The organism is Rhodococcus sp. LMD (genome assembly GCF_056108245.1).
The window spans coordinates 1479285-1534875 of the sequence record NZ_CM148557.1 but is presented as its reverse complement, the minus strand read 5'-3'; the positions used below and the strand labels follow the sequence as shown (position 1 = coordinate 1534875).

At 71.8% G+C, this 55591-nt stretch carries 58 protein-coding genes (1 of these 58 running past the window's edge); 20 read left to right on the top strand and 38 right to left on the bottom strand.

The features are described 5' to 3' along the window. From ACWPQI_RS07250 to ACWPQI_RS07230, 5 genes are all read left to right on the top strand, one after another. A protein-coding gene (locus ACWPQI_RS07250) for a magnesium transporter MgtE N-terminal domain-containing protein (protein WP_026138051.1) crosses the window boundary here: on the top strand, positions 1–1224 show its 3' portion. 51 nt of this gene lie to the left of the window's left edge; 1224 of the gene's 1275 nt are visible here — the last part of the coding sequence; its start codon lies off the left edge, out of view; its stop codon occupies positions 1222–1224. Continuing rightward, on the top strand, positions 1217–1744 hold the full coding sequence (locus ACWPQI_RS07245; RefSeq protein ID WP_010592442.1) for a DUF1003 domain-containing protein: 528 nt from the start codon (positions 1217–1219) through the stop codon (positions 1742–1744). The genes ACWPQI_RS07250 and ACWPQI_RS07245 overlap by 8 nt, the downstream gene beginning before the upstream one ends. A gap of 88 nt (positions 1745–1832) precedes the next feature. Continuing rightward, positions 1833–2867, top strand: a complete 1035-nt coding sequence (locus ACWPQI_RS07240) for a lysozyme family protein (RefSeq protein ID WP_040275501.1) — start codon at positions 1833–1835, stop codon at positions 2865–2867. A gap of 158 nt (positions 2868–3025) precedes the next feature. Further along, on the top strand, positions 3026–3904 hold the full coding sequence (locus tag ACWPQI_RS07235; protein ID WP_010592444.1) for a lytic transglycosylase domain-containing protein: 879 nt from the start codon (positions 3026–3028) through the stop codon (positions 3902–3904). A 25-nt stretch (positions 3905–3929) separates the two neighbouring features. Beyond that, on the top strand, positions 3930–5063 hold the full coding sequence (locus ACWPQI_RS07230; protein ID WP_003936093.1) for an Mrp/NBP35 family ATP-binding protein: 1134 nt from the start codon (positions 3930–3932) through the stop codon (positions 5061–5063). A gap of 70 nt (positions 5064–5133) precedes the next feature. Here the strand turns inward: ACWPQI_RS07230 and tatB are convergent, their stop codons facing one another. From tatB to sigE, 4 genes are all read right to left on the bottom strand, one after another. Continuing rightward, a complete protein-coding gene (gene tatB / locus ACWPQI_RS07225; protein WP_010592445.1) occupies positions 5134–5514 on the bottom strand; it encodes a Sec-independent protein translocase protein TatB in 381 nt (126 codons plus the stop codon). An 84-nt stretch (positions 5515–5598) separates the two neighbouring features. After that, a complete protein-coding gene (locus ACWPQI_RS07220; RefSeq protein ID WP_040275500.1) occupies positions 5599–7050 on the bottom strand; it encodes a S1C family serine protease in 1452 nt (483 codons plus the stop codon). A 339-nt stretch (positions 7051–7389) separates the two neighbouring features. Further along, entirely contained in the window at positions 7390–7743 is a 354-nt protein-coding gene (locus tag ACWPQI_RS07215; protein WP_010592447.1) for a zf-HC2 domain-containing protein, read from the bottom strand. Between the two features lie 16 nt (positions 7744–7759). Further along, positions 7760–8386, bottom strand: a complete 627-nt coding sequence (sigE, locus tag ACWPQI_RS07210) for an RNA polymerase sigma factor SigE (RefSeq protein ID WP_010592448.1) — start codon at positions 8384–8386, stop codon at positions 7760–7762. 252 nt (positions 8387–8638) lie between these two features. On the opposite strand from sigE, the gene ACWPQI_RS07205 reads away from it, so the two are divergent. Then, positions 8639–9268, top strand: coding sequence for an O-methyltransferase (locus ACWPQI_RS07205; RefSeq protein ID WP_010592449.1), 630 nt, complete (start codon positions 8639–8641; stop codon positions 9266–9268). A gap of 47 nt (positions 9269–9315) precedes the next feature. On the opposite strand, the gene glgC is transcribed toward ACWPQI_RS07205, so the two are convergent. Continuing rightward, complete coding sequence (gene glgC, locus ACWPQI_RS07200) at positions 9316–10530, bottom strand: glucose-1-phosphate adenylyltransferase (protein ID WP_003936087.1); 1215 nt, start codon at positions 10528–10530, stop codon at positions 9316–9318. 86 nt (positions 10531–10616) lie between these two features. Here glgC and glgA point away from each other — a divergent pair, with 86 nt between their 5' ends. After that, positions 10617–11792 (top strand): glycogen synthase, encoded by a 1176-nt coding sequence (gene glgA, locus ACWPQI_RS07195; protein WP_072786282.1) that lies wholly within the window; start codon positions 10617–10619, stop codon positions 11790–11792. A 48-nt stretch (positions 11793–11840) separates the two neighbouring features. Here glgA and ACWPQI_RS07190 read toward each other — a convergent pair whose 3' ends face one another. From ACWPQI_RS07190 to dapE, 10 genes are all read right to left on the bottom strand, one after another. Next, positions 11841–12689, bottom strand: a complete 849-nt coding sequence (locus ACWPQI_RS07190) for a putative RNA methyltransferase (protein WP_102030844.1) — start codon at positions 12687–12689, stop codon at positions 11841–11843. A gap of 111 nt (positions 12690–12800) precedes the next feature. Then, positions 12801–12968 (bottom strand): DUF3117 domain-containing protein, encoded by a 168-nt coding sequence (locus tag ACWPQI_RS07185; protein WP_003936084.1) that lies wholly within the window; start codon positions 12966–12968, stop codon positions 12801–12803. A gap of 96 nt (positions 12969–13064) precedes the next feature. Then, positions 13065–13688 carry a DNA-3-methyladenine glycosylase I gene (locus ACWPQI_RS07180; protein ID WP_010592453.1) on the bottom strand — a complete coding sequence of 208 codons (624 nt, stop codon included), beginning with the start codon at positions 13686–13688 and terminating at the stop codon, positions 13065–13067. Next, complete coding sequence (locus tag ACWPQI_RS07175; protein WP_010592454.1) at positions 13681–14133, bottom strand: DivIVA domain-containing protein; 453 nt, start codon at positions 14131–14133, stop codon at positions 13681–13683. The genes ACWPQI_RS07180 and ACWPQI_RS07175 overlap by 8 nt, the downstream gene beginning before the upstream one ends. A gap of 38 nt (positions 14134–14171) precedes the next feature. Beyond that, complete coding sequence (locus tag ACWPQI_RS07170) at positions 14172–15113, bottom strand: glucosyl-3-phosphoglycerate synthase (protein WP_474738708.1); 942 nt, start codon at positions 15111–15113, stop codon at positions 14172–14174. Continuing rightward, on the bottom strand, positions 15110–15991 hold the full coding sequence (gene folP, locus ACWPQI_RS07165) for a dihydropteroate synthase (protein ID WP_010592456.1): 882 nt from the start codon (positions 15989–15991) through the stop codon (positions 15110–15112). The genes ACWPQI_RS07170 and folP overlap by 4 nt, the downstream gene beginning before the upstream one ends. Before the next feature lie 119 nt (positions 15992–16110). Continuing rightward, complete coding sequence (locus tag ACWPQI_RS07160) at positions 16111–17883, bottom strand: long-chain-acyl-CoA synthetase (protein ID WP_010592457.1); 1773 nt, start codon at positions 17881–17883, stop codon at positions 16111–16113. A gap of 69 nt (positions 17884–17952) precedes the next feature. Continuing rightward, positions 17953–18540: an LOG family protein gene (locus ACWPQI_RS07155; RefSeq protein WP_010592458.1), complete on the bottom strand. Its 588-nt coding sequence runs from the start codon at positions 18538–18540 to the stop codon at positions 17953–17955. Then, a complete protein-coding gene (locus ACWPQI_RS07150) occupies positions 18534–19340 on the bottom strand; it encodes an LOG family protein (protein ID WP_010592459.1) in 807 nt (268 codons plus the stop codon). The genes ACWPQI_RS07155 and ACWPQI_RS07150 overlap by 7 nt, the downstream gene beginning before the upstream one ends. Positions 19341–19396: 56 nt before the next feature. Next, positions 19397–20473: a succinyl-diaminopimelate desuccinylase gene (dapE, locus tag ACWPQI_RS07145; protein ID WP_017680204.1), complete on the bottom strand. Its 1077-nt coding sequence runs from the start codon at positions 20471–20473 to the stop codon at positions 19397–19399. A 73-nt stretch (positions 20474–20546) separates the two neighbouring features. On the opposite strand from dapE, the gene dapD reads away from it, so the two are divergent. Continuing rightward, positions 20547–21500: a 2,3,4,5-tetrahydropyridine-2,6-dicarboxylate N-succinyltransferase gene (gene dapD / locus ACWPQI_RS07140; RefSeq protein WP_010592461.1), complete on the top strand. Its 954-nt coding sequence runs from the start codon at positions 20547–20549 to the stop codon at positions 21498–21500. Positions 21501–21516: 16 nt separating this feature from the next. Next, a complete protein-coding gene (locus ACWPQI_RS07135; RefSeq protein WP_010592462.1) occupies positions 21517–22899 on the top strand; it encodes an amino acid permease in 1383 nt (460 codons plus the stop codon). 22 nt (positions 22900–22921) lie between these two features. Here the strand turns inward: ACWPQI_RS07135 and ACWPQI_RS07130 are convergent, their stop codons facing one another. The 11 genes from ACWPQI_RS07130 to ACWPQI_RS07080 all read right to left on the bottom strand — a co-directional run bounded on the left by ACWPQI_RS07130 (position 22922) and on the right by ACWPQI_RS07080 (position 36111). Beyond that, positions 22922–24475, bottom strand: coding sequence for a substrate-binding domain-containing protein (locus tag ACWPQI_RS07130; RefSeq protein ID WP_010592463.1), 1554 nt, complete (start codon positions 24473–24475; stop codon positions 22922–22924). Positions 24476–24625: 150 nt separating this feature from the next. Continuing rightward, complete coding sequence (locus ACWPQI_RS07125) at positions 24626–25891, bottom strand: PucR family transcriptional regulator (protein WP_010592464.1); 1266 nt, start codon at positions 25889–25891, stop codon at positions 24626–24628. A gap of 130 nt (positions 25892–26021) precedes the next feature. Continuing rightward, positions 26022–27440 (bottom strand): acyl-CoA synthetase, encoded by a 1419-nt coding sequence (locus ACWPQI_RS07120; protein WP_010592465.1) that lies wholly within the window; start codon positions 27438–27440, stop codon positions 26022–26024. A 5-nt stretch (positions 27441–27445) separates the two neighbouring features. Continuing rightward, a complete protein-coding gene (locus ACWPQI_RS07115; RefSeq protein WP_017680207.1) occupies positions 27446–28117 on the bottom strand; it encodes a rhomboid family intramembrane serine protease in 672 nt (223 codons plus the stop codon). Positions 28118–28193: 76 nt separating this feature from the next. Beyond that, complete coding sequence (locus ACWPQI_RS07110; protein ID WP_048771766.1) at positions 28194–29213, bottom strand: proline dehydrogenase family protein; 1020 nt, start codon at positions 29211–29213, stop codon at positions 28194–28196. After that, positions 29210–30850, bottom strand: a complete 1641-nt coding sequence (pruA, locus tag ACWPQI_RS07105; protein WP_010592468.1) for an L-glutamate gamma-semialdehyde dehydrogenase — start codon at positions 30848–30850, stop codon at positions 29210–29212. Before pruA ends, ACWPQI_RS07110 begins: the two co-directional genes overlap by 4 nt. 112 nt (positions 30851–30962) lie before the next feature. After that, positions 30963–32084: a succinyldiaminopimelate transaminase gene (gene dapC, locus ACWPQI_RS07100; protein ID WP_017680209.1), complete on the bottom strand. Its 1122-nt coding sequence runs from the start codon at positions 32082–32084 to the stop codon at positions 30963–30965. After that, the gene (fdxA, locus tag ACWPQI_RS07095) at positions 32084–32407 is read right to left on the bottom strand and encodes a ferredoxin (protein WP_003936066.1); all 324 of its coding nucleotides are present in this window, start codon (positions 32405–32407) and stop codon (positions 32084–32086) included. The genes dapC and fdxA overlap by 1 nt, the downstream gene beginning before the upstream one ends. Before the next feature lie 129 nt (positions 32408–32536). Continuing rightward, positions 32537–33238, bottom strand: a complete 702-nt coding sequence (locus ACWPQI_RS07090; RefSeq protein WP_010592470.1) for a hypothetical protein — start codon at positions 33236–33238, stop codon at positions 32537–32539. Continuing rightward, entirely contained in the window at positions 33235–35862 is a 2628-nt protein-coding gene (locus tag ACWPQI_RS07085) for a bifunctional FO biosynthesis protein CofGH (protein ID WP_010592471.1), read from the bottom strand. The genes ACWPQI_RS07090 and ACWPQI_RS07085 overlap by 4 nt, the downstream gene beginning before the upstream one ends. A gap of 60 nt (positions 35863–35922) precedes the next feature. Further along, the gene (locus ACWPQI_RS07080; RefSeq protein ID WP_010592472.1) at positions 35923–36111 is read right to left on the bottom strand and encodes a hypothetical protein; all 189 of its coding nucleotides are present in this window, start codon (positions 36109–36111) and stop codon (positions 35923–35925) included. 110 nt (positions 36112–36221) lie between these two features. Between ACWPQI_RS07080 and ACWPQI_RS07075 the strand changes: the two genes are divergently transcribed. The 3 genes from ACWPQI_RS07075 to ACWPQI_RS07065 are packed head-to-tail and all read left to right on the top strand — an operon-like array spanning position 36222 to position 39048. After that, entirely contained in the window at positions 36222–36764 is a 543-nt protein-coding gene (locus tag ACWPQI_RS07075) for a PH domain-containing protein (protein WP_010592473.1), read from the top strand. Continuing rightward, positions 36761–38314: a PH domain-containing protein gene (locus ACWPQI_RS07070; protein WP_017680212.1), complete on the top strand. Its 1554-nt coding sequence runs from the start codon at positions 36761–36763 to the stop codon at positions 38312–38314. Before ACWPQI_RS07075 ends, ACWPQI_RS07070 begins: the two co-directional genes overlap by 4 nt. Continuing rightward, a complete protein-coding gene (locus ACWPQI_RS07065) occupies positions 38311–39048 on the top strand; it encodes a uracil-DNA glycosylase (RefSeq protein WP_010592476.1) in 738 nt (245 codons plus the stop codon). Before ACWPQI_RS07070 ends, ACWPQI_RS07065 begins: the two co-directional genes overlap by 4 nt. On the opposite strand, the gene ACWPQI_RS07060 is transcribed toward ACWPQI_RS07065, so the two are convergent. The 5 genes from ACWPQI_RS07060 to typA all read right to left on the bottom strand — a co-directional run bounded on the left by ACWPQI_RS07060 (position 39011) and on the right by typA (position 44412). Beyond that, entirely contained in the window at positions 39011–39448 is a 438-nt protein-coding gene (locus ACWPQI_RS07060; protein ID WP_017680213.1) for a hypothetical protein, read from the bottom strand. The genes ACWPQI_RS07065 and ACWPQI_RS07060 overlap by 38 nt on opposite strands. 52 nt (positions 39449–39500) lie before the next feature. After that, the gene (locus tag ACWPQI_RS07055) at positions 39501–39659 is read right to left on the bottom strand and encodes a hypothetical protein (RefSeq protein ID WP_006933951.1); all 159 of its coding nucleotides are present in this window, start codon (positions 39657–39659) and stop codon (positions 39501–39503) included. 50 nt (positions 39660–39709) lie between these two features. Beyond that, entirely contained in the window at positions 39710–40597 is an 888-nt protein-coding gene (gene mshB, locus ACWPQI_RS07050) for an N-acetyl-1-D-myo-inositol-2-amino-2-deoxy-alpha-D-glucopyranoside deacetylase (RefSeq protein WP_010592478.1), read from the bottom strand. Next, positions 40594–42441: an ABC transporter family substrate-binding protein gene (locus tag ACWPQI_RS07045; RefSeq protein WP_064065828.1), complete on the bottom strand. Its 1848-nt coding sequence runs from the start codon at positions 42439–42441 to the stop codon at positions 40594–40596. Before ACWPQI_RS07045 ends, mshB begins: the two co-directional genes overlap by 4 nt. A gap of 84 nt (positions 42442–42525) precedes the next feature. Beyond that, on the bottom strand, positions 42526–44412 hold the full coding sequence (gene typA, locus ACWPQI_RS07040; protein WP_010592480.1) for a translational GTPase TypA: 1887 nt from the start codon (positions 44410–44412) through the stop codon (positions 42526–42528). Between the two features lie 357 nt (positions 44413–44769). On the opposite strand from typA, the gene ACWPQI_RS07035 reads away from it, so the two are divergent. Continuing rightward, entirely contained in the window at positions 44770–44946 is a 177-nt protein-coding gene (locus ACWPQI_RS07035; protein WP_003936054.1) for a hypothetical protein, read from the top strand. Between the two features lie 15 nt (positions 44947–44961). On the opposite strand, the gene ACWPQI_RS07030 is transcribed toward ACWPQI_RS07035, so the two are convergent. Continuing rightward, a complete protein-coding gene (locus tag ACWPQI_RS07030) occupies positions 44962–45366 on the bottom strand; it encodes a (deoxy)nucleoside triphosphate pyrophosphohydrolase (protein ID WP_048771775.1) in 405 nt (134 codons plus the stop codon). A 25-nt stretch (positions 45367–45391) separates the two neighbouring features. On the opposite strand from ACWPQI_RS07030, the gene ACWPQI_RS07025 reads away from it, so the two are divergent. Then, a complete protein-coding gene (locus ACWPQI_RS07025) occupies positions 45392–45679 on the top strand; it encodes a 4a-hydroxytetrahydrobiopterin dehydratase (protein WP_010592482.1) in 288 nt (95 codons plus the stop codon). Here the strand turns inward: ACWPQI_RS07025 and ACWPQI_RS07020 are convergent. Continuing rightward, positions 45624–46886, bottom strand: a complete 1263-nt coding sequence (locus tag ACWPQI_RS07020) for a mannosyltransferase (RefSeq protein WP_102030847.1) — start codon at positions 46884–46886, stop codon at positions 45624–45626. The two genes, ACWPQI_RS07025 and ACWPQI_RS07020, sit on opposite strands and share 56 nt — an antisense overlap. Before the next feature lie 330 nt (positions 46887–47216). Between ACWPQI_RS07020 and ACWPQI_RS07015 the strand changes: the two genes are divergently transcribed. The 3 genes from ACWPQI_RS07015 to ACWPQI_RS07005 all read left to right on the top strand — a co-directional run bounded on the left by ACWPQI_RS07015 (position 47217) and on the right by ACWPQI_RS07005 (position 50067). Further along, positions 47217–48071: an Rv1157c family protein gene (locus ACWPQI_RS07015; RefSeq protein WP_026137630.1), complete on the top strand. Its 855-nt coding sequence runs from the start codon at positions 47217–47219 to the stop codon at positions 48069–48071. 113 nt (positions 48072–48184) lie between these two features. After that, positions 48185–48532 carry a hypothetical protein gene (locus ACWPQI_RS07010; protein WP_010592485.1) on the top strand — a complete coding sequence of 116 codons (348 nt, stop codon included), beginning with the start codon at positions 48185–48187 and terminating at the stop codon, positions 48530–48532. 107 nt (positions 48533–48639) lie between these two features. Then, entirely contained in the window at positions 48640–50067 is a 1428-nt protein-coding gene (locus ACWPQI_RS07005) for an MFS transporter (protein WP_017680219.1), read from the top strand. Here the strand turns inward: ACWPQI_RS07005 and ACWPQI_RS07000 are convergent. Both ACWPQI_RS07000 and ACWPQI_RS06995 read right to left on the bottom strand, forming a co-directional pair. Next, a complete protein-coding gene (locus ACWPQI_RS07000) occupies positions 50054–50776 on the bottom strand; it encodes a DUF1906 domain-containing protein (RefSeq protein WP_017680220.1) in 723 nt (240 codons plus the stop codon). The genes ACWPQI_RS07005 and ACWPQI_RS07000 overlap by 14 nt on opposite strands. Before the next feature lie 116 nt (positions 50777–50892). Continuing rightward, positions 50893–51837, bottom strand: a complete 945-nt coding sequence (locus tag ACWPQI_RS06995; RefSeq protein WP_048771788.1) for a restriction endonuclease — start codon at positions 51835–51837, stop codon at positions 50893–50895. Between the two features lie 158 nt (positions 51838–51995). Between ACWPQI_RS06995 and ACWPQI_RS06990 the strand changes: the two genes are divergently transcribed. Continuing rightward, positions 51996–52562 carry a mismatch-specific DNA-glycosylase gene (locus ACWPQI_RS06990; RefSeq protein ID WP_102030849.1) on the top strand — a complete coding sequence of 189 codons (567 nt, stop codon included), beginning with the start codon at positions 51996–51998 and terminating at the stop codon, positions 52560–52562. A 19-nt stretch (positions 52563–52581) separates the two neighbouring features. Here ACWPQI_RS06990 and ACWPQI_RS06985 read toward each other — a convergent pair whose 3' ends face one another. Further along, a complete protein-coding gene (locus ACWPQI_RS06985; RefSeq protein WP_119699557.1) occupies positions 52582–52917 on the bottom strand; it encodes a DUF1330 domain-containing protein in 336 nt (111 codons plus the stop codon). A 127-nt stretch (positions 52918–53044) separates the two neighbouring features. Between ACWPQI_RS06985 and ACWPQI_RS06980 the strand changes: the two genes are divergently transcribed. After that, the gene (locus ACWPQI_RS06980) at positions 53045–53836 is read left to right on the top strand and encodes a helix-turn-helix domain-containing protein (protein ID WP_010592493.1); all 792 of its coding nucleotides are present in this window, start codon (positions 53045–53047) and stop codon (positions 53834–53836) included. Between the two features lie 89 nt (positions 53837–53925). Then, positions 53926–54141 carry a hypothetical protein gene (locus ACWPQI_RS06975; RefSeq protein ID WP_010592494.1) on the top strand — a complete coding sequence of 72 codons (216 nt, stop codon included), beginning with the start codon at positions 53926–53928 and terminating at the stop codon, positions 54139–54141. Between the two features lie 10 nt (positions 54142–54151). Here ACWPQI_RS06975 and ACWPQI_RS06970 read toward each other — a convergent pair whose 3' ends face one another. After that, positions 54152–54676 (bottom strand): 2'-5' RNA ligase family protein, encoded by a 525-nt coding sequence (locus ACWPQI_RS06970; protein ID WP_010592495.1) that lies wholly within the window; start codon positions 54674–54676, stop codon positions 54152–54154. A gap of 49 nt (positions 54677–54725) precedes the next feature. Then, on the bottom strand, positions 54726–55481 hold the full coding sequence (locus ACWPQI_RS06965) for a lysostaphin resistance A-like protein (protein WP_474738707.1): 756 nt from the start codon (positions 55479–55481) through the stop codon (positions 54726–54728). Between the last annotated feature and the right edge of the window lie 110 nt (positions 55482–55591).

The window sequence follows — 55591 nt, the reverse complement described above, 5'->3', positions numbered from 1 at the left end:
CTGGGACCCGACGGCGAGTCGATCGGCCGGGTGCGCGACGTCGTGCTCACCATCCGGATCGGGCGGCAGCAGCCCCGGGTGCTCGGTCTGGTCGTCGAACTGCCGACGCGCAAGCGAATATTCGTGCCGATGCTGCGGGTGACGGCGATCGAGCCGGGGGCCGTCACCCTGAACACCGGCAACGTCAGCCTGCGCCGGTTCACGCAGCGACCGACCGAGGTGCTGGCGCTCGCGCAGGTGCTCGATTCGAAGGTCCGGGTCGACGACCCCGAGCTGGGTGAGCTCGCGGGCGTGGACGTGGTCGTCGTCGATCTCGGCATCGAACTGACCCGCACCCGGGACTGGGTGGTCTCGCGCGTGGCCGTGCGGGCCCAGCGCGGCCGGTTGGGCCGGCGGTCCGCGATCCATGTCGTGGACTGGCAGCACGTGCACGGGCTGACCTACAGCAACCTCGGAATGCCCGGCCAGGGTGTCTCGCAGCTGCTGCTGCAGTTCGAGGACATGCGCGCCGCCGACGTCGCGAACGCGCTGCGCGAGCTGCCGGAGAAGCGCCGGCACGAGGTGGCGGTCGCCCTGGACGACGAGCGGCTCGCCGACGTCGTGCAGGAGCTGCCGACCGACGACCAGACCGATCTGCTGATGCACCTCGAGGTGGAACGCGCCGCGGACCTGCTCGAGGCGATGGACCCCGACGACGCCGCCGATCTGCTCGGCGAGCTGCCCGACTCGGACGCCGAGTCGCTGCTGCGCCTGATGGATCCGGAGGATTCCGAGCCGGTGCGGCGGTTGCTCGAGCACTCCCCCGACACCGCCGGCGGCCTCATGACCCCCGAGCCGGTGGTGCTCACCCCGGCGACGACGGTGGCCGAGGCACTGGCCCGGGTGCGCAACCCGGACCTCACCCCGGCGCTGGCGTCCATGGTGTTCGTCGTCCGGCCGCCCACCGCGACCCCGACGGGCAAGTATCTCGGCTGCGTGCACCTGCAGCAGCTGCTCCGGGAGCCGCCGGCCGGCCTGGTGGGCGGGATCGTGGACAACGACCTGCCACGACTGGACCCCGACGATTCGCTCACCGCGGTCACCCGGTACTTCGCGACGTACAACCTGGTGTGCGGGCCCGTGCTGGACGACGAGGGGCACCTGCTCGGTGCCGTGACGGTGGACGACGTGCTCGATCACCTGCTGCCCGAGGACTGGCGCGAAGAGGAGGCCGACGATGAGTGACCGTTCCGCCGTGGCCCGGCAGCGCCTCGACACTCCCCGAACCGGCCGGTTCCGGGTCAACTTCGACGTCGAGGCGGTCGGCCGCGTCAGCGAATCGATCGCCCGGTTCCTCGGCACCGGGCGCTACCTGGCCATCCAGACGGTCGTGGTGATCGTGTGGATCCTGCTCAACGTCTTCGCCGTGACGTTGCAGTGGGATCCGTACCCCTTCATCCTGCTGAACCTCGCGTTCTCCACGCAGGCCGCCTACGCCGCGCCGCTGATCCTGCTCGCCCAGAACCGGCAGGAGAACCGGGACCGGGTGTCACTCGAGGTGGACCGGGCACGCGCCGCCCAGACCAAGGCCGACACCGAGTTCCTCGCGCGGGAGCTGGCGGCGCTGCGGCTGGCGGTCGGCGAGGTGGCCACCCGCGACTACCTCCGGCGCGAGCTCGACGATCTGCGCGCGCTGCTGATCGAACCGGAGGAGGAGGACACGACGTCGACGGCATCCGGCAAAACGCGCCCGGCCCGCCGCTGAGACGTGACGCGCTGTAACGTCCATCACAGCCCGTCGATGGTGTCGGTGGGGTGACTGTCCGCGACGAGTAGGTCTGTGGGGTGATGGCGTGCGCTGGCAGGGTCTGATCGCGGTGCCGGTGGTGCTCGGTGCCGGGTTCGCGGCGGTCGCGTCGTCCCCGGCACCGGTGGCTGCGACGGAGCACAGGGAGCCGGTCGCCGTGACGGCGGCGGACGGCAGCACCGGGGTCGGGGTCCTGCCGGCGGACCCGGCGGCGCCGCGACCCGTACGCGGGGCCGAGGCTCCGGCCGGCGCTCCCGCGGCGGATCTTCCGCCCGAGGTCACGGTCGCACCCGGACAGCCGTCGCCCGTGCTGGCCGGTGAGGGCCCCCTGGCGATCCCGGAGCTGGTGCTCTACGCGTATCGGGCGGCCGAGATGCAGCTTGCGATCGATGAGCCCGAGTGCGCACTGCCGTGGCATCTGCTCGCCGCGATCGGACGGATCACGTCGCAGCACGCGGACTCGGGACGCACCGACGTGCTGGGCACGCTCACGACCGCGCGCGTGGCTCCCGGCACGGGCAGACTCGGGCCGATGCAGCTGCCCCCGGCGGTCTGGTCGCAGTTCTCCGCCGACGGCAACGCGGACGGCACCGCGGATCCCCAGAACGTCTTCGACGCCGGTCTGGCGGCCGGCGCCTGGCTGTGCTCGGACGACGCGCGCCTGGCCGAGGCCGACGCCCGCGCCCGCGCGGCTGCCCGGTTCGATCCGTCGCCGGAGTTCGTCGCCAACGTGCAGGCCTGGTCGGCCGCGTACGAGAAGGGCGCCGCGGTCTCGCCGGGGATCGTCGTCCCGCCCTTGGCGCCGCCGGCCGTTCCGGCCCGGCCGAACACCGTCGACGTCGCGGAGACCGTTCCCGCACCCGTGTCCGGGACCACGACGGCACCCACGCCGGCGCCGGTCCCGGCTCCCGCGGTCGAGCCGGTCCCCGTCCCCGCGCCGGCAGTCGAGGCACCGCCGGCCGCGCCGGCTGTCGAGGCACCGCCGGCTGCGCCGGCTGTCGAGGCACCGCCGGCTGCGCCGGTGCTGCCGCCGCTGCCGTGTCTCGTCCCGGCGCTGTGCCCGGCGCCGCCCGCACCCTGATCGGTCACGCCTCGATCTCGTCGTAACCCCCAGCTCCAGCCGTTTGCCCAGCTCAGCGCGTTACATCACGGTAGGGTAACGGAAACGCATCGCTTCCTGTATGGTCGGTACCGCCATGTAACGAAAGCGTCTCGGGGAAGGCGCCCAGGAGGTATCGAGTGGGTCGGCACAGGAAGCCTTCGGAGTCCAAGCTCCGCCGCAATTCGGTCATCGCCCTCACCGGACTGGTTCCGGTCGGCGTGGTCGCCGCGGCCACCAGCGCCGGGGCGAGCCCCAAGACCCTGTTCGGCGTGCAGGACACCGAAGCGGTGGCCGAGCCCGTGACTGCGGCGACCGAGACCACCTACATCGCCGACGGGATCTCCCGCGACGTCGCCGCCGCGGCCGCCCTCATGACCGCACCGGAGCCTACCGCGGAGCCCGCGGCGGCCCCCGCGCCCGCCCCGGAGCCTGCCCCCGCCGCCCCGGCACCGCTCCAGCCCGGCCCCCTCGGGATTCCCGGCATCAACTTCGCCGCCTACCAGAACGCCGAGCGGATCCTCGCCGCCGAGACCCCCGGCTGCAACATGTACTGGACACTGCTCGCCGGCATCGGCCAGGTCGAGTCCGGCCATGCCAAGGGCGGTAAGGCCGACGACAAGGGCAACCTCCTCGAACCCGTGATCGGTCTGCCCCTCGACGGCAGCCTGCGCGGCCAGGCCGTCATCCGGGACACCGACGGCGGCACCCTGGACGGCGACACCGTCTACGACCGAGCGGTCGGCCCCATGCAGTTCATCCCCTCCACGTGGAAGCTCTACGCCGGCGACGGCAACGGCGACGGCGTCGCCGACCCGCAGAACCTGTACGACTCCACCCTCACCACCGCCAAGTACCTGTGCGACGGCGGCAACAACATGCACGACCTCGCGCAGGCCACCAAGGCCATCCATCGCTACAACAACTCCATGGCGTACGTCGCGAACGTGCTCGCCTGGTCGGCCGCCTATTCGACCGGCGTCACCCCCAGCGCGGCGGACCTGCCGCGCATCCACTGAGCGGGTGCCACCTACGATTGATGCCATGGCAGTCAGCGAGTCCGACGTCCGCAGCGCCCTGGCGCGGGTTCAGGATCCCGAGATCCGTAAGCCGATCACCGAACTCGGCATGGTCAAGAGCATCGAGATCGGCGGCGACGGCAGCGTCGACGTCGGCATCTACCTGACCACCGCCGGCTGTCCGCTGCGCACCGAGATCACCGACCGGGTCACCAAGGCTGTGGCCGACGTCGCCGGTGTCTCCGCGGTCCGCGTCGAACTCGACGTCATGAACGACGAGCAGCGCACCGAGCTGCGCAAGTCGTTGCGCGGCGACTCCACCGAGCCGGTCATCCCGTTCGCCCAGCCCGGCTCGCTCACCCGCGTCTACGCGGTGGCCTCCGGCAAAGGCGGGGTCGGCAAGTCCTCCGTCACGGTCAACCTCGCCGCCGCCATGGCCGCACGGGGCCTGTCCGTGGGTGTGCTGGACGCCGACATCTACGGCCACTCCATTCCGCGCATGCTCGGCACCGACGCCAAGCCCACCCAGGTGGAGCGGATGATCATGCCGCCGATCGCGCACGACGTGAAGATGATCTCCATCGCCCAGTTCACCCAGGGCAACACGCCCGTGGTCTGGCGGGGACCGATGCTGCACCGCGCGCTGCAGCAGTTCCTCGCCGACGTGTTCTGGGGCGATCTGGACGTGCTGCTGCTCGACCTGCCGCCCGGCACGGGCGACGTCGCGATTTCCGTCGCGCAGTTGATCCCCGGCGCCGAGATCCTCGTGGTCACCACTCCGCAGCAGGCGGCCGCCGAAGTCGCCGAGCGGGCCGGCTCCATCGCCCTGCAGACCCGCCAGCGCATCGTCGGCGTCGTGGAGAACATGTCGTGGCTCGAGCTGCCCGACGGCACCCGGATGGACGTGTTCGGCACGGGTGGCGGTCAGGCCGTCTCCGAGCGGCTCACCCGCGCCGTCGGCGCGACCGTCCCGCTGCTGGGTCAGATCCCGCTCGATCCGGCGATCCGCGAGGCCGGCGACGCCGGAACCCCGATCGTTCTCAGTGCCCCCGACTCGCCCGCAGGCACGGCGCTGCGCGAGATCGCCGAGAAGCTCGCCGTGCGTCGCCGCGGCCTGGCCGGCATGTCGCTGGGGATCGACACCACCCGTCACCTCTAGGCGCCTGCGGCGCCGGTGTGTCCTTTGGGCTGTCCTGACCGCCCAAAGGACACACCGGCCGCGCAGCGGCCTAGGTCGCGTCGGAGTCGATGGGGGGCTTTTCTCCCGCTGTCAACGGCGGCGGGACGGGCTTGCTCACCGGCTTGGTGCCGGGCTTGTCGAAGTCGCCGGTGAGTAGGGAGTCGTCGCCGTCCAGCAAGTGCTTGGTGATGACCGCCTTCGGCGTCATGCCACGGAGCTGGTTCAGTTCGGACAGGGGTTGCCGCAGGTCGTCGAACTCGGGGCCGAGCTCCTCCTTCAGCTGCTCCTTCGCGCCGGACGCGTAGTCGCGGACCTGCCGCAGCGACCTGGTCACCCAGGACACCGCACCGGGCAGCCGCTCGGGGCCGAGGACCACGAGCGCCGCGACGAGCAGGACCATGAATTCGCCCCAACCGATATTGCCGAACACCGTTCCAGGGTACGTGGTGACGCGGGGTTCGCAGCCCGGAGGACCCAGGTCACAGCGGATTCCCAGCGAAGCGGCAGCGGACGGTCAGTCGGACATCGGGGTCACCTGCACGTCGACCAGGCGTCCCGCACGTACCAGCTGCACCGTGACCGGCTTGCCGATCTCCTGGGCATGCACGGCGACGACCAGTTCGTCCGCGCTGGTCACCTCGCGGTCCCCGACCTTGACGATGACGTCGCCCTCGACGATGCCCGCCTGCTGCGCAGGGCTGCCCTGCTGCACGTTGGCGACCTCGGCGCCGCTGGCGACGTCGTTGGCCACGCTACGGGTGTTGACGCCGATCTCCGGGTGGCGCATCTCGCCGGTGCGGATCAGTTCCTGGGCGACGGCGGTGACGTCGTCGATCGGGATGGCAAACCCGAGACCGACGGAACCACCCGTCTCGGTCTTGATGGCCGAGTTGATGCCGATGACGCGGCCCTCGGCATCGACGAGCGGGCCGCCGGAGTTGCCGGGGTTGATGGAGGCGTCCGTCTGCACGGCGTCGATCACGGCATCGGTGTCGGTGCCCTGCCCGCCCAGGCGCATCGGGCGGTTGAGTGCGCTGACGATGCCGCGGGTGACGGTCTTGCTCAGTCCGAGCGGGGAACCGACGGCGATCACGTCCTCCCCCACCTGCACGTCCTCCGAACGGCCGAGTTCGGCGACCGTGAGGTTGTCCGCGTCGACCGAGAGCACCGCCAGATCGGTCTTGATGTCCCGGCCGACGATCTCGGCAGGCACCTTCGTGCCGTCGTTGAACGTGACCTGGATCTTGGCGTCCGGTGCCGTGGCGGCCATCGAGACGACGTGGTTGTTGGTGACGATGTATCCGGCGCCGTCGATGACGACACCGGACCCGGTACCGGCCTCCTCGCCGAGGGTCACCTGGATCGAGACCACCGCGGGCAGCACCGCATCGGCGACGCGGGCCACCTGCCCGGACGGCAGGTCGCCGTCCTGATCCACCTGGGCCAGCGTCACGCTACGGCTGGTGAGGGATCCGGTGTCGGACGTGACGAGCGCGACGACGAGGCCGCCGACCATGCCGATGGTCAGCGCGACCGCGGCGAGCGTGGCGAGGGCGCGGGTCTCGATCCGGCCGCCGAAGAGGACCTCCCGCAGCGTGAGCTTCGGGGCGGGCGGCAGCGGCTGCTCGTCGTGGGACTGTGCGGGCGCGCCCAGGCGCACGTTCGTGGCGGGGTCTCGCCACGGGTCCGGCTCGGGACCGTCCGCATCGGCCTCGGCGTCCGGGTCGACGGGGGGCCGTTGCAGGATCTCGGAGGTGTCCGCGGGTCGGCCGAACGCCTCGGCCAGCACCGGATCGGTGGGCGCACCGTGACGGACCGGCGGCTCGGCGGCGCGTTCCTCGGCGGACCGCCCGAACGGGCCGGTCGTGCCGGCCGGACGGCCGAAGACGCGGTTGGCGGCATCGTCGACGGCCGGGCGGTAGACCGGGCGGGGCTGCAGACGGGGCGCATCGGCACGGCAGGACACCTCAGGCGCGGCGGCACCGTCCGTCTCCGGAGAGCCGGCCCGACGCTCGGACTCCCCGGCCCGACGCTCGGACTCTACTGATTCCGCTGTCACGCGTGCCCGTCTCCCCCGTGTCCGTCAGTCACGGTGCCCAGTATCACCGATGGACCCAGTATCACCGATGGACCCAGTATCACCGATGGACCCAGTATCACCGATGGACCCAGTATCACCGATGGACCCAGTATCACCGATGGGCCCGCCGTCACCGAAGCCACCCGTATCACCAGCGACTCGTATCACCGACGGCACTGCCACCGGACGTCCCGGACTGATCACCGCACACGGGTTCGGGCACCGTCAACGGCGCCAGCGGATCGGCCAGCGTCGCGCGGCCGACCCGAACCGGTCGGTCGCCGGCATGCCCTGGAAACCGGACGCGGGCAGGTTCCGATGATGCTGCGGGATGTCGGCGAGAGCGCCCAGGAGAGTACTCGACATCGGGGGCGGAGCCATCCGGGCGGCGTCGCGCAACGCGCGACGGGCCTGCTGCTGTGCCTCGACCTCCGCGGCGCACTCCGGGCACACGGCCAGATGCTCGGCCGCGCGGAGATACGCATTCATCCGCAGTTCGCCGTCCACGTACGCTGCCACAGCCTCACTCGCCAGGTGCTCCGTGGAACCGAACCGGCGGGTCGGGTGTGCCCTCGTCATGAAACCCTCCTGGCGGCTACCCCGCATCGACTCGACCGACTTCGACCTTCCCATGCTCGCGCAGGTGCTCACGCAGCGCCTGCCGTCCGCGATGGATGCGGCTGCGCACCGTGCCGAGCTTGACTCCCAGTGTGGCACCGATTTCCTCGTAGGACAGACCTTCGATGTCACACAGGACCACAGCAGCACGATAGTCCGGCGCCAGCGAGTCCAGCGCGGACTGCAGGTCGGCGCCGAGCCGGGCGTCGTGGTAGATCTGCTCGGGATCGGGGCCCGCGGAGGGCACGCGGTCGTAGTCCTCGGGCAGCGCCTCCATGCGGATGCGGTTGCGGCGCCGGACCATGTCGAGGAAAAGGTTCGTGGTGATGCGGTGCAGCCAGCCCTCGAAGGTGCCCGGCTGGTAGTTCTGCAACGAGCGGAAGACCCGGATGAAGGTGTCCTGGGTGAGATCCTCGGCGTCCTGCGCGTTCCCGGACAAGCGGTAGGCGAGCCGGTACACCCGGTCGCCGTGCTCGCGCACCAGCTCGTCCCACGACGGCATCACCGCACGGTCACCGGTGGCGTCGAACACTGCCGTGCCGGTGAGCTCGACGTCGGCCGTGGGCTCGACGTCGGGGCTGGGGAGCTGGGGGGAATCGGCCATGTGGATCGCTGGATCCTCCTCTTCGGGACCGCGTGATCGCGAGTGTCGGATGTCGGGTGTCGTGGTCCAACACCGTGTACGCCGGGTTTGTTCCCGGGCCCGCGAGCGCCTGTCGGTGCGGTCTGTTGTGGTACCTACACCTTCACGCACGGTGATGTGGTGCCGATATGAGCAACCTGAGCATCGCCTGAGAATCCTGTCGCCGTGCGCGCCTGCCTGCGACCGGACCCCGGCGACGATAACCTCACTGGGGTGCACACGAATGCCGAACGGATACTGGCTCACGTCGAGAACGTCACAGAGGACGACAACCTCGCCACGGCGCGCGAGCGTGCCCTCGATCTCGGGGCCGAGCCGATCCCGGCAGCGGTGGGTGCGGCTCTCGCGATGTTCACCCGCATGCTCGACGCCCGGACGGTCGTCGAGGTGGGCACCGGTGCCGGCGTCAGCGGGCTGTGGTTGCTGCGGGGCCTGCGCGAGGACGGTGTCCTGACCACCATCGACAGCGAGCCCGAACATCAGCGCGCCGCCAAGACCGCGTTCCGGGAGGCCGGGGTCACGGCCTCGCGCACCCGCCTGATCAACGGGCGCGCGCTGGACGTGCTGCCCCGGCTGGCCGACTCCGCGTACGACCTGGTGTTCGTCGACGCCACCCCCGCCGATCACCCGCACTACGTCCGGGAAGGGGTCCGGCTGCTGCGTCCGGGCGGGGCCATCGTGCTGCACCATGCGCTGCTCTGCGGCCGGGTGGCCGATCCGGCCGAACGCGACTCCGTCGTCCTGGCCGTCCGGGAGGCCACCCGGGCGGTGGTGACCGACGAGCGTCTCGCCCCGGTGTTGCTGCCGGTGGGCGACGGGCTGCTCTGCGCCGCCAAACTCTGAGCCCCGGCGCGGGCCCCGGTCGGATTCACACGGTCGGATTCACACGGTCAGATCCACACGCCCTTACCGATGGCGACGACGCCGCCGCTGCTCACGGCGAAGCGTTGCCGGTCGCGTTCGAGGTCGACGCCGATGATCTCGCCGTCGCCGACGACGACGTTCTTGTCGAGGATCGCACGCCGCACGACCGCGCCCTTGCCGATGCGCACCCCCGGCATCAGGACACTGCCCTCCACGGTGGCGCCGTCCTCGATCATGACATTGGAACTGAGCACCGAGTTGCGGACGGTGGCGGCGGACAGGATGCTGCCCGATCCGACGATCGACTCCTGCGCGAGACCACCCTGGACGAACTTCGCCGGCGGCCACATCTCGGAGGCGCCGCGGATGGGCCAGCGCCGGTTGTAGAGGTTGAAGATCGGATGCACCGACACCAGGTCCATGTGCGCGTCGTAGAACGCGTCGAGGGTACCCACGTCGCGCCAGTATCCACGGTCGCGTTCGGTGGCGCCGGGCACGACGTTGTCGTTGAAGTCGTAGACGTGGGCGGCGCCCTGGGCGACGAGGGCGGGGATGATGTCGCCGCCCATGTCGTGGTCGGAGTCCGGGTTCTCCGAGTCCGCCCGCAACGCCTCGACCAGCACCTTGGTGGTGAAGACGTAGTTGCCCATCGAGGCGAAGGTGACGTTGGGATCGTCCGGGGTGCCGGGCGGGTGGGCGGGCTTCTCCAGGAACTGGGTGATGCGCCCCTGCTCGTCGCTGTCGATGCAGCCGAACGCGAACGCCTCGCTGCGCGGCACCCGGATACCGGCGACGGTCACCCCTGCGCCGGACTCGATGTGCTGGCGCACCATCTGCTCCGGGTCCATCCGGTAGACGTGGTCGGCGCCGAACACCACGATGTACTCCGGATCCTCGTCGTAGACGAGGTTGAGCGACTGGAGGATGGCGTCGGCGCTGCCGGTGTACCAGCGCGGGCCGAGCCGCTGCTGCGCCGGTACCGGGGTGATGTACTCGCCGGTGAAACCCGACAGCCGCCAGGTCTGGGAGATGTGCCGGTCCAGCGAGTGCGACTTGTACTGCGTCAGCACGCAGATCCGCAGGAACCCGGCGTTGACCAGGTTGCTGAGCACGAAGTCGATCAGTCGGTAGGCACCGCCGAACGGTACCGCCGGTTTCGCGCGGTCCGCCGTCAGCGGATACAGGCGTTTGCCCTCGCCGCCGGCGAGCACGATTCCAAGCACATGGGGCTGGCTCCTCACACAGTCAACCTATCCGCCACCCCCCGCCACCGCCAGCGAAGAGCCCATCGGTGGCCGGAACGTCACGCGCCGGATAGTTTGATCCGGTGCGGGTGGCAATGATGACGCGGGAGTACCCGCCGGAGGTCTACGGTGGTGCCGGCGTGCACGTCACCGAACTGGTTGCGCAGTTGCGCCGGCTGTGCGAAGTCGACGTGCACTGCATGGGAGCGCCCCGGGAGGGCGTCTTCGTCCACGGCCCCGATCCCGCCCTGGCAGGCGCCAACCCGGCGCTGACGACGCTGTCGGCCGAGCTGCGGATGGCGCACGCCGCCGGCAGCGCCGACGTCGTCCACTCGCACACCTGGTACACCGGCCTGGCGGGGCACCTCGCCGCCGAGCTGTACGACGTGCCGCACGTGCTGACGGCCCATTCGCTCGAACCGCGCAGACCGTGGAAGGCCGAGCAGCTGGGCGGGGGCTACCGCATCTCGTCGTGGTCCGAACGCAACGCGGTCGAGCACGCGGACGCGGTCGTCGCGGTCAGTGCCGGGATGCGACTCGACGTGCTGGACGCGTATCCGTTCGTCGACCCGGCGCGCGTGCATGTCGTGCGCAACGGCATCGACACCGGCGTGTGGCATCCGGGCCCGGCCGAACCGGGAGAGCCGTCCGCGCTGGAGAAGATCGGCGTCGACCCCGATCGGCCGATCGTCGCGTTCGTCGGGCGCATCACGCGCCAGAAGGGTGTCGGGCACCTGATCGCCGCCGCCCACGACGTCGATCCCGGGATCCAGCTGGTGCTGTGCGCCGGGGCCCCGGACACCCCGGAGATCGCCGCCGAAACCGAGCAGGCCGTGGCCGAACTCGAACGCCGGCGCGGCAACGTCTTCTGGGTCCGGGAAATGCTGCCCACCGAGTCCGTCCGCGAAATCCTCTCGGCCGCAAGAGTTTTCGTATGCCCTTCGGTGTACGAACCGCTGGGAATCGTCAATCTCGAGGCGATGGCCTGCGAGACCGCGGTCGTCGCATCGGACGTCGGGGGCATCCCCGAGGTCGTCGAGGACGGGGTCACCGGCCGGCTGGTGCACTACAACTCCTACGAGCCGCGAGCGTACGAGCAGGCGCTGGCGGCGGCGATCGACGAGGTTGCCGGGGACGCAGTGCTCGCTGCCGAGATGGGCCGGGCCGGGCGGGCGCGGGCCATCGCGGAGTTCTCCTGGGCACAGATTGCGCGGCAGACACTCGCGGTCTACCAGGAGGTCGCCGCCACGCGGCACTGAGCAGGAGGTCGCCGCCACGCGGCACTGAGCGCGGGACGGAGGGCCGGATCAGTCCGACCGCCGTGCCCACACGGTGACGGTCACCGAGGCCGTCACCGGGAACGGCTCCGGCAATCCCCCGACCAGTTCGGCCAGCCGTTCGCCGGTCAGGTGGTGCCCCGACGGTCCCATCCCGGCCAGCCGGCCCAGTGCCGGACGGTCGAGTTCCAGGGTGAACTGCACGTCGGCGCGGTCGACCCGCTCGAACCCGCCGGACAACGCCGCCCCGAGCCGCTCGGTCTTGCGTTCGTCCACCTGGACCATCCCCGGCAGCGTCACCAGTTCGCGCAGGTGCGCCGGGGTGGGAGCCGCGACGACGAGCACACCGCCGGGGGCGAGAACGCGATGCGTCTCGGCGGCGTTGCGGGGCGCGAAGACGGACAGCACGTGGGTGAGGACGCCGCTGCGGATCGGTAGTTGCCGCCACACGTCGGCAAGCACGGCCCCGACGCGGGGGTGGCTGCGGGCGATGCGCCGGACCGCGGGTTTGGACACGTCGAGCCCGACGCCGCGGCTGTCCGGCAGCGCGTCGAGCACCGCTGCGAGGTATCCTCCGGTGCCCGCACCCACTTCGAGAACGCGGGCACCGTCGTCGCCGGCGGGGTGCTCGGCACAGGCCCGGGCGACGGCGCCGAGCAGCGGATCGAAGTGTCCGGCGTCGAGGAAGTCCGCGCGCGCGGCGATCATCTCGGCGGTGTCGCCGGTGAACCGCGTCGCGGCCCCGGTCAGGAGGCTGACATAGCCCTGTCGCGCGACGTCGAAGCTGTGCCCGGCCTCGCACAGCAGGACGCCCTCGTCGAGGTCGAGCCCACGCTCGCACTGGGGGCAGGCGAGCAGGTCGGTCACCGCATCGAGCACGGGCAGTCCTTCCGAGAAACACAGAGCACCGGAGTACGAACAGCAACGGGCCCCGCGCACCGTGGCGCGCGGGGCCCGGGGAACCGGCGAATCGTCGCCGGCTGCCGACACCTAGCTGGTGACGCCCTTGAGCTCTTCGCCGAGCGCTGCAGCTTCCTCCGGCGTGAGTTCGACGACCAGACGTCCGCCACCCTCGAGTGGAACCCTCATGACGATTCCTCGTCCCTCTTTGGTTGCTTCGAGGGGACCGTCCCCGGTCCGGGGCTTCATGGCCGCCATCCTCTGCTCCCTCCAAATCTGCGCTCGACTCTTGCGCGCGTGGGTTACCGTGGGGGCCTCGCCGGAAATCGACGAGGCTCGCGACATCATTCTTCCCTATCCGGCCGACCGCCGGGTAGCTGACTCCGCCCTAATGTCGCCGGAACCTGATCGAACGTCCGTATCGACCCAGCACTCGGCGAGATGGTCGTCGACCATCCCGGTGGCCTGCATGAGCGCATACGCCGTGGTAGGACCGACGAACGCGAAGCCGCGCCGCTTCAGTTCCCGGGCCATCGCCGTGGACTCCGGGGTCACCGCCGGTACCTCCGCCACCGAGCGGAGACGCCGGGCGCGCCGCGCCGGCGCGAACGACCACAGCAACGTGTCGAGGTCCGTCTCCCGCAGGTCGAGCACCGCCCGGGCGTTGCCGATCACCGCCTCGATCTTGCGCCGGTTCCGGACGATGCCGGCGTCGCCGAGCAGGCGGTCGACGTCCGCGGCGGTGTAGCCGGCGACCACGTCGACGTCGAAACCCGCGAACGCCGATCGGAATGCCTCCCGCTTCCGCAGGATCGTCAGCCACGACAACCCCGACTGGAACGCCTCGAGGGCCAGGCGCTCGAACAACTCGTCGCGCCCGTGCAACTCGCGGCCCCACTCCTCGTCGTGGTAGTCCCGGTACAGCGTGGACCCCGGCGGATCCACCGCCCACGGGCACCGCACCCGATCCTCACCCATCGTCACTCCCCCCTGTCCGACGGTCCGGCGCGGCCTCCGCCGCGACGGATGCCCCGGTCCGGCCGCTGTCCGCCTCGTCGCCGCCCGGAGTGACCCCACCGGTGTTGTCGTATTCGGTGTTCTCGTACTCGGTGTTCTCGAACTCGGTGTTGTCGTATCCGGTGTTCTCGTACTCGGCGAGCCGGGCCCGCAGATCGTCGATCTCGTGCGCGAGCCGGTCGAGCGCCCAGTCCACCTCGGCGGTCTTGTAGCCCCGCAGCACCTGCTGGAAACGCAGCTCGCGGACGTCCGCGCCGGTCACGTCGGTGACCGGAAGCGCCGTCGCCGTGGCGCCCGGCGGGATCGGCGCCAGGGTCTCCCCCCGACCGAACACCGCGCTCGCCACGAGGAACAGCACCGCGCCGACGACCACCACGACGAGCAGGTAGAGCAGAACCGTCAGCATGTACCGATCTTGGCACGGCCCCCCGACACGACGGGGTGTCAGGTGACGGTGACGACCGGGGGCCGGTCCACCAGGCTGACCTCCGTGGTGACGGGGACGAACCCGTCGCCGTCCACCAGGAACTGGGTCAGGCCCGCTCCCGAGTCGGGGATCCCGCAACGGGCCAGCATGGTGCCGACGATCTGCCGGCTCATCACCCCCAGCTCCCCCAGCGGCCGGTTCCGATGCTTGCGCACACCGAGGTTGACCTGGGCGATCGCGTCGATGCCGAGCCGGTCGTAGGTGTCGAGCAGCAGCCCGATCTCGACGCCGTACCCGGGCGCGAACGGCACCGCCGACAGCAGTTCCCGGGTCCCGGCGTACTCACCGCCCAGGGGCTGCAGCACGCATGTCAGCTCCGGTCGCAGCGCCGCGAGCAGGGGCCGCGCCACCAGTTCGGTGACCCGTCCGCCGCCGTTGGCCTCCTCGGCGCCGCTGACCCGGAGCGGGCGACGGTAATAGCCCTTGACCAGGTGGATGCCGTCGCCGGTGAGCAGTGGCCCGAGCAGCTTCGGGACGAACGCCGGGTCGGGCTCGAGCAGATCCGAATCGACGAACGCGATGAGGTCACCGGTGGTGGCCGCGACGGACCGCCACAGCACCTCGCCCTTGCCGGGCGCCGGGGCGAGGCCCGGGACCGCCTCCTCCCGCGAGAGCACCCGCGCACCGGCACTGCGGGCTCGCTCCGCCGTGCGGTCGGTGGACCCCGAGTCCAGAACGATCAGCTCGTCCACCAACCCGCCGAGGAGCGGATGGATGGTGTCCACCACCCCCGCGACGGTCGCCTCCTCGTCGAGCGCCGGCAGCACCACCGATACGGTCCGGCCGCGTTTGGCGCGTTCCAGTTCGGAAATGCTCCAGCCGGGCTCGTCCCAGCTGTTCGCCTCGGCCCAGGGCCGGGTGAACGCCCCGGCCGACGGCCCTGTCACCGCCGTACTCATGCCAGCCCCCTGACGGTGCGCGCCGGGGGCCGGGTTCCGGCGACGGCCGCCACCATGTCCACCACGCGCCGGGTCGCCGCCACCTCGTGCACCCGGAACATCCGCGCGCCTGCTGCGGCCGCAAGTGCTGTCGCTGCCAATGTGCCCTCCAACCGGTCGGCGAGTTCCACCCCCAGAGTCTCCCCGATGAAGTCCTTGTTGCTCAGCGCCATGAGCACCGGCCACCCGGTATTTACGAGAACGTCCACGTGCCGCAACAACTCGAGGCCGTGGAAGGTGTTCTTGCCGAAATCGTGCGTCGGATCGATGAGGATGGAGTCGCCGGGCACTCCGGCCTTCGCGGCCCGCTCGGCCGCGGCGACGATCTCCCGGGTCACCTCGGCGACGACGTCGGTGTAGCGCACGCGGTGCGGCCGGGTGCGCGGGACCGCACCCCCGGTGTGCGAGCAGACGATGCCCGCGCCGAGTTCGGCGGCGACGGACACCAGTTCCGGGTCGGCACCCGCCCACGTGTCGTTGATCAGATCCGCGCCCTCGGCGAGCGCGCGTCGCGCGACGTCGCTGCGCCAGGTGTCGACGCTGACGAGCAGCCGGGGGTGCCGGGCCCGGATCGCCGCGACGAACGGCACCACCCGTCGCGTCTCCTCTGCTGCGTCGACCACCTCACCGGGGCCGGCCTTCACGCCGCCGATGTCGACGAGGTCCGCACCCTCGGCCACGGCCCGGTCCACGGCGGCCATCGCGGCCTCGTCGGTGAAGGTCGCACCCCGGTCGTAGAAGGAGTCCGGGGTGCGGTTGACGATTGCCATCACCAGGGCCCGGTCGGTGGCGACCGGGCGGCCGCAGAGGGTCGGCGAGACGGTGACGGAAGCGGTCATGGATCCATCCTGGCATGCACGCCGGGCGGCCGAATCCGAGCGGTGAACCGGAATCCGCCCTCCGCACGGCGTGGGCGGATTCCGGACGCCCGCGCGAATCGCAGGTGCGGCGACGGAACTCAGCCCGCCGGCAGCTCGCCACCGGCGACGGACTCGACGTAGCCGTCGTATGCGGGCCGGTAGCCCTCGTCCGGTCCGGTGAGCACGTACACCGGATCCTCACCGGTGTCGGTGTAGCCCTGCTTGCGCAGGTCCACCTTGCGGCTCTTGAACGTCGAGGTGTGCTCGAGTTCGTCGACGATCCGGACGAACAGCGGCACCGCGTACGACGGCAGCGCCCGGTACAGCTGCGCCGCGACCGCGGCCCCGTCGAACTCGGCGCCCTCGTGGAGCGTGACCGCGGCCATCCCGGCCCGGCCGTCGGTGCCGGGGATCTCGACCCCGTAGACCACCGCCTGCGAGATCGACTCGCTCGCCGACACGGCCGCCTCGACCTCCGTGGTGGCGACGTTCTCGCCCTTCCACCGGAAGGTGTCACCGAGACGGTCGACGAACGCGACGTGCATGAAGCCCTGACTGCGGACGAGATCGCCGGTGTCGAACCAGGTGTCGCCGTCCTCGAAGCCGTCGCGGACCAGCTTGGACTCGCTCGCGTCCGGATCGGTGTAACCGTCGAACGGGGCGCGGTCGGTGACCTTCGCCAGCAGCAGGCCCACCTCGCCGCGCCCGACCCGGCGCAGCCGGCCGTCCGGTCCCCGCAGCGCCTTGCCGGTCTCGTGGTCGTAGTCGACCACGGCATACGGCAGTGGGCAGATTCCCGCGGTGCGCGGCTGGTTCAGGGCGTTGACGAACGCGATGTTGCACTCGCTCGCACCGTAGAACTCGGCGACGCGGGCGATGCCGAACCGCTCGGTGAACTCGGTCCAGATCTCGGCGCGCAGTCCGTTGCCGACCATCAACCGGATGCCGTGATCGCGGTCGTCGGGCGACGGCGGCTGGTTCAGCAGGTAGCGACAGATCTCGCCGATGTAGACGAACGCCGTCGCGTCGTTGCGTTTCGCGTCGGCCCAGAAGCCGGTGGCGGAGAACTTGCGGCCGAGCGCGAACGTGGCCCCGGCTGCGAGCACCGACGACAGCGACACGGTGAGCGCGTTGTTGTGGTACAGCGGCAGGCAGCAGTACAGGGTGTCGTCGCGGCGCAGCCGGACACCGAGGCTGCCCAGGCCGGACATGGACTTCAGCCAGCGGTAGTGGGTCATCCGGCTGGCCTTGGGCATGCCCGTGGTGCCCGAGGTGAAGATGAAGAAGGCGGTCTCCTTCGCCTGCAGGCGCTCGGTGACGGCGGGGTTCGCGGAGTCGGCGGCGACGGCGAGGTCGTCGAGTTCGCCGACGCGCAGCACCTTTCCGGCCGGTGGCGGCCCGTCGAGGGATTCCAGGGCCTCCTCGCACTCCTCGCCGACCACGAGGACCCGGCTGTCGAGCAGGTCGAGGCTGTGCGCGAGGACCTCCCCGCGCTGATGGTGATTGAGCATGCCGGCCGCGGCACCGAGCTTGACCGTGGCGAGCGCGACGAGCAACGCCTCCGGGCGGTTCTTCATCAACACGGCGACGACGTCGCCAGTGCGCACACCCTGCGCGGTGAGGACGGCCGCGTAGCGGTTGACCTGCGCATTGGCGTCGCCGTAGCTGAGGGCGTCGCCCTCGAAGCGCAGGAACGGCCGGTCCGGGTTCCGCTCGGCCAGGCGTTGGAACACCGACCCGATCGACTCGCGCGCCTCCGGACGCCGGGTCAGGCCCGCCGCGCCGCGCAGCAGGCTCGGTACGTCGGGCAGCATTCGCGGAAGCTGGGTGGCGAGACCCACCAGGGAGATGGTCGAACCGGACTCGGGCATGGCATCCTTCGTGGCGGTGGACAACAACTTACTGCAGAGTAAGCAACCGCGGCGCGTTGCGGAAGCCCCTCACCCGGCGCACCGGTCGAGCGCGTCCTCGACGTCCTCGGTGAGCTGCAGGTCGTCGAGGGCGCGACGATTGACGAAGCCGGTCGGCACCATCGACTCGAGCCAGTCCAGCAGTCCCCGGTAGTGCCCCACCGGATCGAGCAGCACCACCGGCTTGGTGTGCATGCCCAGGTAGCCGGCCGTCCACGTCTCGAACAGTTCCTCGAGGGTGCCGATCCCGCCGGGCAGCGCGACGAACGCGTCGGCCCGCTCCTCCATCACCTGCTTCCGCTGGCGCATCGTGTCGGTGACGATCAGCTCGTCGGCGTCGACGTCGGCGACCTCACGGTGCACCAGCGCCTTGGGGATCACGCCGACGGTGTGCCCGCCCGCGGCCCGGGTGGCCTCCGCCAGCGCGCCCATCATCGACACGTTGCCGCCGCCGGAGACCAGCTGCCAGCCGCGTCGTCCGATGGCGGTCCCCACCGCCGCCGCCAGCTCGAGGTAGGAGTCCCCGACGGGACCGGAGGCACAGTAGACGCACACCGCCCGCGCCTCGACCGCGCGCTCGCCGCCGACGCCCTCGACCGGATCGAACCCGCTCACCACGACCCGCCCTCCCCGTACAGCGCCGACTCGTCCTGACCGCGATGGGCGTCGACCACGATCTGCACCGCCTCCTCGACACTGTCGGTCAGATACAGCAGGTCGAGGTCGCCCGGCGAGATCCGCCCCTCGCCGATCATCGACTGCCGGATCCACTCGACCAGCCCCGCCCAGTAGTGCGTGCCGAGCAGCACGATGGGAAACCGGGTGATCTTGCGGGTCTGGACCAGCGTGAGCGCCTCGAACAGCTCGTCGAGGGTTCCGAATCCGCCGGGCAGACAGACGAATGCCTGGGAGTACTTCACGAACATCGTCTTGCGGGCGAAGAAGTAGCGGAAGTTCAGTCCGAGGTCGACCCACTCGTTGAGGGCCTGCTCGAACGGCAGTTCGATGCCGAGGCCGATCGAGAATCCCCCCGACTCGCTCGCACCGCGGTTGGCGGCCTCCATCGCCCCCGGCCCCCCACCGGTGACCACCGCATAGCCGGCCGCCGCCAAGGCGGCCCCGAGGGCGCGTCCGGTGACGTACTCGGGGTGGTCGACGGGGGTGCGGGCCGACCCGAACACCGCCACCGCGCGCGGCACCTCGGCCAGCGCCCCGAAGCCCTCGACGAACTCGCTCTGGATGCGCAGCACCCGCCACGGATCGGTGTGCACCCAGTCCGACGGACCCCGGCGATCGAGGAGCCGCTGGTCCATCGTCGTGGTCTCGGCCGCCCGGTCACGGCGCAGCTGGACGGGACCGCGGTGCACCACGTCGGCACTCGCACGGTCGCGGGATCCGGGGTCGGTGTCGCGCGCCATGCGCTCAGATTAGGGGATGCGGCACACCGCGCCTGCCGCATCCGACGCTGTGCGCGTCAGCCGGCGAGGTACCTGCGCAGTGTGTCGGCGACCTCGGTGATCTGTCCCACGGGCACGTGCTCGTCCCGGGTGTGCGCGAGGTTCGGATCGCCGGGACCGTAGTTGACCGCCGGGATCCCCAGCGCGGCGAACCGCGCGACGTCCGTCCACCCGTACTTGGCCCGGAACCGGCCGCCGGCCGCGGCGACGAGGTCCGCCGCGGTGGGGTGGGCCAGGCCGGGCAGCGCGCCGGGCGAACTGTCGGTGAGCTCGAGGGTGACGTCGAGACCGTCGAACACCTCTCGCACGTGCGCGAGCGCCTGCTCGACCGTGCGGTCGGGCGCGAACCGGAAGTTGACGTCGAGGTCCGCGGCGTCGGGCACCACGTTGCCGGCGACACCGCCGGCGATCCGCACCGCGGACAGACCCTCGCGGTAGACGCAGCCGTCGATGTCCACCGAGCGCGGTTCGTAGGCCGCGAGCCGCCCGAGCACCGGGGCCAGCCGGTGGATCGCGTTGTCTCCCAGCCAGGACCGCGCCGAATGCGCCCGCACCCCGCTCGCCGCGATCCGCACCCGCAGGGTGCCCTGGCAGCCCGCCTCGATCTGGCCGGCCGTCGGTTCGCCGAGGATCGCCACGTCCGCGTCCAGCCAGTCGCGCAGGTCCCGTTCGATGCGGCCGAGACCGTTGTGCACCGCGGCGATCTCCTCGCAGTCGTAGAACACCAGGGTCAGATCGTGCGCCGGCTCGGCGATCGTGGCGGCCAGGTGCAGGAACACCGCGTCGCCCGACTTCATGTCGGCCGTGCCGCACCCGTACAGCAACTCCCCCGCGCGCCGCGACGGCACGTTGTCCGCGATGGGCACGGTGTCGAGGTGACCGGCCAGCAACACCCGGCTCGGCCGCCCGAGGCGGGTGCGGGCGAGAACCGCGTTACCACTGCGGACGATCTCGAAACCGGTGGTCTGGGTGCGCAGCGCCTGTTCGACGGACTCGGCGATCACCGCCTCGTCCCGGGAGACACTGGGGATGTCCACCAGGGCAGCGGTCAGCTCGATCGGATCGGCATGCAGGTCCAGGTGCGGTGCAGACATGCAAGAACAATACGTGGGGCGATTTACCAGGCCGTCCGCGAGAACGACGACGCCTCGCGTACGCTTCTCGACCGTGAGTGCACAGGGAGCATCAGCAGTAGGCATCGCCAACATCGCGGCGGACGGCACCGTTCTCGACACCTGGTACCCGGCCCCCGAGCTCGGCGAATTCACCGAAACGGGCACGTCCCGGCTCGAGGGCACGGACATTCCCTCCGACTTCGCGCTGCTCGTCGGCCCCGACGAGGCGCGGGAGGTCGAGCAGGTCGCGGTCCGCACCACGATCGCCGACCTGTCCCGGCCGCCGGCCGACACCCACGATGCCTACCTGCGGCTGCACCTGCTGTCGCACCGCCTCGTCCGGCCGCACGGCACCAACCTCGACGGTGTGTTCGGCCTGCTCGCCAATGTCGTGTGGACCAACTACGGCCCGTGCGCCGTGGACAACTTCGAACTGGTGCGTTCGCGCCTGCGTATCCGGGGGCCCGTGGCCGTGTACGGCGTCGACAAGTTCCCCCGCATGGTCGACTACGTCGTGCCGTCCGGGGTGCGCATCGCCGACGCCGACCGTGTCCGTCTCGGCGCGCACCTCGCTTCCGGCACCACCGTCATGCACGAGGGCTTCGTCAACTTCAACGCGGGCACCCTCGGCAACTCGATGGTCGAGGGCCGCATCTCCGCCGGGGTCGTCGTCGACGACGGCTCCGACATCGGTGGGGGTGCGTCGATCATGGGCACCCTGTCCGGCGGCGGCAAGGAGGTCATCTCCATCGGCAAGCGATGCCTGCTCGGCGCCAATGCCGGTGTGGGCATCTCCCTCGGCGACGACTGCATCGTCGAGGCCGGCCTGTACGTCACCGCCGGCACCAAGGTCACCGGTCCCGACGGCACCGTCGTCAAGGCCAAGGACCTCAACGGCCGTTCCAACCTGATGCTGCGCCGCAACTCGGTCAGCGGCGCCGTCGAGGTGGTCCCCACCAAGGGCACCGGCGTCGAACTGAATGCGGCGCTGCACGCCAACGACTGAGTCAGAGAAACCGATCGTGTCGAAAACCGAGCACACCCTCACCGAAGCCGACCACCTCGAGCACGGACTCAAGGTCCGGCACCTGACGATGATGGGACTCGGTTCCGCGATCGGCGCAGGCCTGTTCCTCGGGTCCGGCGTCGGCATCGCCGCCGCCGGGCCCGCGGTGATCGTCTCCTACGTCCTCGCCGGCATCATGATCGTCTTCGTGATGCGCATGCTCGGCGAGATGGGGGCGGCTCTTCCGGCCAGCGGATCCTTCTCCCACTACGCCCGCATCGGCATCGGCGAATGGGCCGGGTTCACGATGGGCTGGCTCTACTGGTTCATGCTGATCATGGTCCTGGGCGTGGAGATCACCGGCGCCTCGGCGATCGTGAGCAGCTGGCTGCCGGGTGTGCCGCAATGGGTCGTGGCCCTGGTGTTCGTCACGTTCTTCGCGGTGGTGAACCTCGCGAAGGTTGCCAACTTCGGCGAGTTCGAGTTCTGGTTCGCGGCGCTGAAGGTCGCGGTCATCATCGCCTTCCTCGTCATCGGAGTGCTGCTGGTGTTCGGCCTGCTGCCGGACACCGAGCCGGTGGGGCTGACCCACCTGCTCGGCGACGGCGACGGATTCGCACCCAACGGCCTCGCCGGCATCGCCGCCGGCCTGCTGGCCGTCGCCTTCGCCTTCGGCGGCATCGAGATCGTCACCATCGCCGCGGCCGAGTCGCGCGACCCCGAGCGGTCCATCGCGACCGCGGTGCGCACCGTCGTATGGCGTATCAGCCTGTTCTACCTCGGCTCGATCTCGATCATGGTGCTGGTGCTGCCGTGGACGTCCGCGAGCGGTGAGACCTCGCCGTTCGTCAGTGTCCTCGACATCGCCGGCCTCCCCTACGTGTCGGGTTTCATGGAGCTCGTCGTGGTGATCGCCCTGCTGTCGGCCTTCAACGCCAACGTCTACGGCACCTCACGCATGGCCTACTCCCTCGCCCGGGGCGGCGACGGTCCGACCGTGCTCGCGAAGCTCTCCCGCACGGGCGTCCCCCGCAACGCCGTGCTGCTGTCCGTGTTCTTCGGATTCGTCTCGGTCCTGCTGAACTGGTGGCTGCCCGAGGACATCCTCGGCATCCTGCTCAACGCGGTCGGCTCCGCCCTGCTGGCGATCTGGATCTTCGTCGTCGTCTCCCACCTGCGGCTGCGGCCGACCCTGGAACAGGAGGGCCGCCTCACCGTCCGGATGTGGGCGTTCCCCTACCTGAGCTGGCTCACCCTCGGCATGCTCGGCGCGTTCATCGTGCTCATGTTGTTCGATCCCGCCGCCCGGATCCAGCTCGCCTCGACGGCTGTGCTGTTCCTGTTCATCGCCGCGGTGTCGCAACTGTGGCAGCGCCGCGCCCGCGCGAGAGTGCAGTAGTCCGGGTTCCCGCCGGCGACCTTCAGCGCTCGCCCCGGTCGGCGAGCGCGTTGACGAAGACGTTCGCGATGTCCGCGGGGTCGCGCGCGACGTAGCTCGAGCCGCTGGTCACCCGGGAGATCTCGGCGAGGGTCCGCGCGTCCGCGTCCTCCGTGATGCCGATCGTCACGACGATCACCGGCCGCGCCGGATCCTGCTCACGCGCGAGGATGTCGAGGAGCTGCGCCTCGGTGATGCTGTCGGGGTCCTCGTTCGCGCCGTCGGTGAGGACGATGACGCTGTTGACCGCGCGCGGGTCGTAGCTCCGCTGGACGGCACGGAACGCCGCGAGGGTCGTGTCGTACAGGCCGGTGCCGCCGCCGACCAGACCGGGCACCTTCTCCGCCTGGGCCGCCATCACCTCCCGCTGGGTGCGCCCGTCGACATCGGTGTCGTACCGCCGGATCGGCACCAGCTCGACGTAGTCCTGGCCCTCGCCGCCGAGGTTCTGCGAGAAGGCCCACAGTCCCGCCGAGACGCTGTCGGGGAACATCGCATTGCCCGCGAGGGCGGCCCGCACCGTCAGGTCCATGCGGGTGCCGTCACCGGCCGGGAACTGCATCGAACCGGACACGTCGATCGCGACGAGCGTGCGGATCGGCAGTGCCATCAACGACCAGGCGCCGAGCGCCTCCTCCGCCATCGCCTCGTCCCGCAGCGACAGCAGCGGCACACCCCCGATGCCGCGCCCTTCGGGCAGCGGCTCGCCGTCGGGTCCGCGGAATCCCTCGTCGTGCAGCACCTCGAGGGCGTCCTCCGTGCCCAGCACGTCGACCAGCACCCGCGCGGCGTCCGTCGCGCGATGGTGCCGGTCGGGGACGGGCGACGTCACCACCACCGGGTATTCCAGCAGGATGCTGCCGTTCGCCGGTACCCGGCTCTCGAGAGCGGACTCGTTCGCCTCCGAGAACGCCAGCACCTGCTGCTCGGTGGAGATTCCGACAGCGTCGTCGGCACCGGCCGCGGCCAGTAGGTCCGCACCGCTGGGTGCCTCCTCGGTGCGAATGCTCTCCTGCTGAGCCAGCGGCACCATCGCGGTCCGCACCGTGCCGACCGCGACGGGGTCGTCCTGGGTCTCCGCCAGGGCCGCCCGGATCGGGGCGGCGGCCACCCCGGTGCGGAGCGGATTGCCCAGCACCAGATCGGGAATCGCCAGGGCGGCCCGCCAGGTGGGCACCTCCGGAACCTGCCCGGGCGGTCCCACCAGGACCGCGGGGGTGCTCGCGACCGCGCCCGCGATCATCTGTACCGGCCCGGCGGCAGTCGGTGCCGCACGGCTCGCCCACCAGCGGGCGTCCGGAATCCACAGGTCGGGCGCGTCGATTCCCTTGCCGAGCAACCCGGCGACGTCACCCGGTTCGGCGGCGTCGACCGTGAACTCGTAGCACCGCGTGTCCGCGCCCCCCGACAGAACGGAACTCACAGCCGGTTCGATGCTCGGGGCGACGGCGAGGCTGTACTGCTCGACGGTGTCGCATCCGCCGGCCAGGGCACGGACCACGCCGACACCGGCCGCCGCGAACGCCACGACCGCCACCCCGACGAGTACGACTACCCGGGTCGATCGGCCGTCACGTGTCGTCCGCGCACTGTGGCGGCCTCCTGCCATCTGGTCCTCCCCTGCCGGTGCCGGGCCGCGCGGCACACACCGTCGTCATGATCTGCGCCACATCGTAACGGTCCGGTCTCACGTGCCGTCCCGAGGTGGGCCGCCGGTTTCCGCGCCGGCCTGGAGCCGTCGCGCGACCAGGGCGGCGTGCAGATGCCGCAGCCCGGAGGGGACGGTCGGGTCGAAGCCGGTGAGCTGCGCGACGCGCTTGAGCCGGTAGTCCACGGTGTTGGCGTGCACGTGCAGGCTCCGGGCGGTGCGCTGGCGGCTCAGTTCGTGGGCGATGTGGGTTTCGAGGGTCTCCACCAGCTCGGGCGCGTGGGTCAGCGGATCGAGCACCCGCACGAGATGCTCGCGGGCCGGCCCGGGGCGGGTCAGCTGGTATTCGAATGCCAGGTCCTGCATCCGGTACACGCCTGCGGGCCGGCGCAGGTGACCGACCAGTTCGAGCAGTTCGTGTGCCTGGTGGGCCGCGGCGGGAATACCCGGGACGTCCGACTCGACGAGCGACATCGTCACCGGCACCCCGGCGGCACGGGCGACCCGCTCGTAGAGCACGGTGCGGATGTGCTCGTCCGGGGTGTCGCCGAGCAGCACGGTGCCGCCCTCGGGTCCGAGCATGGTCAGCTGCCGGCCGTCGCACACCCGGTCCAGTTCGGTCTCGAGCCGCCGCAGGGTGCGCCGGGCGACGACCTCCGGCCGCACGTGCGGGTTGCGCTCGTCCGGATGCCGGTCGAGCCGCACCCCGAGCACCGTGTACCGCTCGGCCAGCTCGAGCCCGCACCGGCGCGCGACGGCGGCGGCGTCCTGCCCGCCGAGCAGGGCGGTCACGAGTTCCTGGGCCGCGACGTCGCGGTTGCGGCGCATCGCCTCGAGCTCGGCGACGAACCCGGTCGTCGCGGCGACGGTGACGTGTTCGAGCAGCGCCATCCACAGCCGCGACGCGGTCGCGACCGATTCGACGTCGCCCTCCCGGGCCCGGGCGGTGACGAGTTCCCAGCCGAGCCGGATGCCCTCGTGGTAGATCCGCAGCATGTATTCCAGCCGGAATCCCGCGCGCGCCCACTGGGCGGCGCTGCTGCGCAGCTCCGACAGATCGGAGTCGGTCGGCAGCTCGCCCGTGTCGAGCACCTGGATCGCCAGGCGCAGGCACCGGACGGTGATCTCCGTGACGTCGCCGCGCAGGGTGTCGCCCGGCTCCAGGGAACACGGCGCGACGTTGTCCGCGAAGTGCGCGACCAGTTTGCGGGCGACCGCGCGCAGGTCGCGCAGCGGGACCGAGGCGGGCCTTCCGTCGACGACGAACGCCACCCCGGGCCTGGAACCGAATTCGGACACCGACATTCCGCGGAACCCCCCATGACTCCGGAAAGAGAACGATCTTACTCTGCCGTAGGAAGGTACGTGCCCTGCGCGAATCGGACAAGGCCCGCGGCGACGTGGCTCACACTCGGAGCCGTCGCCGGGGGTGCGGTCAGGTCAGCAGCTGCTTCTTCTGGACCTTGCCCATCGCGTTGCGCGGGAGGGTGTCCACCACGCGCACCTCGCGCGGGCGCTTGTGCACGGAGAGCTGACGGGCCACGAGCTCGATCAGCGCGGCCGGGTCGACGGCCGGGCCGCCCGGTGCGGGCACCACGAACGCGACGATGCGCTGGCCCAGATCGTCGTCGGGGACTCCCACCACCGCGACCTCCCGTACGGACGGATCGCCGAGCAGCACGGTTTCGATCTCGCCGGCCCCGACCCGGAACCCGCCGGACTTGATCAGGTCCGTCGACTCGCGGCCGACGATGCGGTGGAACCCACCTGCGTCGATCGCCGCGACATCACCGGTGACGAACCACCCGTCCGGGGTCCAGGCCGCGGCTGTGGCGTCGGGACGGTTCAGATAGCCGTCGAACAACATCGGTCCGCGCACCTGCAGTCCGCCGATGCTCTCCCCGTCGTGGGGGACGTCGTGGCCGTGCTCGTCGCGCAGCCGGGTCTCGACACCGCGCACCGGGGTACCCACCCATCCGGGACGGCGCTCCCCGTCGGTCCGGGTGCTCAGCGTCAGCATCGTCTCGCTCATCCCGTACCGCTCGATCGGGGTGAGTCCCGTCAGCTCGCGCAGGCGCTCGAACACGGGGACGGGCAGCGGCGCACTGCCGGACACGAGCAGCCGCGCGCCGCTCAGGGCCTTCGCGGACTCCTCGTCCTCGACCACGCGCGACCACACCGTCGGCACCCCGAAGTACAGGGTGCCGTGGGCCTCGGCGTACGCCTCCGGGGTGGGCCTGCCGGTGTGGACGAGCCGGCTGCCGACGCGCAGCGGACCGAGCACTCCGAGGATCAGGCCGTGCACGTGGAACAGGGGCAGCCCGTGCACCAGGGTGTCGCGTTCGGTCCAGTCCCATGCCTCGGCCAGGGCGTCGATTCCGGCCGCGATCGCACGGCGGCTCAGCAGCACGCCCTTCGGTGCCCCGGTGGTGCCGGAGGTGTACAGCACGAACGCCGTGCGGGACGGATCGGGTTCCGGGTGGCTGTGCCAGTCGCGGGCGTGCAGCCGCACCGGCACCACGGGCAGGCCGGGCTCGTCCGGCGCGTCCCCGAGCCACGCCTGCGCGCCCGAGTCGCGCAGGATGTGCTCGCGTTCTGCGGGACCGGAGTCCGGTGGCACCGGGACGACGGTGACCCCGGCCAGCAGGCAGCCCACGACCGCGACCACCGTGGTCGCCGTCGGCGCGGCGAGCACCGCGAGACGTTCGGCTCCGCCGATGCGGCGGGCGAGGGCGCCGGCCGCGCCGAGGATGTCGCTGCGCGAGAGCGTGTGGCCGTCGATGCGGACGGCGTCGGGCAGGTCGTCGCCGCGCGCGACGGCCAGAGGGTTGAGGGAACGAAGCAGCGAAGACACGTCGGTCAGGATCGCACAGCCGCCGAGAGGACGGCGCGGCGCGGCGGCGCCACCGTCCCGAGCACCGCACCGAGCAGCGCACCGACGAGGACGGCCACGCCGTGCCCGTCCCCGGCCGCCACCAGCACCGCGCCGGCGAGGCAGCTGCCGACGGCGGCCGCGAGCACGGCGCCGCGGGCACCGACCGCCAGCCACAGACCCGCGATCGACCCGGCGACCGCGAACGACACACCGGAGCTGCCCGCCCCGGTCGACGGGGAGACGAACGCGGTGAACAGTCCGAACAGCAGCTGGCTCACCGCGAACAACCCGATCGCCCGGCCCGGCCCCCACACCCGCACCGCGACGGTCGCGACGACGGCGAGGAGGACCAGGTTGACGAGGGTGAGGAGCACGCCGCCGTCCTGCACGAGCACCGAGGTCAGGACCCGCCACCATTCCTCCTCGGCACGGATCCGCAGCGGGTCGCGGCCGAACGTTCCGAGCAGTGACGGCACGGCCAGGCGCAGCAGCGACGGGACCGCGACGACGAGCCACAGCACCAGCGCCGTCACCGGCGGTGGCCACAGCAGCCGCCCCGGCGGCACCGCGAGTCGACGCTGGGCGAGCAGCACCGCGAGCGCCGCGACGAGGGCGAGCAGGAGCACCGAACCGGGGGCGGCGTCGGAGGTGCTCACGGGCGTCAATGTACCTGCGGACGTACCCGGCGTCCGGTTCCGGCGACGGCGGGTCCGCTCTCCCGGCGCCGGGTCGTCAACCCCGTGACACCACCGAGCGCAGGAAGAACTTCAGGTTCGAGGGCCGCTCCGCGAGCCGCCGCATCAGGTAGCCGTACCACTGCGCCCCGTAGGGGACGTACACCCGCATGCGGTGCCCGGCATCGGCGAGCCGACGCTGTTCGAGGTCGCGGATCCCGTACAGCATCTGATGCTCGAATCCGTCCGGGCCGCGGGCGTACTCGGCGGCGAGCGGTCCCGCGGCCGCCACGATCGCCGGGTCGTGCGAGGCCACCATCGGATAACCCTGCCCGGCCATGAGTACCCGCAGGCAGCGCAGGTACGAGGCGTCCACCTCGGCGGCGTCCTGGTACGCCACCGACGCCGGTTCGCGGTAGGCGCCCTTGCACAGCCGCACCCGCGAGCCCGGGCCGGACAGCTCCCGGCAGTCCGACTCGGTGCGGTGCAGGTAGGCCTGCAGCACGGCACCCACCCACGGGTAGTCCGCACGCAGCCGCCGCACGATCGACAGGGTGGCGTCGGTGGTGGTGTGGTCCTCGGCGTCGACGGTGACCCACACCCCCGCCTCGGCGGCGGCCGCACAGATCTGCCGGGCGTGCCCGAGCGCGACGGCGGGACCTTCGGCGCCGAGCGCCAGACCCAACGCGGTGAGCTTGACCGACACCTCCACCGCCGGCACCGGGCCGCCGGCCCCGGACGACGAAGCCAGGTCGGCGATCAGCGCCTCGTACTCCGCGACGATCGCCCGGGCCTGCGCACGGTCGGTGGTGTCCTCGCCGAGATGGTCGATGCTCACCGAACGCCCCGTGTCGAGCAGGGCCTTCGTCGCTGCCAAGGCGTCGGCGCGGGTGTCGCCGGCGACGAACCGGTCCACGAGCCGCCGGGTGGGCGGCGCCGCGGTGACCAGCGCCCGGACGCGCGACGACTTGGCTGCCGCGAGGATCACCGGTCGCAGCGGGTTCGACGCCAGCCGCGGCAACGCCCGCGACGGCGCAGGCGGCGCCGGCACCGGTTTCGCCGAGACCACGGACCTCACCCGCCCTTCATGTGCGGATACCGGTAGTCGGTGGGCGGCACGAACGTCTCCTTGATCGTCCGCGCCGACACCCAGCGCAGCAGGTTCAGCGGCGAGCCCGCCTTGTCGTCCGTGCCGGACGCCCGTCCCCCGCCGAAGGGCTGCTGCCCCACCACCGCGCCGGTGGGCTTGTCGTTGACGTAGAAGTTGCCGGCCGCGAACCGCAGCGCGGCGGTGGCCTCCTCGACCGCCGCACGGTCCTCGGCGATCACCGAACCGGTGAGCGCGTAGGGGGCGCCCCGGTCGACGAGGTCGAGCACGCGTCCCCATGCGTCCGGCTCCGCGTCGTCGTAGACGTACACGCTCAGCACCGGGCCGAAGTACTCCGTGCACATCGCCTCGTCACCCGGATCGTCGGTGAGCAGGACGGTGGGCCGCACGAACCAGCCGACCCACTGGTCGTACCCACCGCCCACGGCGATCTCGATCGACTCGCGGTCGCGGGCCCGCTCGAGCGCGCCGACGACCTTCTCGTAGGCGGTCCGGTCGATCAGGGCGCCCCCGAAGTTCGACAGATCGGTCACGTCGCCGTAGGTCAGGCTCTCGACCTCGTCGAGGAACTCGGTGCGCATGCGCCGCCACAGGGAGCGGGGCACGAACGCCCGCGAGGCCGCCGAGCACTTCTGACCCTGGTATTCGAAGGCTCCCCGGATCAGGGCCGTGGACAGCACGCCCGGATCGGCCGACGGATGCGCGAGGACGAAGTCCTTGCCGCCGGTCTCCCCCACCAGCCGCGGATACGTGCGGTAGCCGTCGATGTGGGCCCCGACCTCCCGCCACAGGTGCTGGAACGTCCGGGTCGAGCCGGTGAAGTGGATACCGGCCAGCCGCGGGTCGCGCAGGAGCACCTCCGACGCGACCCGGCCGTCCCCGGTGATCAGGTTGATCACGCCGGGCGGCATCCCCGCCGCCTCGAGCAGGCGCATCGTCCAGTACGCCGCCAGGGACTGCGTCGGTGCGGGCTTCCACACCACGGTGTTGCCCAGCAGCGCCGGAGCGGTGGGCAGGTTCCCGGCGATCGCGGTGAAGTTGAACGGGGTGATCGCGTACACGAATCCCTCGAGCGGCCGGTAGTCCATCCGGTTCCACACGCCGGGCGACGAGTACGGCTGGTCGGCGAGCAGGGCGCGGGCGAAGTGCACGTTGAAGCGCCAGAAGTCGACGAGTTCGCACGGCGCGTCGATCTCCGCCTGCTGCACCGACTTGGACTGCCCGAGCATGGTCGCGGCCGCGACGGTCTCCCGCCACGGCCCGGCGAGCAGGTCGGCGGCCCGCAGCAGCACGGCCGCGCGGGCGTCGAACGACATCTCCCGCCACGCGGGAGCCGCGGCCGTCGCCGCCTCGACGGCCGCCGTCGCGTCCGCGGGGGTGGCGTTGCGCAGCGTGCCGAGCACCGCACGATGGTTGTGGGGCTGCACGATGTCGAAGCGATCGCCCTCACCGTGCACGTGCTCGCCGCCGAGGACGTGCGAGACGTCCACCGGTTCGGCCGCGAGCTCCTTCAGCTTGGCGGTGAGACGCTCCCGCTCCGGGCTGCCGGGAGCGTAGGTGTGGACCGGCTCGTTGGCCGGCGCAGGAACTGCAGTGACGGCGTCCATGGGGCCTCCCTGGGCCCAGGGTAGCGCCGAACACCGCCCTGCATACGGCAATCCTGCTCGGGCAACGGCGCTTCCGCTGCTCGGCGGTGGTGGATCCACCGCCGAGCACGGCTCACGCCAGTCGTTGCGCGGCGGCGGCGATCCGCTCGTCCGAGGCGGTCAGCGCGATCCGCACGTGCTGGACGCCCCCGGGACCGTAGAACTCACCGGGTGCCACGAGGATCCCGCGTTCGGCGAACCAGTCGACCGTCGCGCGGCACTCCTCGCCCCGGCCGGCCCACAGGTACAGGCCGGCCTCGGAATGGTCGACGGTGAACCCGGCGCCCCGGACGGCCGCGAGCAGGATCTCGCGGCGCGCGCGGTACAGCTCGCGTTGCGCGTTCTCGTGTCCGTCGTCGTTCAGGGCGGCGGTCATCGCCGACTGGATCGGCAGCGGCACCATCATCCCGGCGTGCTTGCGCACCTCGAGCAGGTCGGCGACGAGTCCGGCGTCGCCGGTGACGAAGCCGGCCCGGTAGCTGGCCAGGTTGGACGTCTTCGACAGCGAGTGCACGGCGAGCAGGTTGGTGTGGTCGCCGTCGCACACGCTCGGGTGCAGGACGGACAGCGCCTCACCCTCCCAGGTCAGGCCCAGGTAGCACTCGTCGGAGACGACGATCGCGTCGCGGCTGCGGGCCCAGTCCACCACCTTGCGCAGGTGTTCGAGGCCGAGCACCTTGCCCGTGGGGTTCGACGGCGAGTTCACGAACACCAGCGCCGCGCCCTCGGGTCCCAGCCGGTTGAGCCCGTCGGCACGGATGATCCGGGTGCCCGCGAGCAGGGCGCCCACCTCGTACGTCGGGTACGCCAGTTCGGGGATCACCACGAGGTCACCGCCGCCGAGGCCGAGGAGGCTCGGCAGCCAGGCGATCATCTCCTTGGTGCCGACGGCGGGCAGGATCGCGGACTCGTCGATGCCGGTGACGCCGTAGCGGCGGGCCAGCGCCCCGACGGCGGCGGCCCGCAGCTCGTCGGTGCCGTGCGTGGTCGGGTAGCCGGGCACGTCGGCGACGGCGAGCAGCGCGTCACGGATGATCGGTGCGACCGGATCGACGGGCGTGCCCACCGAGAGGTTGACGATGCCGTCCGGGTGCGCGGCCGCCTTCTCCTTCGCGGCGGTCAGCGAGTCCCACGGAAAGTCCGGCAGGCTCGCGGCCACCGAACGACGAGTGCGCGTCACGGTACCGCCGATCACTATTCCTCGCCCATGGGGGGCAGCGCCTTGACGAACGGCGGGTCGTAGTCGACCTTGCCGAGCTTGGCGGCGCCGCCCGGGGACCCGAGGTCGTCGAAGAAGTCGACGTTGGCCTTGACGTACGCGTTCCACTCGTCCGGCACGTCGTCCTCGTAGAAGATCGCCTCGACGGGGCACACCGGCTCGCAGGCACCGCAGTCCACGCACTCGTCCGGATGGATGTACAGCATGCGACCGCCCTCGTAGATGCAGTCCACCGGGCATTCTTCGATGCACGCCTTGTCCAACACGTCCACGCACGGTTCCGCAATCGTGTACGTCACTGGTGTTCTCCCTGCCTCTCTGGTAGCCCGCCGACCTGCACGGTCACGCCGAATCGGGGCGCGCTCCGCGTCCGTCGCCGTCCAGTATCCCCCGCCGCGGGCACCGCCCTCGGAGTTAGGGTGCCCTGACTAGCCCGGTTCCGGGTGGGCGGCCAGCCACTGCTGCCCGTCCGCCGCGGCCCGGGACAGGGCCGCCCGTTCACCGACGTATCCGGCCAGCGCCCCGACCAGCGGCAGCACCCCGAGCGCGCGCCACGCACCGGCCGGCTGCGGACGCCGTGCGAGTTCCGCGTTCACCGCCCGGACCAGGTCGATCGTCGACCGCACCGGACGCCGCACCCACGACAGCGCCGTCCCGGCGTCGCCGCCCCCGGGGAGGTCGCGGCGGCACAGCACGGCCGCGAGCATCCGCACCTGCCGGTCGCGGTCGTCGATTCCCCGTTCCCGGGCGACGGCGAGCAGCACGACCGCCTGGTTGAGAAAGCCGAGGGCGTCCTGCAACGGCAGCATCCGGCCCAGCACGCCCAGCATCCCCGGGAACGCGACGGGCAGCGTCGAGACCGACCCGAGCCCGCCGATCCACCAGTTCACGCGCTCCCGTTCCGAGGCGTCCGCCCACGCCGCCGTGCCCGGCACGCGACCCGCGTCGAGCAGGGCCGCGGCCGCATCGAGCACCTGCCCGATCGCCGTCCGCTCCCGCACCGTGGGAACGAAGGTGCGGGCCTTGAGCCCGAACGGGTCGAGGTACGCCAGGCCGAACAGCGGCCCGACACCGGCTGCGGTCGCGTCCAGAGCCGCCGCGACGACCCCGTCGCCCAGCCTGGGGGTCACGGGCGCGCCCCGCTCAGGGCGCCCCCGTCGACCGGCGCGTAGGCGGTGGTCCGTCGGCGGGCCGGCCGACCGATCCCCTCGGCGATCGCCACGAGTTCGGCCACGGTCTTCTCCGAACCGTGCTGGGAACCGGCCATCCGGGAGATGGTCTCCTCCATCAGGGTGCCGCCGAGGTCGTTGGCTCCACCCTGCAGCATCGCCTGGGTACCGGCGACACCGAGCTTGACCCAGCTGGTCTGGATGTTGTCGATCCGGCCGTGCAGCATGATCCGGGCCAGCGCGTGCGCGGCGCGGTTGTCGCGCATCGTCGGTCCCGGCCGCGACGCGCCCGCCAGGTACAGCGGCGACGACTGGTGCACGAACGGCAGCAGCACGAACTCCGTGAACCCGCCGGTGCGGTCCTGGATCCCGCGCAGCACGTTCAGGTGCCCCACCCAGTGGTGCGGCTGGTCGACGTGGCCGTACATCATCGTCGAGCTGGACCGCAGCCCCACCTCGTGCGCGGTGGTGACCACCTCGACCCACTCCGCCGTCGGCAGCTTGCCCTTGGTCAGTACCCAGCGGACCTCGTCGTCGAGGATCTCCGCGGCGGTGCCGGGGATCGTGTCGAGGCCGGCCTCGCGCAACTCGGTCAGCCAGTCGCGCACCGACATGCCGCTGCGGGCGACGCCGTTGGCGATCTCCATCGGGGAGAACGCGTGCACGTGCATCGACGGCACCCGTTCCTTGACCGCGCGGACCAGGTCGGCGTAGCCGGTGACGGGCAGTTCCGGGTCGATCCCGCCCTGCATGCACACCTCGGTGGCGCCGGCGACGTGCGCCTCCCACGCGCGGTCCGCGACCTCGGACGTGGACAGGGTGAAGGCGTCGGCGTCACCCTTGCGCTGCGCGAACGCGCAGAACCGGCAGCCGGTGTAGCAGATGTTGGTGAAGTTGATGTTCCGGTTCACCACGTAGGTGACGTCGTCGCCGACCGTGTCGCGGCGCAGCTGATCGGCCAGCGCGACGACCGCCTCGAGACCCGGCCCGTCCGCGTGTGCGAGGGCGACGTACTGGGCGTCGGTGCATCCGGCCGGGTCCTTCTCGGCGGCGCGCAGCGCGGAGAGCACGTCCCCGTCCAACCGCACCGGGGCGTGCGCGCCGAGCGCAAGGACCTGCTCGCGCACGGTGTCCCAGTCGCCGAATGCGCTGCCGAGGTCGGAGCGGTACTCGGTGTTGCGACCGGTGACGTCGATCCCGGAGTTCAGATCCACGCGGCCGCTGGACTCCCAGTCGAGGTCGGGCTCCTGCCACGGGTGTCCCTGCGGGGTCACGTCCCGGGCCAGACCGGTCTCCGGGTCCGCCAGCGCTCGGACGTGAGCACCGATCCGCGGGTCGATCCACGGCTGCCCCGCCAGGACGTACTGCGGCTGGGCCGCGATCCGCTCGGTGAGGGTGAACCCGGCGTCGGCACTGAGCTGCGCGAGCAGATCCAGGTTCGGCCACGGCCGTTCCGGGTTGACGTGGTCCGGGGTCAGGGGTGAGACCCCGCCCCAGTCGTCGACGCCCGCGGCGAGCAGCGCACGGCACTCGTCGGCGGCGACGAGGTTCGGCGGCGCCTGGATGCGCACGGACGGTCCGAGCACGAGCCGGGCCACGGCGATCGCGGCCCGGAACTCGTCGAGCCCGGCGTCGTCGTGCTCGCGCATCGCGGTGTCGTCCTTGGCCCGGAAGTTCTGCACGATCACTTCCTGGATGTGCCCGAACGCCTTGTGGGACTTACGAATCGCCGCGATCGACTCGGCGCGCTCGGTGAGCGTCTCGCCGATACCGACGAGGATGCCGGTGGTGAACGGCACCGACAGCCGGCCCGCATCGGTGAGCACCTGCAGGCGCACCGCCGGGTCCTTGTCGGGGCTGCCGTAGTGGCACTCGCCCTGCTCGGTGAACAACCGGGCCGACGTGGTCTCGAGCATCATGCCCATCGACGGGGCCACCGGCTTGAGCCGGGACATCTCGGCCCAGCTCATCACGCCGGGGTTCAGATGCGGCAGCAGCCCGGTCTCCTCGAGCACCCGGATCGCCATCGCGCGCACATAGTCGAGGGTCGAGTCGTAGCCCCGCTCGTCGAGCCACTGCCGCGCCTCGGGCCAGCGGTCCTCCGGCCGGTCACCGAGCGTGAAAAGTGCTTCCTTGCAACCCAATTCGGATCCACGCCGGGCGATGTCGAGGATCTCGTCGGGTTCGAGGTACATCCCGTGCCCGGCGGCGCGCAGCTTGCCCGGCACGGTCACGAACGTGCAGTAGTGGCAGCGGTCCCGGCACAGCCGGGTGATCGGCACGAACACCTTCCGGGAATACGTGACCGTGCCCGGCCGGCCCGCCGCGAGCAGACCGGCGTCGCGCACCCGGGCGGCCGAAGCGCACAGGTCCTCGAGGTCCGAACCACGCGCCGAGAGCAGGATCGCGGACTCGTCGACGTTGAGCGTCGCCCCGTCCCGCGCCCGGCGCAACGCCCGTCGCATGCCCGACGGCGACACTCGCGCCGGATCCGTCGCGGACGAGGCGGGCTCGCCCGCGCCGGCGCGGACCGTGGGCAGGGGCAACGTCGCGGGGGTGGCACCGTCGTGGGTCGAATCGGTCATTGGCCGATCATGCGCCACCCGCCGGACCCATGCCACCTCGGGGCCACGTCCCCGGCGCGCTCACTCGCGCGGATAGTCCTCGTCGCCCGGGACGACCCGGCTCTGTTCCAGAGCATCCGCAGGCTCCACCTCGAGCGGGACCGAGGTCACCTCGTCGTCGGCCGGTTCGTCCTCCGCCGGCATCTCCTGCTCGATCCGATCCGCCTCGGGCAGTTCCGTGAATTCGGTGGTCTCCGATGATTCGGTCACGGCGGTCCTCCTCCTCGTGTCGACTCCGAACCCGGGCGCAGCGTTGCCGGGTCTGCTCGCCGATCAGCTTAGCCTGGAACCGACAGGACACCACCGACGAGGAGAACCACGTGACCCGGGACGCTCCCCCGCCCACCGCCGTCGGCGATGCCGCCCCGCCGGCACCGGTGACCATGGCCGACCCGGCGTGGCGTCCCAGCCCGAAAGCGCGGCTGCTGTGGGCGGTGGGCGCGGCACTGCTGTGGGTACCGGTCGTCGCCGCCCAGGTGGTGTGGGCGATCGTCGACTCCGGCCGGTATCCGGGCTGGCACGTCGCCGCCGCCGTGGTCACCGCGGTTCTCGCCGTCGCGCACGTCGGCGTGATGCCGCTGTGGCGGTACCGGGTGCACCGCTGGGAGATCACCGACACCGCGGTGTACACGCGCTCGGGGTGGTTCACCCAGGAGCGCCGGATCGCGCCGATCTCCCGGATCCAGACCGTCGACACGGAGCGTGGGCCGCTCGACCGGTGGCTCGGTCTCGCCACCGTGACCGTCACCACCGCCTCGTCCGCCGGGGCCGTGGCGATCACCGCCCTCGACGTCGGGGTCGCCGACGCCACCGCCGCGCGGCTCACCGCGATCGCCGGCAGCAACCAGGCGGACGCCACGTGAGCGACGTCCCCGTCCCGCCGGCGCGGTCCGACGCCGCCGCCCTCGCCGCCGAGGCCGAGCAGCCGTGGTTGCGGCTCGATCCGCGGATGCTGCTGATCCATCCCGTCGAGGAGGTGCTGCGGTTGCTGCCCGTGCTCGTGGCGTCCGTGGTGCTCGGCAGCAGCAGCGGCAATCACGGCTGGGGCCTGGCGGTGGCGGTGCTGCTGGTGGGGATCGGCGTGCTGCGCTGGTTCACCACGACCTACCGGATCGGGCCGGTGCACGTGGAACTGCGCCGCGGCCTGCTGCAGCGCCAGCTGTTGTCGGTGCCGCGCAGCCGCATCCGGTCGGTGGACGTCGAGCAGCGTCTGCTGCACCGGCTGCTCGGGCTGGCGGTGGTCCGGCTCGGGACCGGGCAGCGCACCGGCGCCGGCCGGGACCGCAACCGGTTCGAGCTGAACGGCCTGGCGATCGGCGCCGTGCCGGCGCTGCGCGACGCCCTGCTCGGCACGCACCCGGGGACGCCGGCCGAGGAGCCCGGGGTGGTCGCACCCGCCGAGACCGAGGTCGCCCGGTTCCGGCCGGGCTGGGTGCGCTACGCCCCGTTCTCGACCACGGGGCTGGTCACCGTCGCGGCGGTGGTGGGACTGGCCTTCCAGTACGGACTCGCCGAGCGGCTCGGCGAGTCGGCCGCCGTCGAGCGTGGGCTGTCGTCGGTCGAGGCCACCGGGCCGTTCGTCGCCGCCGGGTTCGGCCTGCTCGTCCTTGTCGTTGTGGCGAGCCTGGTGGCGTGCGTGCGCTACGTGCTGCTCTATGCGGACCTGTCGGTCACCGACGACGGACGGATGCTGCGCGTGGGGCACGGCCTGCTGCGGCACCGGCACACCACCCTGGATCGGCGCCGTCTGCGCGGGGTGAGCCTGCGCGAGCCGCTGGCGCTGCGCCTGGTCGGCGGGGCCCGGCTCGATGCGGTGATGACCGGTGTCGCCGCCGAGCACGGCGAGTCGTCGTTGCTGCTGCCGCCCGCGCCGTCCGCCGAGGCGCGACGGGTCGCGGCGGCGGTGCTGCGCGACACCCGTCAGCTCGACGCACCGCTGCGTGCGCACGGGCCGGCGGCCCGGCGACGACGGTTCACCCGGGCGCTGCTGCCCGTGGCACTGGCCGTCGCGGCCGCCGCGGCGACGGTCGCGGTCACCGGCCGCACGGTGCCGGTGGCGGCGTGGATACCGGTGGTCGCGGTCGTCGCGACGGGGGCGGTGGGGCTGGCGTGGGATCGCTACCGCAGCCTGGGTCATGCCGTGCTCGGCGCCGGAACGGCGGACGCGCCGGCGTGGTTGATCACCCGCGGGGGCTCACTGGATCGGCGCCGCGTCTCGCTCGAGGCGGACGGCATCATCGGCTGGACGGTGCGGCAGTCGTTCTTCCAGCGCCGCGCGGGAGTGGCGACCGTCGTCGCCGCGACGCCGGCCGGCACGGGCCGCTACGAGGTCGTGGACCTTCCCGCGGAGCAGGCGTGGGCGCTGGTCGAGGCGGTCACACCCGGCGCCGGCGACGCCTGGGTGCGACGATGAACCCGGATATCGGGCGGCCACGCGACCTGGCCACGCTCGACGCCTGCCTGATCGAGTGCCGGGCCTGCCCCCGCCTGGTCGCGTGGCGCGAGCAGGTGGGCCGGGAGAAGCGTGCCGCATTCCGCGACGAGGAGTACTGGGCGCGTCCCGTGCCCGGGTTCGGTCCGGCGGACGCGTCCCTGCTGATCGTCGGCCTCGCGCCGGCCGCGCACGGCGGCAACCGGACCGGGCGGATGTTCACCGGCGACCGCTCGGGCGACTTCCTCTACGCCGCGCTGCACGCGGCGGGCCTGGCGTCGCAGCCCACCGCGACGCACCGCGGCGACGGCCTCGAGCTGTTCGGCACCCGCGTCACGTCGCCGGTGCACTGCGCGCCCCCGGCCAACCGGCCGACGCCGCAGGAACGGGACACGTGCCGTACCTGGCTCGACGCGGAGCTGCAGCTGCTGACGCCGACGCTGCGCTCGATCGTGGTGCTCGGCGGCTTCGGATGGCAGGCGCTGTTCCCGGTGCTCGACGACGCCGGCTGGGTCGTGCCGCGTCCGCGCCCCCGATTCGGGCACGGGGCGGGGGTGGAACTGCTGCCGCGCGGCGACGCCGCGGACCGCGGGCCGTTACACGTGTTCGGGTGCTATCACGTGAGCCAGCAGAACACGTTCACCGGCCGGCTCACCCCGGCCATGCTCACCGCCGTGCTCACGGACGCGGCGCGGGCTGCCGGACTGCACTCGTGAGGGCGGCCATGCGCGCGACGAACAGGTACAACCCGGCGGGGGCCAGGGCACCGACCGGCAGCAGCAGGGTCCGCCAGTCGGCGACGAGGAGCTGATCGCCGCCGGGACCGCCGGCCAGGCACAGGACGAATCCGACGATCCACGCCAGCAGCGGCCACGCCGCGCGCGAGGTGGATCCGGTTTCGGCGCGCATCGCCATCACCAGCAGCACGTTCGCCGCGCCGGCCAGCCCGATCGTGATCGGGAACGGCACCGTGCCGATGTACAGGCCGAGGAAGAACACGGACAGCAGCGCGCAGAGGAAGCCGTCGAAGGTCAGCAGGGCGACGATGCCCGTACGCGGCGTCGCCGCCGGGGGCGCGGAGGCCTGCGTGGCGGTGGTGGCGGGATCGACCGTCATGGTTCGATAGTGCGCCACGGGCGCGGGTCCGTGGGCACCGGGTCCCGGCCGATCACGGCACGGGCGGGTAGCCCATGAGCGTGAGCACGTGGCTGGCCTGGTCCGCGAAGCCGTAGAGCGCCTGGTAGTAGGCGGCATTGATCTGGTCCGCGTAGGGACGCAACGAATCGACGAATGCGACGATCTGGTTCTGGACGGACCAGTTGTACATCGAAACCCTCTCGTGTGATCGCGATCACCTTTCCGGTGCTCGTGGTCACACTAACCCAGCCCGGCGAAGAGGTCACGCTCCCGTCCGGGGCCGTCGCCGCGGTCGCCGCGGACCAGTACGTAGTGCTCCTGGTCCAGCACGGGCTGCGCGACGAGGTTGGACAGGGTGAACTGTGCCCCGCCGGGTGCCACGACCACCTGGGTCGCGTGCGCCGCGAGCGCCGCCCGCTTGGCGTCGAGCACGTCGGCGACGTCGACCACGGTGGTGACCTGGTCGTCGGGCACGCTCGGCAGCTCGTCGGGGCCGGGTCGCCGCCACCCGTCGGGCAGGGCGGTCATGTCCTCGATGCCGCGGCGCAGGGCGCTCGCCTCGGTGACGGTCCAGTAGAGCTTCGCCGGGTCCCACGGCGGGCCGGCGTGCGGGTAGGCGTCGGTCCCCGCGGCCTCGACGGCCGCGGTCACGACGTGATGCACCCGGATGTGGTCGGGGTGGCCGTAGCCGCCCACCGGGTCGTAGGTGACCACCACGTGCGGGCGCAGTTCGCGGATCACCGCGACCAGGGCGGCCACCGCCTCGTCCCGGTCGGCGTTCACCCAGGCCCGGGGGTTCGCAGCCGACGGGGTCCCGGCCATCCCGGAATCGCGCCAGTGCCCGGCACCGCCGAGGAAGCGCGGCGCGGGCACGCCGAGGGCGGCCAGCGCCCGGCCGAGCTCGTGGATGCGGTAACCCCCGAGCTGGTCGGCGCGGTCGGCGGTGAGCTGCGCCCATTCGTCCCCGATGACCTCGCCCTCCTCCCCGAGGGTGCACGTCACGACGGTGACCTCGGCGGCCCGAGCGGCGTAGTGCGCGATGGTCCCGCCCGTGGTGATCGATTCGTCGTCAGGGTGGGCGTGCACCAGCAGCAGGCGCCGCGACGCGGGGTCGGTTCGGTCGGTCACGGGGTGGTCCTCCACCAGTTCTGCGCATCGGACAGGGGCCCGGCGGGGATCGCGCCGGTCAGGGTCACGCCCTCGACGCCGGGTCCCGCGGCGATCACGGTGCGGTCCTGCAGGATCGGCAGGGTGACCGCGAGGTCCCACAGCTTCGGCTGCGCGCCGGCCAGGACGGCGGGCACGTCGCCGGCGCCGCGCAGGGCGCCGGCGAGTTCCGGTTCGAGGGCGGGGTCGCACACCCCGGACACGTTGCTCGGTGCGGCGAGCTGCGCCTCGGCGGCTTCGATCTCGTCGTCGGGAACGGTGTCACCCCCGGGACCGGTGTCGGCGCCGGGCACGGTGCCGCTGTCCGGGGCGGGCGCAGGATCCGGCTCGACCGGGGGGCTCCCCTGCCCGGGAATCGCCGGTGGACAACCGAATCGGGACATCGCGGCCGTGGCGGGGTCGCCGCCGGCGCGGGTCCAGCCGACCACGGCGTGCACGGTTCCCCGGACGAGTGCCTCGCCGTAGAGCTCGTCGGGCGGCAGCGTGGTCACGGTGGCCGCGACGCCGGCTCCGCGCAGCTGGTCCGCCGCGGTGTGGGCGACGGCGTCGGCCACCGGGGAGTTCTCCGGCACGCCCAGCACGAGCGCCAGGGGCGCGTCTCCGTGGGCGAGCAGCCCGGTCGTCGCCGCTTCCGGTACCGGCGTGCCGGTCGCTTCGACCGTCGCCGGGTCGGCCGGTACGTAACCGGCCGCGGCGAGGAGCGCGAGGGACTCCTCGCGGCCCGGCCGCGGCGGCATGCTCGGCGCATATCCGGGGTCGGACGGGGCGAGCACCTGTGCACGGGCCGCGACCACGGCCGATTCCGTGCCGGCCGCGACCGTGGCCAGCAGGTCCGGGTCGAGAAGTCCGAGGACGGCGCGGCGCACGCGCGGATCCGCGAACTCGGTCGTGCGGCCGTTGAGGGTCAGTTCCAGGACGCGGGGCTGGAGTTGAGTGCCGGTGCGCACGTGCGGGATCGCGCCGAGCTGGGCGAGCAGCGCGGAGCCGCCGCCGTGCATCTGCGCGACCTGGGCGTCGCCGGTGCGCATCGACTCGGCGAGCTGTGCGTCGGTTCCGCCGCGCCGCAACAGGATCCGGTCGGGCCGGGCCGGGGTCCCCCAGAACCGGTCGTTGCGTTCGAGCAGGATCTCGCCCCGCCCGCGGTCGACGGACCTGACATGGAACTGCCCACCGGACACCGGGATCGATTCGGCGAGGCTCGTGGCGAATCCACCCGGCGTGTCCTTGACCAGGTGGGCCGGCAGGAGGTGGGTGAACAGTTCCCGCCACGCCGGGTAGGGCTCGCGCAGGGTGACGGTGACGGTCTTGCCGCCGCCGGAGGATCCGACGTCCTCGATGAGGCGGTAGCCCGCGGGATCGACCACGCCGGGCTCGGTGATCATCTGCTGCCACAGGTACCGGAAGTCCTCGGCGGCGATGGGTGCGCTGTCGGACCACTGCGCTTCGTCGCGGACCTGATAGGTGATGGTGAACGGCGCCTGCGAGGTGACGTCGGCCGAGACGAGGACGGACTCGTCGAGCATCCACACGGTGGCACCGGGCCGCGCGGGATCGGGCACGGGCCGGAACGCGCTCGGCAGCACCATCCCGGCAACCGTGTTGCCGACGGGCGACTGGTCGGCGAGCAGGTGCGGATTGAACCCGGCGCCCACGTCGTCGACCGCCACCACGACGGTGTTCAGCTGGGGAACCGGGGCGGGGGTCCGGGTGGGTTCGGTCTGCTCGATCGGCGGCGGCGGATCGGCGGTGCACGCCGACAACCCCAGCACCGCGGCGACGGCGGTGATCCCGGCGAACCTGCGCATCCGGCCTCCCTTCCCTCCGGGATGCGGCGGTGGTCCCGGCCGCACCGGGACCACCCCTGCCGCACTACTCGTCCAGTGCCGCGACTACTTGTTGCGAGCCTTCTCCCGCGAGCGGGCGCGGGCCCGGTCGGTGGCCGAGAGGTGCACCTTGCGGACCCGGAGGATCTCCGGGGTGACCTCGACGCACTCGTCGGAGGCGCAGAACTCCATGGCCTCCTCGAGGCTCAGGGTGATCGGCTTGGCGAGGGTTTCCATCACGTCGGCCGTGGAGGAGCGCATGTTGGTGAGCTTCTTCTCGCGGGTGACGTTGATGTCGAGGTCTTCGGCGCGCGGGTTGATGCCCACGACGTGGCCCTCGTAGGTGTCGCTGCCCGGCTCCACGAAGAAGGTGCCGCGGTCGCCGAGCTGGATCATCGCGAACGGCGTGACCGAGCCCGAGCGGTCGGAGACCAGCGAGCCGGTATGCCGTGCGCGGATCTCGCCGGCCCACGGGGCGTAGCCGTGGAAGACGGCGTTGGCGATGCCCGTGCCGCGGGTCTCGGTGAGGAAGTCGGTGCGGAACCCGATGAGGCCGCGCGACGGGACGATGAACTCCATGCGCACCCACCCGGCGGCGTGGTTGGACATCTGCACCATCTTGCCCTTGCGGGCCGCGAGCAGCTGGGTGATCGCGCCGAGGTGTTCCTCGGGGCTGTCGATGGTGAGCTCCTCGTACGGCTCGTGCACCTTGCCGTCGACCTGCCGGGTGACCACCTGCGGCTTGCCGACGGTGAGCTCGAAGCCCTCGCGGCGCATCTGCTCGACGAGGATGGCCAGCGCCAGCTCGCCGCGGCCCTGCACCTCCCACGCGTCGGGGCGGCCGATGTCGAGCACGCGCAACGACACGTTGCCGACCAGCTCCGAGTCCAGCCGGGACTTGACCATGCGCGCGGTCAGCTTGTGACCCTGCACGCGGCCGACGAGCGGCGACGTGTTGGTGCCGATGACCACCGAGATGGCCGGCTCGTCGACCGTGATGCGCGGCAGCGCGACCGGGTTGTCCACATCGGCGAGGGTGTCGCCGATCATGATGTCCGGGATGCCGGCGACGGCGACGATGTCGCCGGCGACGGCGACGTCACCGGGCCGGCGCTCGACACCGATGGTCTGGAGCAGCTCGGTGATCTTCACGTTCTTCACGCCGTCGGCGTGCATCCACGCGACGGTCTGGCCCTTGCGCAGTTCGCCGTTGTGGATGCGCAGCAGCGCCAGGCGGCCGAGGAACTCGGAGGCGTCGAGGTTGGTGACGTGCGCCTGCAACGATGCGGCCGGATCGCCCTTGGGGGCGGGGATGTATTTCATGAGCACGTCGAACAGCGCGTCGAGATTCTCGGCGGACGGCGCCTGTCCGTTCTCGGGCTGTTCGGTCGACGCCTTGCCCTCGCGGCCGGAGGCGTACAGGACCGGCAGGTCGAGCAGCTGCTCGGCGGCCTCGGAAGCCTCGTCGTCGAGGTCGGAGGCGAGGTCGAGCAGCAGGTCGTGGGTCTCCTCGACGACCTCGGCGATGCGGGCGTCGGGACGGTCGGTCTTGTTGACCACGAGCAGCACCGGCAACGACGCGGAGAGCGCCTTGCGCAGCACGAAACGGGTCTGGGGCAGCGGGCCCTCGGACGCATCGACGAGCAGGACCACGCCGTCGACCATGGACAGCCCGCGCTCGACCTCGCCACCGAAGTCGGCGTGACCGGGGGTGTCGATCACGTTGATGACGGTGACGGTGCCGTCGGGGTTGTGCCGGTGCACAGCGGTGTTCTTCGCGAGGATCGTGATGCCCTTCTCGCGCTCGAGGTCACCGGAGTCCATGACCCGGTCGACGAGTTCCGCGCGCTCGGCGAAGGCGCCCGATTGGCGCAGCATGGCGTCGACGAGGGTGGTCTTTCCGTGGTCGACGTGCGCGACGATGGCGACGTTGCGGAAACTGGCGGTGCTCACGCGATGGCTCTCCTGGCTGTTGTCCGGCCACACGGCACTGGACCCAGACGGCACCTCGCCCGTACGGCGTTCTTGCGGTGGCCGCGTCGCGAATGCGAGTCACCTGTTCGCGGCCGTGAACGGCCCGCACAGGCACTGCGGCCTCCAATACAGTACAGGCCGGTCCCGGTGCTCCGCGCGCGCCGACGCCGGATTCACCAGCTCGCGACGCAGAGCGTGACGTTCGCCACGTCGCCCCGCGCCGGCCGGCGCACCCTGCATTCGTCGGCGCACCCTGTATTCGGCGGCCCGGCCATCCAGGTAAGGGCATGCTAACCTTTGGTCCGGAACCCCACCGACGAAAGGCCGGCGACCCGGATGGGCAAGGTGAAGGCGAGCAAGGTCGCGCAGCTCGAGCCCAAGAAGAAGTGCTGCCGCAAGAAGACCCGCTGTGTGCGCTGCCCGGTGGTGGTCATGCGGATGAAGAGACTCGAGCACGAGGGACTGGGCAAGAAGGAGCTCGCGAAGCGCCTGAAGAAGGCCCGCGCCGCCTGACCGGCCGCACCACCGTCAGCCCCGGAGTCGGGCGCGCAGCTCCGGTAGCCACACCCGGTCGTTGGGCACCAGGTCGATCCGTTCCAGCTCGTCGGCGTCCACCCAGCGCAGGGCCGCGTGCTCGAGCGGCCGCGGCTCCCCCGAGACCAGCTCCACGCGGTAGGCGCGCAGCACCCGGCCCCCGCCCAGCGGCACTCCGGCCCCGACGCGCTGCGCCCCGGCGACCTCCACGCCCAGCTCCTCCCGCAGCTCCCGGCGCAGTGCCGCCTCGGCGGACTCCCCCGGCTCCGCCTTGCCGCCGGGCAGCTCCCACAACCCCGCCAGCTCCGGGGGGCCGACCCGCTGCGCCAGCAACAGCCGGCCGTCGCGGAAGATCGCCCCGGCCACCACCTCGTCCGCCCGGCCCGTCGTTGCACTCATGTGCGGCATCGTCCCAGAATGAGACATGGCCGAGTTGCTCTCCGACGCCGACATCGAGGCCGCCCTCGTCGACCTCCCCGCGTGGCAGCGGGACGGGAACGCGATCGTGCGCACCGTCGAGTCCCCCTCGTTCCCCGAGGCCGTCGCGCTGGTGGACCGGGTGGCCGAGGCCGCCGAGGCGGCGAACCACCATCCCGACATCGACATCCGCTGGCGGAAGGTGACGTACTCGCTGTCCACCCATTCCGCCGGCGGGATCACCGCGTCGGACGTGGAACTGGCCCGGACGATCGACGCGCTGGTCCACGGCTGACGGATACGGCCGGAGCGGGGTGCCGCGCCGGGATGCGCCGGGCGAGGATCGTCCACACGTACACCGCGAGCACCCCGAGCACGTTGCACGCACCGGCCCAGGCGAGCACCGCGGGCCGCGAGATGTCCCACATCGAGTCCTGCGCCAGTCCCAGCAGCCACGGCACCCCGACGACGGTGAGCACCGCCCAGACTCCGGCCAGGACGCGCGCCCCCCGCCGGTCCGCGAGCGGGCCGTAGACCAGCCACACCAGCATCGGCAGTACCCATACCCAGTGGTGCATCCAGGAGATCGGCGACACCAGCAGCCCGAAGAGTTCGACGACGACGACGGTGCCGAGGCGATCGTCCGGGCCGAGGGCACGCCAGGCCGCGAAGGCCAGCGCCGCCGAGACCGCGACGGCCGCCAGCCACAGCGGCCCGGTGCCGACGTCGTGCCCCACGATGCGGCTCAGCGCGCCGCGCAGCGACTGGTTCCAGACCGACCCCACCGGTCCGATCCGCTCGGCGTCGCCGAACAACGTCGTGAAGTAGGTCCGTGCCTGCTCGCCGAGCGCCAGCCAGCTGACGGCGACGGTGACGACGAAGACCGCCGCGGAGAAGAACGCCGCCGACCACCGCCGTCGCGCCACGAGGTACAGACCGGCGACCGCCGGGGTCAGCTTGATGCCGGCGAGCACCCCGACCAGTCCGCCCGAGAGCCACCAGCGGTTGCTGCGGACCGCGACCATCACCCCGAAGGCCAGGAACACGTTGACCTGCCCGTAGTCGAGGGTCGTGCGGATGGGCTCGGTCCAGATACCGACCGCCGTCCACCCGAGCGCGACCGCCGTCCAGTGGGCGCTGTGGGCCGCGGGACCGAACAGCAGCTCGAGGCAGATGCGCAGGATGCCGAACAGGGCGGCGACGGTCAGCAGCTGCCACAGCACTCCGACCACGGGGAAGGGCAGGTAGTGCAGGGGGAAGAAGACCAGGGCCGCGAACGGCGGGTAGGTGAAGGGCAGGGAGAACTCGGGCGTGTCCCGGGTGTAGGTGAAGTCGTACAGCTCCCCGCGCAACAGCGCCGCGGACCCGTCGACGTACACGTGCAGATCCACGAGATTCATGCCGTTGGGGGTGAGGAAGTTCCACGCCAGGCGCACCCCGACGGACACGGCCAGCAGGGCCGCGCACCACCACAGTCGATGCGGGCGAACCGGATCGGACACTGCGGCGCGGCCTCCCGTCGTCACGTCACCCCGGGGAAGGACCGGGGACTGATGCAGACTATCCGGTCCACGACGGCGGGCCGAACACGATACTCACATCAGTAACAGTTTCATCTACTCTCACAAAAACCACATGCGTCACACGTAGTCTCGAGCGGACACCACTGATCGGAACACGTTATGGCTAGACTCCCGCGAATACAGGCGGCGGCTGTGAGACCGGCCACGGCTTGTACTGATCGGGGGGCCTACATAAAGTGTCTCCCCGAGCCGTCAGCGGCATCGGAGCCCCTCGCTCCGGCGCCGCTTCAACGACAAGGATGGGGAAAAGTGCTTCGAACCCGAGCAACGCGCAGGATGATCACCGCCTGCGCTCTCGCCGCCGCCGCGGCGCTCACCGTGCCCTCGCAGGCGGTCGCGCAACCCGTCGTTCCGGGCCTCCCCGACACGCTTCAGCTGCCGGTCGAGCTCGCGGGCTACCCGCTGCCGGCGGACCTGACGATCGAGTCCCTCATGGGGATGCTGAGCACCCAGGCCGCCGCACCCGAAGAGGTCGAGGCCCTCGCCTCCCTCGCACCCGCCATCGTCGGCGCGGCAGCCGGGCCGACGGACGTCGCCGACGGCCGGAACCAGCTGCTCGACCAGGCGAAGGAGCTGCTCGCGAACTCGCAGCTGCCCGACTCCGTCAAGGCCCTGCTCCAGCGCGTGATCACCTTCCTCGACGGCAGCGGCGGTGGCGGTCCCGACCTCCCCGACCCGAACGCCGTGCCGATCTCGCAGTTCCTGTACCCGAGCATCGGCAAGGACTGCATCCGCGACGGCGGCGACTCCATCGGCACCGCACTCGCCGTCGCCGGTCCCGCACCGCTCCCGCCGCCGGGCCCGAAGGCCGGCCAGGCCGGGTTCGTGTTCACCGCGCTGGGAACCGCCAAGTTCGCCGCGCAGCAGGCCCAGCCGCTGACGGTGAGCTGGATCAACGTCTCCAACGGCCGCAGCGGCACCGCGACGCTCACCGACGCGGCCCGGATCAACCCCGACGGCCCGACGACGCTCAGCGCGATCGCGGACACCGGCTCCGGCAACGTGGCCGCGGTGATCTCCGGTGGCATCACCACGCAGGCCGAGGGCGCGGCCCCGCGCTCGTGCACCTTCCTGCCGACGATCGGGCTCGTCACGGTCGCCTGATCGATCGTCCGCACCTTGGCCGAGGCCGCCGGGATCGTCCCGGCGGCCTCCGTCGTCCGCACGCTCGTCGTCCGCACGCTTCCCGCGCCGCCCGCTGCGTGGTAGACCGGGACATGGCCGAAACACCCCTCGGGCACACCGTTTCCCGATCCCTGCGCTCCCGCCGCTCCCACCGGTCGATCCTCTCCCTCCGTTCCGAGGGCTCGATCCTGTCCATCGGCTCGGCGTACTCGATCCTGTCCGTCGGCAGCGTCGGGTCGGTGCTGTCGGTCGGTTCGGTGGGGTCGTTCGGTTCGGCCCTGTCGTCGCTGTCGTTCGCCAGCCTCGGCTCGGCGCTGTCGGGACTGTCCCGCTGGTCGCTGCTGTCGTGGCGCGGCGTCCACGACGCCCCCGAGGACCCGCACCCCACGCTCGTCGTCACCGCCGCCGAACCCGACCCCGCCGCGCACTGCCAGAGTTGACCGGGCAGGCGCTGTCCCGTTGAACGGGCCCGTTCTCCCGCGCCGCCGCCACACCTGGTAGATGTCGTACGTCCGGTCGTCGTCGCGGCCCGGCTTCGAGGAGGCGCATGGCGGTCGAGACCCGGATCCCGTCGGTCGGCGAACGTCCGGCACCCCGTGGCCTCGTCGCTGTGCTCTCCCTCTGCGGCATCGTCGTCGCCCTGATGCACACCCTCGTCGTCCCGCTGCTGCCCCAACTGCCGCATCTGCTGGGAACCTCGGTGGAGAGCGCCTCGTGGGCCGTCACCGCCACCCTGCTCGCCTCCGCCGTGATCACCCCGGTCAGCGGCCGGCTCGGCGACATGTTCGGCAAACGCCGGATGCTGCTCGTGTGCCTCGGCACGCTCGTCGTCGGCTCCGCGGTCTGCGCGCTGTCCACCACGCTGTGGCCGATGATCACCGGCCGCGCCCTGCAGGGCGCCGCGAGCGGAGCGATCCCGCTCGGCATCGCGATCCTGCGCGACGAACTGCGCCCGCGCAGACTGCCGGGAGCGATGGCGACCATCAGCGCGACGATGGGAGTCGGCGGAGCCGTCGGCTTCCCCGTCGCCGCGGCCGTCGCGCAGATCGCCCACTGGCACACCCTGTTCTGGTTCTGCGGACTGGTCGGAGTGCTCGCCGCCGCCCTCGTGCTGTGGGTGGTTCCCGAATCCCCCCGGGCGGATCCCGGACGTTTCGACCTGCTCGGTGCGATCGGGCTCGCGGTGGCACTGACGCTGTTCCTCCTCCCCGTGACCAAGGGCAGCACCTGGGGCTGGACGGCGCCCGCGACGCTCGCGATGTTCGCCGGCGCCGCCGCCACCGCCGTCGCCTGGGGCCGGTACGAACTCCGACGGCCGCGACCGCTGGTCGATCTGCGCGTGTCGGGGCGACGTCCGGTGTTGTTCACCAATCTGGCGTCGGTCGCGGTCGGTTTCGCGCTCTACAGCAACAGCCTCGCCTTCCCGCAGTTGTTGATGGCACCGGTCGTCACGGGCTACGGGTTCGGGTTGTCCATGGTCGCGACGGGCCTGGTGCTCGCGCCGAGCGGTCTGGTCATGATGGCGCTGTCGCCGGTGTCGGCGCGGATCACGACGCGGTACGGACCCCGGACGACCCTCGCCGCGGGCGCGGTCGTCGTCTGCCTCGGTTACCTCCTGGCCTACGTCGCCTGCTCGGAGATCTGGCACATCGTGGTCGCCGCCATGATCATCGGTGCCGGTATCGGCCTGGCCTACGCCGCGATGCCGGCGCTGATCATGACCGCGGTGCCGCTGTCGGAGACCGCGGCCGCCAACAGTCTCAACGCGCTCATGCGCTCGGTGGGGACCTCCTCGTCCGCGGCGGTCGTGAGCGTCCTGCTCGCAGCGGACACCCTGAACGTCGGCACCGCCACCGTCCCCGCCCTGGACGCCTTCCGCGCCACGTTCCTGGTGGCGGCCCTGGCCGCCGTCGTGGGCCTGGCCCTGACGGTGGCCGTGCCGCGGTCACGACCCGGCGGCCTCACCCGGCGGTGAGGGACCACTGCCCGTAGTCGGTGCTGAACACGTTGTTGACGTCGATGCCGATACCGTCGATCGTGCCGCCGCCCACCTGGTGCAGGTCGGCCGCGGGATGCACGTAGCCCTCGGCCGTGCCCCAGTCGTGCTGCCAGTAGAACGATCCCAGCCCGGCGTCGCGCGCCCAGGAGATGGTCGGCGCGTTGGCGTACACGCCGGTGTTCCCGGCGCCGAGCACGTCGTGCCAGCCCTGCAGGTACGGCGCGATGAGGTCGGCGAACTGCTGCTCGGACGGGTTGTCGTCGATCGAGGCGTAGATCGGCCGGTCCGCCGGGCCCCCGGCCGCCCGGTGCAGCTCGAGGCCGCGCGTCGCGTGCCGGACCCCGGCGTCGTATCCACCGAGCCAGTCCGCCGTGTCGGCCTTGCCGAACTGGTAGCACGAGACGACCTCGAGATCGCCGGCGACGAGCGCGGCGGCCTCCGACTCGGTCAGCGGCTTGGCCAGCATCCATTCGGCGCCCGGCCGCCGGTCCGAGACGTACCGGATGGCCCCGATGTGCCCGGCGGCACGGATCGACGACGGCGACGGCACCGCCGCCGAGTAGTCGACGATCGTGCCGAGCACCTCCCGGCCGTGCGCCACCCCGGGGGCGGCGACGGCCGAGATCCAGGCCGCGCACGAGCCGACGGCCGCATATCGCAACAGTTCCCGACGTGAAACGGCCATCGAACCTCGCTTGGACGAGCGTGCACGGAGGACAGGGTGTCGAGCCTCCGGTATTGCATCACACTCCCGGGTCCCGCGGGGGCACATCGGGATTCGCGGCCCGACGACGGGCGGGGCTAGCGGCCGCCGAGCTCGGCGAAGAAGGCCGGAACCAGAGCCACGTCCTCGACGGTGCGCACCGTGGTGTGGACCCCGAGACCGTGCTCCTTGAGCAGATCGCACAGCCCGTCGCCGTCGACGAGTTCGATGGGGGGCGCGCCGAGCCGGTGCGCCTCGGAGCGGGCGTCGTCGCCGAACGTGCCGGTGGTGACGAGCAGGCCCTTCTCACCGCGACCGGCCATCGCGGCGCGGAACTCGCGCACCACGTCCGCGCCCGCCCGCTCGGGGCCGCGCAGGAACCGGAAGAACACCGAGAAGCCGAGCAGCGACACCCGCAGCACGCCGGTGCCCTCCACGTCCACGTCGTTGTCGGAGCCGGTGTCGAGATGGCCACCGTGCGGCGGGACGGAGACGGTGGTGAATCCGGCGGCGCGGAGCACCGCGACGGCGAGCCGCTCGAACCCCTCGTCGGGGAGCTCGGCGACGGCGGCGAGCACGGGTTCGCGCCACAGCTCGGGATCCTCGGGGGCCGCCGTGAGAGGCACCACCTGCGCCCGCGACGACGCGTTGCGCACGAGTCGTTTGCGTCGCTTCTCCGCGGTGTAGGCCACCTGGAGCGGCTTGATCTCCGATTCCTGCACCGCGCGACCGCGGTCCGTGACGCTCCACACCCCGCGCCGGGTGTTGGCCAGCAGACCCATGCCCTTGAGATAGGTACGCGCCCAGCCGATCCGGTACTCGATCTCGGTGACCGGGCCGTCACCGTGCAGTACGGACCGCGCGGCCTCGGACAGACGCTCGCGCGCGACGACGGCCTTCTCGAGTTCCTCGATCGACGCCGAGCCGCCGAGCCCGATCAGCGCCTGCAGGGTGGGCCACAGCAGATCCGTGTACGGCGGTAGCGCCACCTCGCGGCCGGACGGGTCTTCGACGGGGTTACCGATCACGTTCCGGCGCTGCACACCTTCCCCTATCGTTTCGGCCCTGCTCGCCGCGGCTGTCCGGTCCCGCCACGACGCGCATTTCACCCTAGCCGATGACCGCGGAAGCGAGGGCGGCCGCACTCCTCGTGTCCGGGCGAGGCCGGACCGGGACGGCGCCGCTCGCTACCGTGGGACGGATGGGATTCACGCGCGCCGAACTCGAACGCTGCCGTGACGCGGTGGTGCCCGACCTGATCGGGCCGGGCTGCCGGCTGCTGTTCGTGGGCATCAATCCGGGACTGTGGACGGCCGCGACGGGTGCGCACTTCGCCCGGCCCGGGAACCGCTTCTACCCGGCCCTGCTGCGGGCCGGCATCCTGCTCCGGCCCGTCGACCCCACCTCCGGTATGAGCGAGGACGACAAGGCACACCTGCTCGAGCGCGGCGTCGGGATCACCAATCTCGCCCCCCGCGCCACCGCCCGCGCGGACGAACTCACGGCAGACGAGCTGCGGACCGGGGCCGCGCGACTGGCCGGGGTGGTGGCGCAGCACCGGCCGCGGGTGGTGGCCGTCGCCGGCATCACGGCGTACCGGTCGGCGTTCGGGCAGCGCAAGGCGGCCGCGGGGTTGCAGGAGGCGACGATCGGCGGGGTGCCGGTATGGGTGGTGCCGAATCCGAGTGGCCTCAACGCCCACGAGACGGTCGACACCCTCGCCGAGGCGTATGCGGCGCCGGCCCGCGCGGCCGGGATCCTGCCCTGAGCCGGTAGGTCCGGGCCGCTCAGCGGTGCCCCACCTTGGTGAGATAGTCGCGCGCCCGGTAGCCCGGCGGGACACCCTCGACGAGGATGGCCGAACTGTCGGAGTGCTCGGTGCGCAGCGGCAGGATCTCCTGGTAGGCCGGCGACCGGTACCAGGCGCGGGCCTGCTCGATGTCGGGGAACTCGATGATCACGACGTGGCCGGGCCAGGGTCCCTCGTGGACCTCGGGTTCGACGCCGTGGACGAGGAACCTGCCCCCGTACGGCGTGAAGGTGTCGTCGATCTCCTCGATGTAGCGGACGATCTCGGGGCCGAAGTCGACGGAGCGCAGATGGGCGATCGCGTAGGCAGTCATGGGGTCCTCCGGGTCGGTCGGTGGCGGCGGCGTGCCGCACACCGACGAGAGTGCCGGGCCGCGGTGCCCGAATCGATTACCCGGCAGGTAATGGCCGTCGTTCCCTTCCGCGCCTACCGTGACTTCCATGACCACCGTGCACGAGGAACCCGTCGGAGCACTGCTGCGGCACTGGCGTGAGCGTCGCGGCCTGAGCCAGCTCGCCCTCGCCAACCGGGCGCAGGTCTCGGCGCGGCACGTGAGTTTCCTCGAGACGGGCCGGTCCCGGCCGACGCGCGTCATGCTGCTGCGCCTGGCCGATCAGCTCGACATCCCGCTTCGGGAGCGCAACTCGCTGCTGCTCGCGGCGGGTCTGGCGCCCGCGTACCCGGAGCACCGTCTCGGGGACGTGCCGATGGCCGCGGTGGCCGATGCGATCGAGCGGATCCTGCGGTCGCACCGCCCGTATCCCGCGCTGGTGGTGGACCGGCACTGGACGATGGTCGACGCCAACGACGCCGTCATGGGCTTGCTGGGCGGATGCGACCCGCGGCTGCTCGAGCCCCCGGTGAACGTGCTGCGGGTGACGCTGCACCCGGACGGGATGGCGCCGCGCATCGTCAATCACGGCCAGTGGCGGGCGCACCTGCTGACCCGACTGCGACATCAGCTCGCCGCGACGGGCGACCCGGTGCTGCGCCGGCTGCACGCCGAACTGGCCGACTACCCCTGCGACGACGGGCACGACGCCGAGCTCGATCCGACCGGCGCCCACGCCCTGGTGGTGCCGCTGCGGCTGCGCACCGACGACGGCGAGCTGTCCCTGCTGAGCACGACGACGCTGTTCGGCACGCCGTTGGATGTCACCGTCGCGGAACTGGCGATCGAGGCGTTCTACCCGGCCGACGAGGCCACCCGACGGGTGCTGGGAGGCCGATGATCCGGATCGGCGAACCGGTGCCGCACGGGCACTGTCGGGAGTAACGTCCGCCCCGAGACCTGTCCCGTCCCACACCGGAGGCATCGATCATGAGCAGGACGAAGTGGTGGGTACTCGAGGGCCCGGACAGCGGGTTCTCCCTCGAGGAGCGAGCGACGGGAGACCTCGTCCTCGTCAATACGCAGACCTCGGAGGAACACACCCTGCACGGCTACGTGTGGAAGCACGCCCCGCACTTCGGGGTGCAGATCATGGGCGAGGGCCCGCCGCCGTACGGCAAGTGGGTGGAGAACCCCGAGGAGTGAGCACCGCCGGTCACGGGACGCGGCGCAGCGGCCGCCGCTCCCCCGTCGTGGTGTCGATCAGCGCCGCGCCGGACACGACCGTCTCGAGGGGCAGCACGTCGTAGACGACCGCGGCCACCCGCGGCAGGTCCTCCAGCCGGGCTCGGGGGCTGAGGGTCAGATGCGGGGTCCATACGCCCGGCCGGTAGTGCTTGTGCAGGTCCGCGCCGACGGCGGTGACGGTGTCCACCACGCGCTGCTGACGGCGCAGGAGGTCGGCGGTGGGTGCCGGCGAGAGCCAGACCCGTCCGCGCCGGAAGGCCCCCAGCGCGTCGGAGTAGAGGGTCAGCGGTCCACCGTCGGGGAGCGTCGCGAGCGCGGCCGTCACGTCCTCGACGTCGTAGCTGCGCAACACCGCGTACGACAGGTGCGGCACGTGCCGGCCGTGGGTATGGGTGAGCAGCGTCGGCACCCCGAGGTCTTCGAGCCGGGCCCACAGTTGCTGCAGGGCGCGCCGGGCGGCGGCGTCGAAGACCAGGCAGACCGCGAGTGCCATCAGCGCACGGTACCGCGGGCGCCGGCGGGCCGGCGGCCGGTTCGGGCGGTCAGTTCAGGGTGGCGTGCCAGACCAGCGCCGCGGCCAGCGCCCCGGCACCGTTGAGGGACCAGTGCAGGGCGATCGGGGCGATCAGGCTTCCGCTGCGGCGGCGCAGCCAGGTGAAGACGAACCCGGCAGCGGCGGTGGCCAGGACCGCTCCGGCGATGCCCAGCACCTGCCCCCACAGGCCGCCGCCGAGGATGCCGCTCAGGCCGCGATTGCCGTTCGTGAGCCCGAGGGACGAGGCGATGTGCCACAGGCCGAACAGCAGCGACCCGGCGGCGAACACTCCGCGCGCACCGGAGACGCGTTCGAGCGTGCCGTGCAGCACGCCGCGGAACGCGAGTTCCTCGGGGATGACCGTCTGCAGTGGAATCACGATCATCGAGGCGAGGAGCGCGCCGGAGATCGTGGCGTAGCGGTCCGACAGGAAGAACTGCCGCGTGAGCGGCAACGCCACCCCCACGGCGATCACGGCCAGCACGACCCCGACGGCGGCCAGGGCGTAGAGGGAACCCGAGCGCCAGTGGCGCGGCGAGAGCCCGAGTTCGGACCAGCGCATGCCACGACGGCGCGTCAGCGCGACGAGCACCAGCGCCGCAGCGGGCACCGTCGCGATGCTGGCCCACACGGTGGTGAAGTGCGCGATCAGGTTGGTGGCGACGAGGACGATCACCACGACGGCGACGTCGAACCAGGCATGGAAGCCGCGGAGCGATCCGCGGTGGGCAGGTGCCGTCGTCGGCAGGGTCTCCGCAGTCATGTGTTCTCGAACCCCCGCTGTCGGGTCTGTCGGAACCGATCGAGTACCCGTTCCTGCACTGTACGAACCATCCGTACCAGTGTACGGATTCCGTGCCGGAGCGACCGTGA

What these genes read in the sequence shown, in the direction of transcription:
- ACWPQI_RS07060 (WP_017680213.1), bottom strand. Translation starts at nt 39,448, where the DNA reads ATGACGGTCGATCCCGCCACCACCGCCACGCAGGCCTCCGCGCCCCCG.
- ACWPQI_RS07160 (WP_010592457.1), bottom strand. Translation starts at nt 17,883, where the DNA reads ATGCCCGAGTCCGGTTCGACCATCTCCCTGGTGGGTCTCGCCACCCAG.
- folP (WP_010592456.1), bottom strand. Translation starts at nt 15,991, where the DNA reads ATGACCGCTTCCGTCACCGTCTCGCCGACCCTCTGCGGCCGCCCGGTC.
- sigE (WP_010592448.1), bottom strand. Translation starts at nt 8,386, where the DNA reads ATGGCCGATTCCCCCCAGCTCCCCAGCCCCGACGTCGAGCCCACGGCC.
- ACWPQI_RS07055 (WP_006933951.1), bottom strand. Translation starts at nt 39,659, where the DNA reads ATGTACAACTGGTCCGTCCAGAACCAGATCGTCGCATTCGTCGATTCG.
- ACWPQI_RS07085 (WP_010592471.1), bottom strand. Translation starts at nt 35,862, where the DNA reads ATGACCGATTCGACCCACGACGGTGCCACCCCCGCGACGTTGCCCCTG.
- ACWPQI_RS07045 (WP_064065828.1), bottom strand. Translation starts at nt 42,441, where the DNA reads ATGCGCAGGTTCGCCGGGATCACCGCCGTCGCCGCGGTGCTGGGGTTG.
- ACWPQI_RS07215 (WP_010592447.1), bottom strand. Translation starts at nt 7,743, where the DNA reads ATGACGAGGGCACACCCGACCCGCCGGTTCGGTTCCACGGAGCACCTG.
- ACWPQI_RS06985 (WP_119699557.1), bottom strand. Translation starts at nt 52,917, where the DNA reads ATGACTGCCTACGCGATCGCCCATCTGCGCTCCGTCGACTTCGGCCCC.
- ACWPQI_RS07005 (WP_017680219.1), top strand. Translation starts at nt 48,640, where the DNA reads ATGGCGGTCGAGACCCGGATCCCGTCGGTCGGCGAACGTCCGGCACCC.
- ACWPQI_RS06975 (WP_010592494.1), top strand. Translation starts at nt 53,926, where the DNA reads ATGAGCAGGACGAAGTGGTGGGTACTCGAGGGCCCGGACAGCGGGTTC.
- ACWPQI_RS07010 (WP_010592485.1), top strand. Translation starts at nt 48,185, where the DNA reads ATGGCCGAAACACCCCTCGGGCACACCGTTTCCCGATCCCTGCGCTCC.
- ACWPQI_RS07030 (WP_048771775.1), bottom strand. Translation starts at nt 45,366, where the DNA reads ATGAGTGCAACGACGGGCCGGGCGGACGAGGTGGTGGCCGGGGCGATC.
- ACWPQI_RS06990 (WP_102030849.1), top strand. Translation starts at nt 51,996, where the DNA reads ATGGGATTCACGCGCGCCGAACTCGAACGCTGCCGTGACGCGGTGGTG.
- ACWPQI_RS07180 (WP_010592453.1), bottom strand. Translation starts at nt 13,688, where the DNA reads ATGGGTGAGGATCGGGTGCGGTGCCCGTGGGCGGTGGATCCGCCGGGG.
- ACWPQI_RS07125 (WP_010592464.1), bottom strand. Translation starts at nt 25,891, where the DNA reads ATGTCGGTGTCCGAATTCGGTTCCAGGCCCGGGGTGGCGTTCGTCGTC.
- ACWPQI_RS06970 (WP_010592495.1), bottom strand. Translation starts at nt 54,676, where the DNA reads ATGGCACTCGCGGTCTGCCTGGTCTTCGACGCCGCCGCCCGGCGCGCC.
- ACWPQI_RS06965 (WP_474738707.1), bottom strand. Translation starts at nt 55,481, where the DNA reads ATGACTGCGGAGACCCTGCCGACGACGGCACCTGCCCACCGCGGATCG.
- dapE (WP_017680204.1), bottom strand. Translation starts at nt 20,473, where the DNA reads ATGTCTGCACCGCACCTGGACCTGCATGCCGATCCGATCGAGCTGACC.
- ACWPQI_RS07170 (WP_474738708.1), bottom strand. Translation starts at nt 15,113, where the DNA reads ATGAGTACGGCGGTGACAGGGCCGTCGGCCGGGGCGTTCACCCGGCCC.
- ACWPQI_RS07025 (WP_010592482.1), top strand. Translation starts at nt 45,392, where the DNA reads ATGGCCGAGTTGCTCTCCGACGCCGACATCGAGGCCGCCCTCGTCGAC.
- pruA (WP_010592468.1), bottom strand. Translation starts at nt 30,850, where the DNA reads ATGGACGCCGTCACTGCAGTTCCTGCGCCGGCCAACGAGCCGGTCCAC.
- ACWPQI_RS06980 (WP_010592493.1), top strand. Translation starts at nt 53,045, where the DNA reads ATGACCACCGTGCACGAGGAACCCGTCGGAGCACTGCTGCGGCACTGG.
- ACWPQI_RS07230 (WP_003936093.1), top strand. Translation starts at nt 3,930, where the DNA reads ATGGCAGTCAGCGAGTCCGACGTCCGCAGCGCCCTGGCGCGGGTTCAG.
- ACWPQI_RS07065 (WP_010592476.1), top strand. Translation starts at nt 38,311, where the DNA reads ATGAACCCGGATATCGGGCGGCCACGCGACCTGGCCACGCTCGACGCC.
- ACWPQI_RS07000 (WP_017680220.1), bottom strand. Translation starts at nt 50,776, where the DNA reads ATGGCCGTTTCACGTCGGGAACTGTTGCGATATGCGGCCGTCGGCTCG.
- ACWPQI_RS07035 (WP_003936054.1), top strand. Translation starts at nt 44,770, where the DNA reads ATGGGCAAGGTGAAGGCGAGCAAGGTCGCGCAGCTCGAGCCCAAGAAG.
- ACWPQI_RS07150 (WP_010592459.1), bottom strand. Translation starts at nt 19,340, where the DNA reads ATGGCGCGCGACACCGACCCCGGATCCCGCGACCGTGCGAGTGCCGAC.
- ACWPQI_RS07175 (WP_010592454.1), bottom strand. Translation starts at nt 14,133, where the DNA reads ATGCTGACGGTTCTGCTCTACCTGCTCGTCGTGGTGGTCGTCGGCGCG.
- ACWPQI_RS07245 (WP_010592442.1), top strand. Translation starts at nt 1,217, where the DNA reads ATGAGTGACCGTTCCGCCGTGGCCCGGCAGCGCCTCGACACTCCCCGA.
- ACWPQI_RS07185 (WP_003936084.1), bottom strand. Translation starts at nt 12,968, where the DNA reads ATGGCGGCCATGAAGCCCCGGACCGGGGACGGTCCCCTCGAAGCAACC.